Below are 57,671 nucleotides of genomic sequence, written 5' to 3'. Positions count from 1 at the left end.
TGACGCGTTTTTCCTGGCGTCTTTCTCTCGCATGATCATGCGGATCTTCCACAAACGTTCAAACTTGTGTGGAAGTAAGTGTCAGAGGCTGGTAGGGACCCGGTTTACCGCGTCCACAGGCGATTAATCGCCTGTGGGCGCAGCCCGAATCGTTCCTCTGTACTATTTCGCGTGATGGGTTCTTCTCTTTGGGCAACTCGTCCGGACAAAATTTCCCCGCAAAGTCATAAATGTGGTGCCTATGCTGAAGCTCCTCGCGCTAAAGCGACGGGGGTTCCAGGAGTTCGGCCCACGCTTCCCGTCCTTCTCGCTTCAGCAAGAAAGCTGGCTCTAGTGGTGGTCCCCCTGAACTTTCGGGCAGACGCGCTCTCGCACGAGTCAAACCCATGCTTCGGGGCAAGGTCTGCCCCTCTTTCGCGCGTTGTGTGAGACGCTCGTGTGCTGCCCGCAGGCGCGCTTCCGCACCTTCCCAATACTCCTGGTATCGGGCACACGAGGGAATGGGGTCTGCTGGATCAAGGTAGGCAGCCAGAAACGCCGAATACAGGTCGCGTTGCACGGGACCCACGCCACACGCGCACTGATGCCAACGCTGCGAAAGCGGCTTCTTGAGCTTCTTGCCACAGCCATGACACCACTGGCTCAGCGCGGTGGTGCGTGTGGGGACTTCCACCAGGATGCCGCCCGTACTCTCAACGGTGCGCCTCAACAGTTCCACAAACATCCCTGGTGCTCGCAGCCCCACACTCTTCCCAAATTGCCTCTGCCATGCCTTATAGGAAATCTTTTCGATGAGAATAGTGGTGCCCAGCTTCACTACCTGATGCACTTTGTGCCCATGCAGGCTCTTGCGATGCGCTACGAGTTTGCGCTCTTTGGTCGCCTTCCGTTGCCGGGTGGCCTGGTAGCGCTTACTCTGCTTCCAGTGCAGCTTTTTCTTGCCTTGTTTTTTGATGCGCCCCTTCTCGTCGTAGTGCTCAGGATTGGCCGCCCTTCGTTGCCGCTCCATCTGCCGTTGCAAGCGACGAATGGCTTTAGCATCAGGAGCCAGTTGTGCACAGAACACCTCCAGGCTTGCCTCTCCTTGCTGGGGGAAGAGGGCCAGGGTGGAGGGACCAAGGTCACCGCCAACAATACTCGTGCCAACTGGGTGTTTTTTCTTTCGGTGGGGCTTGCCCTCCAGTGCCAGTTGCACGACATAGCGATAGCCCTCTTCATCAGCGCCCGCCGCTCTAGGGCTGCTGGCAGGACGCTGGATGAGGCGGGCAAACTTGATGCGGTGCCTGAGCCCATGGGTCACCACTTCATCCTTCCAATCGATGAGGGCGGGCAGCTGGTCTCCGTTCCAGAGCAGATACCCCGCGTTTCCCTCCTCGGGTGGTTGCAGGACGAAGCGCAGGCTGGTATCGTTGCGTTTATTCTCAATGCTGGAGAAGCCGCGTCCTCGGCTTTTGAAACGCACCCGCTTTCCTTTCCCCAGGCAGACGCGATTGAGGGCGCGATAGGCACGGGTCGCCAGGGTTTGGGCCAGCACGGCCTCGATGTGCTCGGCAATCCAGCCCACGCGCAGCCCTTTGACGGCTTCATGCAACGCCGTCTCGGAGAAGCCATACGTTTTGCGCAAGGCGGAGAAGGCTGCCGCTCGTTCCGCTTTGTGGGTGCGAGGAAGGGCGCGGGCCTCTTGCCAGGCGGGGTCAGACCGCATGCGGCGCAGGCGCTGTTGTCCTTGGGAGAGGATGGCGTTGTAGAGCTGACGAGCGGCTTCCAGATGAGCGCGCAGGCGGGCGGCTTGCCCTGCATCGACGGCCAGGGGCAGTTCCAGCAGAAAGGTGGGGGTCGCAGGTCGCTTCTCCTGCTGTTTCTTCTTCTTGCGTTGTCCCTGACACTTCTTCGGCATTGTGGCCCCTTCTTCGAACACACACGTGATCTCGATCCACTGACGTCTATTGTACCAGAGGAACGGGAAGAACGCAAGTTCTAGGTATCTGACCCTGCTCTCTTTCCTCTCATCCAGCAGAGGCGGCGATTCATCCCCGGCATGAATGACCGGGGCTTTCTCGCCGCGTTCTCTGTAACGAGAGCCAGCCATGCCCCCGAATGAGGGTCTGCAAACAAATAAATCACACCTCATAAAAAACATAATATCTGGATATGGTGGAGGATCGGTGAAACCGATCCACAATGTAGCCATTTAGTACCGTTTTACTGCTTTGGGGTATGGGATGCAATAAAGGCAATTCGTTCTTTGCTACCTACATGATTAGTACCATCCTCCTACGGTACACATTGATATATAGGTTTCGATATATTATATTGAGCATAATCAATATTTGAAATGTAGCTTTTGCATGTACCCGAGTGGGCTAGGGTGTTAATTTGCGTGCGCTGATTCGTTCTTGTAGATAATTGGCGGATATGTGGATGTTTATGTTACTCTATGCGGGACATTGCAGTGCCTCTCCGAAAACCTGAGCGCGATAGCGCTAGCCGCGAGAGCGGCGTTGGTTTTCGTATTAAGGAGGTATGGTTGGAAGTGGAAATCGTGGGTTCTCCTGCAATCTCTTTGTTGATGACGTTTTTTCTTGTGATCGCTATGAAAATGCACTAAGCAGACAGACAGACAGTCGCAGCACATACATAACCATATACTACTGATCCGAAAACCCTGAGTGCGAAGCGCTAGTCACGTGAGTGACGTTGGGTTTCGGAATAAGATCATAAAGGTGAAGAAATGTGTAGCCTTTACCAACCCTATCTAACAAAAACGCCAAAAGATCTAGCTTATGCCGTGTGCACCATCCGCAACAAAGCGCTGCTGACTGAGAAAGGGGACCTATGAGTAATAACTGGAATCAGCCAGGCATGCCGACTGATGCGTCGCACGATGGCTTGCCCAAGAAAACGGGGGGCCTGTTAAGTAGCTATCGCCAGCAGCAGCCTCCTGTCGAGCAACAGTCGCCCGCGTTGCCTGCGGGTGCTCCCGTGGGCAGACAAATGCCACCTCAGCCCGCTCAACCGACGCAATTCTCGCCTACAAATGGGCGCAACCCTTCCTCCCAGTTTCTTCCCGGGAGGACGCAGCAGGCGCCGCAACCGCAGATGGCCCAGCAGCAGCGCCCAATGATGCCTGCTCAGCCTCAGCAGCAGCGCCCAATGCCTGCTCAGCCTCAGCAACAAGGCTGGGTGTCCAACGCCATGAACCTTATGCGCCAGGTCTCCGGCAAGGTGACAGCTATAGGACGCAATAGCTACGGACAGCCCGCGCCCTATATGGAGCGCTACCATGGATCTCGTCCCCAGGCCATGCCAGTTCCTGTGGAGCAACCACGCCTGGAGGAGGCTACACCCTGGAAGCGCTCGCTGAGCACACGTGTGGCCTACAAGATGCGCCGCCGTCGCGACCGCTGGCAGAATCAGCAGTTTGGCATTGGTAAGATCCTCGGCATCGCGGCCATCATCTTCGCGGTCATCGCCGTGATTGCCTCTGCGACTGGTGGTGCCTTTTCCTATAACTACTATCAGCAGGAGTCCACCCAGGTCGCCAGCATCGCCAACAAATCCAGCGCGCAGACGACGCGTATTTATGACCGCAACGGACAATTGATCAATGAGCGCTATGACCAGGGTGAGGGAAGCTCTGGCCGCTCCACGCCTATCTCATATAAAGATCTTCCCGAGGTCTTAAAGGATGCACAGACTTCTATTGAAGATCGCACCTTCTGGGATAACGCCGGTATCGACCCGCAAGGTATCCTGCGTGCCGCCTTTTCCCATAACGGTGGTGGTAGTACTATTACCCAGCAGGTAATTAAAAACCTGTCTCATAATGCCGACGCTACCTATACACGTAAGCTTGCAGAAGCCACTCTGGCCCTGGGCATGACGCAGCAGTACCCCAAGTGGAAGATCCTGGAGATGTACTTCAATAGCGTTCCCTATGGTACTCAGGACCTTGGTGTTGAATCCGCAGTGCGCGACTTGTTTGGTTTGCAGCCTAACAATTGTGATAAAAACCATGTCTGTACGCCTGCGGTTTCCCAACTAGATATTGACCCTAAGACGGGCAAGCACAATCCGATTGTGGCCCTGGCTCGCGCCTCGCTGCTGGCAGGTATTCCTAATAACCCAACCATTTACGATCCAAGCATTAGTGAGACCACGCGCCAGGCCGCGCTTGATCGTCAGAAGCTTGTGCTACAAAACATGCAGGCTGATGGCAAGCTTCTTGATGGCAAACCCATCGATGCCGATATGATCCAGCAGGCCGAGAAACTGACGGCCTCCTGGCAGTTCAAGCCCTATAGCACTATCAAGAAGGCTCCGCACTTCACTGACTGGGTCACTCTCCAGATGGAGCAGATGCTGGGTAATGGTGATCCTCAATTGGGTGTACAAGCCTTTCTCTCTGGTGGCTTCAATATCAAAACAACTATTGATATGAACATCCAGAAGTATATCGAGAATGCCTCAAAGTACTTTATTACGCAGCCCACGCTTCAGAAATTCGGTTCTTTTGCTGGCGCGCCTGCTGTGTTGAATCGAGACCTCAACGTTAATGATGCGGCTGTGGTAGTCATTAACTCGAAAACCGGAGAGGTCCTGGGTATGAGTGGTAGTGTTGACTACTACAAAACGAACGATAAACGTGTTGCCGGTAGAGTAAATGTTGCCACTAGTGGCCGTGGGCCTGGTTCTACGTTTAAACCTTTCGTATATGGAACAGCTTTTCAGATGGGTTGGAATCCTGGTATTGTCTTACCTGATGTTCGTACCTACTTTCCAAATGGAAAAGATGCTGGTGCCCAGGATGGAGAAGGTCCAAACGCTCAAACCTATACACCTAATGACTATGGTGGCAAGCCTAATGGGGTATCTGGCCCACAATCGACTATTCGTGCGGCATTGGCAAACTCTTACAACATTCCAGCTGTGAAGGCCATGACCTTTGCGGGCACCGATAATGTCTTCAACAACGCCCGTTTGATGGGTATCACCTCTCTGGATAAAGCTATAAAGGCGAATAAATGTGCTAGTGGCATGGATTGTTTTCACCTTACGCCAGTACTTGGTACTGTCGATGTTTCGCCACTGGAAATGACCAGCGCCTACCAGACCTTTGCTAATGGTGGAGTGCATGTGCCTTACCAGAATATCCTGGATGTCTGGGATAGTTATGGTAACCATCTCTTCCATCTTGATCCAACCAAGGTCAAAGGGACGCGGGTCTTCTCTAGCCAGGTAAACTACCTACTGACTTCAGTTCTGGCTGATGAGCCTTCGCGCCAGCCAGAGTTCCCTGGAGACCATGATCTTGCGTTTAATGATTGGGATCCAAGTTGCGGAGCCTCTCTAAAAACGTATATTAGCTGTGATACCTATCAGGTTGGCGCTAAAACTGGTACTACCGACTCCTTCCAGGATAACTGGACGATAGGTTATACCCCTAGAGCCACAGTAGGTGTCTGGGCTGGTAACGCTGATGGTGAAGTCATGAAAACAGGTGTGGTTGGTATTACAGGTGCCGCACCAATCTGGCATGCGGTGATGGAGTTCGTTTCTGGACGACCTTGTGCTGACATTAATACAGCTATGGTGGTGAACATCTCCTGTCCTGTTGCGCGCTTTAATCCTGCCTCGGATGGAATGAATGGTCCTACGACCTTCTCTCAGCCTAGTGGCGTGACCCGTACCTGTAACCTTTCTGCTCAGGATGGACTGGCAGGGAACGGCATATGTGACTGGGTCATTGATGGGCAGGCGCCTACCCTTGCTGGCAAGACGACTGTGACCAGTGATTCTAATGGGGGAAATGGTGGTAACGGTGGGAATGGCGGTGGCGGTCGCAAGAAACGCGGTGGTTAAACGCGGAGCCAACATCACCTACGGCGGCGTCTCCCTCCTCGCCGGATGTGATACCGACTCCGATCCCGACACCATAAGCAAGGTTCAAAAAGCAGGCTGGTTTTATCCAGCCTGCTTTCTTTTTATATTAGAACGTTATGCAGCAACCGTGGCACTATGATAGAGATTATCTGTGGGGCTTAGAACGACAATCTCCGCATAGGCAAAAACCTGTGAGGCTAATGCCATATTTGTCCATGTTTGCACACCTGAATTCAACGTGGTAAAGCTGTGGCAGTCATCCGGATAGCAATAGACTGGCTGAGAGTTGCCACGGTAAATATCAATTCGTATTTTGAGCGAGGAATATGCCGATGTGACCTCGGCCTGTGTCCAATTGGTGCCACAGGCCGCGGAATACCAGTTATAAACTCTCGCTATAACCACCGGGTTCGAGGCTGGGCCTACTGCTATCGCACCAGCATTGGCCATCTTTGCCCCTCCTACAGTTAGATCGGCGCATCCTGATGTAATTGGATCCTGATTCTCACATGTTGCATCTGGTTCTGTACATGGAATAATCACGGCATGTGGTTTTACTGAGGCTATAGCATGTATTGGTGGGCTAACAATTGCAGCGAGAGAGAGGAGCAATACAATGCCCAGAAATACATGCATGCTATGTTTCAACATTAAAGCGTCCTTTCACCCAAGCCCTTTTCGCTAAAATGAGGCGTGGGATGAGTAGCTCTGTAAAGCTTTTCGTATCTACAAAGCCGGGAGATATGTAGGATCGAGCGGCAATTGTTGTCCTGTGTAAAGCTTTTGTCCATTATGATCTACATAGTAGTAGTGACCATCTGTTGTGGCGATACGCCATATAGGGTCGCTTGGATCCGTACCTCCACCAGTCCAGGTGAATTTGTTATCCATACGGAATCTCCCGAAATCTATGGGAAAGTTAATTAATATGGGAGCCTGTTTCCCTGTCATCACAACTATATGGCCTTGCTGTGTCACAAGTGCAATAGCTGCCGCCTGTGAGACAGAAGGAAAGGTATGTTTGGCATTGAACTCATTCACAGGTCCTATGTTCCCAGCTTTAATTCGCAGCCCGATTGGATCGTAATCAAGTTCCATCAGGATGCTGACTTTCTTCGCGCCATTGAGTATTGGTAGCTCCCACATTGGAGGCAGGTTTAAATCGTCACGATACGGATATATCAAGACGGGCGTGCTTACTACCCCATTCTTCAACTTTTTACCTATGGGATCATTTTTCGCATGCAGCAGCGTTTGATATACCTCGGTTTGTTGCGCCGCTATGGCAATATCCGCTGGCGAGGCCGATTTGGCTTTGATCCACGTGTTTGCGGCGTGCTCCGCTGATCGACAGTTATTCTTACAAACTCGGTTATTTGGCCCCTGGCTACTTGTATGGCTCTGTGCAATAGGGGCATAGTTCACGAGCACGACGAACGACAATGTAAGGGCAACACACATTAGCACAACAACTACGGGAAGGCTCCAGAGCAAAGACAACGGAGATTTCCCATTAAGTCTTGTTTTTTTCTTCATTTCTTACTCCTTGCATGCTTTCTGCACGGTTATCGAGGTGTATATCTGGAGGGAGGTACCCTATTAGGGAGCGTGCATGATGTTTCCGTTTTCATCTATAGCATTGTCAGCAGGGCCGTAGTTTGAGCTGTCTGCTTCAATGGTGACGTATTGATCAATCCAGTGATGGAGGGTTGGATTGTCTGTATTCCCTTTATAGGGATCAGTCCCAGCCTGGTACACTCCTGTATAAGGATCTGGATCTGATACTTCATTGGGCTTATAGGGGAATTTCCACCAGGAATACCTGAGTTGAGGATTATTACCAACCCAATCATCGTAGGGGATAACATTAAAGTAGTTGCCTCCTAGATAATTGAGCCACGACTGATTCCAGGGGTTATACACAACAAACGATTGAATTATCGCGTTTGGATTGGTGGATGGATCGCTATCCGCATATACACCTGCAACCACTACAACATGGTAAGCTTTATCCACAAACGCTAATGCAGGTTGGCTAGTTCCTGGTCCACCGTGCGGAGCTGTCACGGCGATAGCAAGACTATGGGCAGCAGCATCGACTCCATTATGATAAATATGCTGATGATAGTAATAGCCGCTGGGCGATAAATTGTATGCCGCAACGGCTTGAGCGCGTGGATCACCACCATAATCATGTGAACTATTAGCGCGGGTGAAAGGCGATGGTAAGCCAGTCTCTGGATTCGTACGCATATCTAATGTGCCTGAAGTAAGTTGCATATCTGCGTCATGATCCATGGCATAGAGAATCTGCCCTTGTACTTCGTCAGCTGGGTTTCCAGATGCAGGACCCTGACTATTTTGTACTGGATATGCTATAGTTTGACCGCTTGTCAGATCGGCATAATTTACTAATGCTTGTACTCCAGCGAGGAAACAATAGTTATGAGCATTTTGTGGCCAGGGGCCGTTCACAGGTGTTGCTGTAGGATTAGTAGCGTCTACTCCTGTTGCCACCTTCATCTTGGCTAGATCGGCTCCATAGTAAGTGAAATTTGTAGTAGCTTGCGGTTGACTATCCACTGTCGCCTGCTTGAACGTAATTGTACTTACCTGCGAGAATCTCAGTCCTGAAGCAAGTAGCAGGCTTGCAAGACTGATAGATACCAGCAACTGTTTTAATACATTCAAATCTTTCTCCTTTTGCCGCTCATTAAGCGCATGGTGATTGGTATCAGTATGCCCACTAATTATGTATGCTTCAGGTTAAAGTATCAAATAGCATCTATTATCATTTTTCTTAACAAATTTATTAAAAAGGTGTAATTATTTAGCTTTCACTACTGGCTCACCTGGCTGTGAGTTAGATAAGGAGGATAGTGGGTAATCATGAGCTGATAGACTGAAAGGAGACGATCAAACAAGCGAGCAGGAGAAAAGAACATGGTCACCATCACCCTTTTGTGTCCCTACTGTGAAAGTGAGAAACTGGTGCGTAACGGGCATGCTCCCAATGGGAAGCAGAGATACTTCTGCCAGGAGTGTAAGCGGCATAGCCGAGAAAATCCCTCATCGCGTGGGTATTCGGAAGAACGCAAGGAAGAGATACTGCGAGCGTATCAAGAGCGGAGTAGTCTAAGAGGTCTTGAACGGACCTTTGGGGTCTCACGCTACACGGTGGCGAAATGGGTAAAAAAAGCAGCGAAACTGCCTCCCTTGAGGGAAACGCTTCTTCAGCCCGATGCAAAGAACCCAGAAGCAACAACATTGGAACTCGATGAATTATGGTCGTTTGTTTTACAAAAGGCACATCAAGTTTGGATTTGGATTGCTCTCTGCCGAGAAACCCGACAAGTGGTTGCACGAGCTATTGGAGACAGAAGTGAGAAGACCTGTCGCGAGTTGTGGAATGCTCTTCCAGAAAGCTATCGCGCTGGACATTGTTACACTGATTTCTGGAGTGCATATCAAGCTGTTATCCCAGAAGAGCAACATACAGCGATAGGTAAAGAGACAGGTGAAACGGCTCATGTCGAGCGCTGGAATAATACCCTTCGGCAACGTCTTAGCAGATTTGTTCGCAAAACGCTCTCTTTCTCCAAATCTCCTCTGATGCATGCGGCTTGCTTGGACCTTTTTCTTCACCGCTACAATCTGGAAAGGGCCATCAGCTTCATGTGATCCACTACCGATAAGGAGTATCTTAGGTGTTGAAGGAACTTTTGAAAGGGGCGTTCTGAAGATGGAGTTAAATTTAAAATAGTAATCGGAGAAGCAGCAATTCGTATATGCTGTTCTCCGATCCTTGCAGGCTGTTCGTGCAAAATAAGTGGCGAACTCTCTATTTACTTTTGTGAGATGATAGTAAATTTACTGCTTTCTTGGATGCTGCATAATTACCTGCACTCCAATGACCATATCAGTTTTCGCTGGAAAGTCGAAGCCTTGCCTGTTCTATCCGATCCCAGGCAGATTGCAAAGAATGAGCGTATTTGTTCCAATAAGTCTCGCATGTAAGCCGCAGGTCTTGTACTAGCTGCTGATCGTCAAGTGTAAGCCAATTAGCCGGACACTCGATCTGCTCATCCAATAGCTCCGGTATAAAGGTCGTCTCTCTGTTCTGCATGATGTGCCTCCTCTTTTTATTCTTGGAGATGTAAACGTGTTAACGCCCCTGAGAAGATATTCCAGCTATAAACTGGCCCTTCTCAAGGACGTTTGTGCGAAGGTGAGTGCTAACTTATAATGTCAATCTTTTACTACAGTTTGGCTGATCAGCGCTTACTGAAGATCTTACCTTTTGCTTAACCAGGATTACTCAGGTGTTTCTCCTTTTGGGAATTAGGGGGATTATTACATTTCTGTGATAGGCTTCAGTCAACGAAGTACAAAACATTATTGAGAAACACACGCAGTGTTATAGTTAGGTGCGCCTCCTGGCTGTGCTGCACAGGCGTAAGCTATTTCTGCCCCATCAATCATATCAGTCCATGCTGGATAGTTTGGGCCAGGATAGAATGTAGTACAGTCGTTTGGAAAACATCTTGTCTCATATGAGTTGTGAATATCGATTCGTGCATTTCCATTTGATACAATTTCGGCCCAATTGGCACGGCACCAGGTAGAATACTTATTATAGATTGTTGCTTTGTATGAAGTATAATTTGCTGGAACTGGTGCTGAGACGGTGTATATGGTATTGTAGGAACTTGCTTTTCCACAAGCAGTCTTATAAGGATCAAGGCCATAGCAGCCACTATTCGTACAGGGAGGGGGAATAAACTGAGGCGTGACTTTGGCTTGAGGTGCAGCAGGTTTGCCCGAAAGAGTATGGGCGCTAGCAGGTACGCTTGCAATGCCTAAATAAAACAATCCAAGGATGGCGAGTAGCAAACCACGAAGGGCCAAACGGCCAAAAGTGTTTTTCATTAAAGGGCCTTCCTTTCTGGAAAAGATACACAGATAACGATCGTAGCACTACAAACAGAGAGACATCGAAAAGCATTGCTCTTTTTATGTCGGTTTAGAGCGAGCAGCTGAACACATACTGTGTTAAATATCGAAGTTTGTGCTCAAGTCTTACTATTGAGGAGTGTAGCATGTATGAGTTAAATTAAAATATAGCAGAGGATATCATTTTTATTATCAAAATATTGACTTTTTAACATGCTGCTCGTATAATCCAGTCATATATTTAAAGTCTTTAATGTAGCTTGTGCGAACAATAGGGAAAATCAAAGATGGGCATATCTCGAAAGCCGGAACCTAATCTTAAGCTACGGGAAGAGAGGCTAAGGCGTCGTTGGACGCAACAAGAACTTGCGGATCGGTTAGAAGTTACTGTCGTTACCGTCAATCGCTGGGAGAAACAGGGAACTTTACCTGGCCCCCGATTCCGTTTTAAACTATGCACGCTCTTTAATAAAAGTTCCGAACAACTAGGTTTCACCTCATACAATGACGTCGAGCAAGATGAAAACAATGACGAGGTCACCCATAACACCACATATTTCTGTGATCCAGCGCTTCCCTTTACTTCGGACAAAAAACAGACCCTGGTTGGCCGCCAGAAACTCATTGACGAGCTTATCGGTCTGATATGTAATGGCGGTACGGCTTATGCCATCACTGGGCTTCCAGGAGTTGGTAAAACTGCCCTGGTGACAACTCTGGCGCAACATCCTCACATTCAACGTAATTTTAAGGACGGTATCCTTTGGGTTGGGCTAGGGCGCCAGCCACGAATTCTTGAACTTATGAGTAGATGGGGAAGAGTGCTAGGGCTCAATGAGCTAGAAACAGGAAAACTTACTACACCGGATGCCTGGGCAAAATATGTGCATGATTATATTGGTATGCGTCGCATGCTCATTATCATAGATGATGCCTGGGAGCTAACGGATGCTAGTATATTTCGCCTTGGGGGACGCAATTGTGTGCATCTACTTACCACTCGCTTTCCAGCTTTAGGGGTTTCATTTGCATATAACAATGTAGTGCGTTTGCAAGAGTTAACAGATGAAGACAGCCATAAACTCCTCGAACAGTTAGTGCCAGAAATAGTACCTCATAATGTGCAAGATATCCAGGAATTGATCAAAGTTGTTGGAGGTCTTCCACTTGCGCTTACCTTGATAGGACATTATCTGTATCTGCAAGCTTATAGTGGTCAGCAACGGCGCTTACATAGCGCGATAGACCGTTTACGCCTGCATGCCACAGAGCGGTTAAATATTGCTAATCCTCACCTTGTATGGCATCATTCCTCAACTCTCCCGGTGGGTACACCGTACTCGTTACAGATTGCCATTGATATAAGTTTGAGTTCATTAACAGAACAGGCAAGGCAAGCTTTATATGCCTTATCAATATTTCCTCCTAAACCTCACAGTTTCTCTGAAGAAGCTGCAACTACTATCTGCGCCATTACTAATGAGACGTTAGATCAACTCGTTGATAGCGGGTTGGTCGAAAGCTCAGTGTCTAGCCGTTATCTGTTACACCAGGTTATCGCTGATTATGCAGCCTTGCATCGCGCAGACACGGATATATCAGCACGTATGGCGGCTTTTTTTATTAAGCTCGTGCAGGATCATCAATATGATAACGATATTTTGCAAAACGACATGCAAAATATTGTTATAGCGCTAGAACTCGCTTTTGATCAGGGGATATATACGCTCTTTCTCCAGGGAGTACTGGCATTCGCGCCATTTTTAGAGACGCAAAGTCCCTATCCACTCGCCCACCGCTTACTTACACGATCACAAACTGTGGCTCAGGCGCTTAACGATAATGATAGCGGTGCAAAAATCTGGCTGTATCTGGGAAAGATTGCAGAACGTATTTGCAATTTTCAAGAAGCTGAATATGCATACCAGCAAGGATTGATTTTGGCTCAACAAGGGGAACTGCAAGGATTAGTTGGACGCTTTTATGTTTATATTGGTGGAGTTTTCATTGAACAGGGAAACTATTCTCATGCGGAGATCTATGTTTTAAAAGGCATGAAAATTGTGAGGGAACAGCATGATAAGTCTTATGAAGATCTTGTTTTCTGGTATCTGGGGGAAATCGCTGATAGTCAGGGCAAAAGCCAGCAAGCTGAAGGGTTTTATCAGCAGGGCTTGAAAATTGCTCAGCAGCTAAAAAACTACACACTTGCAGCCATCCTACTACAGAACTTGGGAGTTAAAGCTGCGAGAAAAGGAAAGTATCAGCAAGCAGATGCCTATTATTATGAAGGCTTAGAAATTGCGCATCGGATCAATGATCGTCAAAGGCAAAGCGCTCTCCTTATGAATCAGGGAATGCTCGCCTTTCATCAAAAGCAATATTACAAAGCAGTAGAACTCTCAAAAGAGAGTTTAGCCATTGCGCGAAGCATTCAAAACCAATTTCGCATTAGTTCGGTACTCCAAAATCTGGGGATGTTAGAAGGTGCATTGAAACGCTATCAGTCAGCAGAAGCATATTTGCAAGAAAGCTTGCAAATCGCTCAGGAGATTGGGCATCGCTGGCTTATCTGTGAAACGCTAGGTGAGTGGGGGCGACTTTATTTCGTGCAACACAAACTTGATGCCGCCAGGGAATCCTATCAAACAATGCTACAAGAGGCTCGTAAGCTTGGAGCACAATTATTACTTGCGCAAGGGCTCTTTGGGCTGGCACAGGTAACAGCAAAGATGGGTGCTAAAGAACGAGCAATTGCATATGCAAGCGAAAGCCAACTTCTTTTCGAGCACCTGGAAGATATACAAAGCACCGCCGTTGCCCAGTGGATCTCGAGAACACAGTCTCCAAACAAATATACCAGTCAGCAATTAAGTAGTCAGGAATAACGGCTGCCTGGCATGAAAGCAAAAGCATAACACCCACCCCTAACACATAGCCGCACACAAATAGCAGCACCCCCATGCAGGTGGGGGGCATCTGCGCCTTTGATATGTATGCCCCACCTGCATGGGCGGGGGTACCCCTTCACTTCATACGTATAGGGGAGCCATTCACTCAATTTATTCGATATATCCTCTTTTGCTTGACAAATCACTTCCAGCCGGGCATACTATATATATATATATCACATACCATAATATGTAATACGTGACCTGCCGTGCTACCTTCAGGTGGCACCCTTTATAGATATCCAGCAGCGCTGTCTCTCGTACCATAATATGAAGACGTGTGTTTCAGCAGCGTCTTCTGAAAACGCCTACAAAGCTCTTGTATTGGCGTTTTCATACGGAGTGGTGCGCTGCCTTAGCAGCGCATGACGTTTCGTCCCCTCACAGCGTCATTGGGGGCGCGCCATCTCTCGTACCATAATATGAAGACGCGTGTTTCAGCAGCGTCGTGCCCCCTGGCGCGCCGTGCGACACACCTCGTACCCACTATATGTATACCTCTCGAAAACGTCCCTCTACTTTCCTATGGAGGCTTACATGACAAAATTCGATCACCAGGCCTACGCCAACCTCTTCGCCCGCCCCTTTATGCCCTTCACCGGCCTGAATGACCTCATTCCAACCTCGCCCATGGTAAACACCTGGCCCATTCAGAACCTGCTTCCCACTGGCCTGACCCTCCTCAGTGGCGAATCACGCTCCGGCAAAACCTCCCTCGCCCTCCAACTCATGCTCAACGTCGTACAGGGTCAGTCTGCTACCTTTCTCATACTCGAACGTGTGTAAACACCCCCGAGCGGTCAGTTCTTCCTGCTTCATCGTCGATAGCCAGCGCACGGGAACCTTTGGATCGGCCCTCCCGTTTCGGTCTCACATCAACTCCCCAGGCATTTTACGTCCGGCGGTAGCCACTCTCCAGGACGGCCAGCTTTACGCGTGAAGCTGGCGAAGCTGTTGTGTTGCGAACCACAGGAGATTCAAGGCGGCATTGAGATCCCGGTCGATCACCAGCCCACAGGCGACGCACTGATAGGTGCGGTGTTTGAGCGGCATGCGCTTTTTGACCTGCCCACAGCACGAACAGCGTTTGGTCGAAGGGAACCAGCGCGAGGCGATGAAGAGACCGCCCCCGGCGTTGGCTACTTTGGCCTTGAGGAACTGCAACAGTTGCCCCATCGCGGCATCGGCCACGGCACGCGAGAGCTTCCGGTTGGCCATCATCCCCAGGATGTTGAGGTCTTCGATGCCGATGGCCCCACAGGTGCGCGCCAGTTCGGTCGTGAACTTGTGCTGGACATCCCGCCGGATGTTGGCGATCTGCTGATGCTTGCGTGCCACCTTGAGTCGTTGCTTCTCATGCTGCTTGCTGAACACGGTTCGCTTGGTTTGAGGGTCTTTCGTCTTCTGTTTCTTTGACAGCTTGCGTTGCAGCTTGCCGAGTTTCTTGAGATGGAGCGCTAATGGCCTTTGGTTCTCAAGCCTGCGTCCATCGCTCACCACAGCAGCTTGCTTCAAGCCTACATCCACCCCCACCACTGGTTCGGGAGCGTTGAGGCGCTCCCGCGTGATGTCTACTTGAACGGAGACGTACCAGTGGCCCGCCTCACAGCTGACGGTCCCCCCCAGAATTTTGACTCGTTCGCACACGACGTGCTTGCGTTGGTTGCGCTTCTTCCTGGGTGTGGTGGCTTTCCCCTTTTCGACGAAGCGCAGTTTTTCGGCGAGGTTCACCGTTCCCAGTTTGCGTAAGAGCTTGCCTCGGTCCTTCTTCGTTTGGCGCTGATCGAGGATGAAGCGGCCAAGTCCGGGAATCGAGATCCAATGGCTTCCCAAGGTGAATTTATCGTTGGAGAGATAAAACGATTCGTGCGACTTCCCCTTTTTCTTGTACTGCGGGTAGTTCGCTCGGCCCGCAAAGAAGTTGTCATAGGCGTTTTTGAGGTCATCGAACGCACCCTCCACCACACACTTCGTCACCTGATAGGTCCACGGATACTCCTGCTCCCGGATCTGGTTGAATTGCTTCTTGAGTGCGAACGCATGTGGCGGTTTGAGCACGCGCTGCTCTTGGGGAACGCTTTCCTGCTCGGCTTTGTACGCCTGATATTGCTTTTCCCACTGCTCCCGTCCCCAGTTGTAGATAAAGCGCCTCGTGCCACAGGCTCGTTTGAGATACTCCACCTGTTCAGGGGTGGGGTTCATCCGGATCTTGTGCGCGGTTTTCATCCTTGAGCGCCTTTTCTCCCGCTTTGCGGGAATTCCGGTCGAGCAGGACTCGACACCCGGCAAGTGGCGATCGTTCAGCGAGCGGCTGGCAGCTTCGGAAGGTTGAGCGCCGTGGTCAGATCGACCTCATGAGAGGAGCGACGCCCAGAAAGCGTTCCTTTGGCTTTGAGCCTGCCTTCTCGATCCCAGCGCTGCACTGTTTTCACGCTGACATCCACCTGCTTGGCAAACGGTACGACTGCGTACATCTCCTTATTCTCACTTACTTTCGCACACGTTGTCAATACCTGGTATGTATCTCCCTTCGCTGGCAATGCTCCCGATGACTCCCAACCCTTCAAATCCACTCGTGGTCGCGCCTTCTACCTGGGCCTCGACCACTCCCTGCTTCGCCTTCACGACCTCCGCTCGCGCCTGCTAGCTGCCCAGCCCGGCACTCCCCCACCCAACAATCTCTTCTTTACCAATACCTGGGCCCCTCTCACGCCCACCGAGGGCCTGCCTGAGCTTCAAAGCTGGCTTTCCAACTATTCCGATATACGCCTGCTGGTAATCGATAACCTGGCCTCGCTGCGCCCCCTCTTCAAAGGCAATGACCGCGAACTGCTCGCCCTCCTGCGCCGCCTCGCCGAACAGCAGAATATCAGCATTCTCGTCCTTCACACCTGCAAGCGCTCCTCCTCCCTGATCGCCTCTGTCGATCATCACCTCCATCTCAAACGTCTTCCCGTCTCCAACTACTACCATCTCGATATCCTCGGCTCCTCGCTCGCTCCCTTCTCACTCACCCTCCATTGCCCAACCTCTCACATCCATTTCCGTCACACCTCCCTCGCGGAAAGCCTTGCCCTCACAACCCTCAGCGCCCATAAAGCGCTCACCCCCGAACGCCTCGCCATCCTCCATCTTATCCATACCTGTGAACACCCCCTCTCACCCGCCCAGATCACAGCCGCGCTTGGCCTCGACTACACTTGCGTGCGCCCGCTCCTCAGCAAAATGGTCAAAGCCAACCTGCTCACCACTATCTCCCACGGCCGCTACACTCTCCACCCCTTCATCAAGCCTCTCGTTCCCGAACTCCTGGCCCAGCATCCCTGCCAACCCAAATTCGAGATCGCTCACATTCTCCTCTCCCCCGACTCTGAAGATACCCTTACCCCCGAATCCTCTACTGCTGCTGAATCCTCTCCCAATGACTCTTCCAATTCCGCTCAAACACCTACCACCCTCGAATCCCAAACCAGGATCGCTCACAATCTCACCCCTCATTCTTATACGCTGCTAACTCCCAAAAGCGGAAACCCCGATCCCAACCAACTCAATAACCCCAGCCCTAACCAGTAAACACCAAAACCTACAGACTACTATATGTTATTAGGCACCAATTTCTTGCGCTTAGAAAGAAACCACTCACGCAAAACGGCTCCAAGAGTCGGTAGGGACCAGCTTCAGCGCGTCCGAATGCCATTTATGGCAGTCCGGCGCAAGCCAAAAAATGCCCCAAATGAACACATCTCATAATCTATCACGACAATGCTCTTTTTTTAAAAAAACTCGGCGCGTAGCACCTCGCGCCATGTAGCACTCCGTCCCATAATATGAAGACGTGTGCTTGAGCAGCGTCGTCCCCTCCCCAGCGTGGCCCCTGAGCATGTTTCTTGACCAAAAGCATTGCGCCTCTTGACAATGCCCCCGGTCGAGTGCTATTCTTTATTTGCAGTCTCAAGTCGAGACTGCTAGCAATCAGAGTTGACAAGCATTGTATCATCGTACATGTCATGGGTGTGTGATATTGCTATCACGGATCGGTACGTCAACAATCGAGGGCAGTCTTGATGACACCATTGAGTCAACGTAAGCAACAGATCCTGCGGGTTCTGGTTGAAGAATATATCCATACCGCGACCCCTGTTGCGTCTGAGACTCTTGTGCGCAAGTATGGTCTGAAATATAGCTCCGCCACCGTTCGCCATGAACTGGCTGGCCTGGAGGAGTCGAACCTCATCTTTCAGCCCCATACCTCTGCCGGACGTATGCCAACAGACCTGGGCTATCGCTATTTTGTTGAGCATCTCATGCGAGAGTCGGCACTGTCACTCGATGAGCAACGTCTTATTCGTCACCAATTTTACCAGGTGCAGGACCAGCTGGATCAGTGGGTTCGCCTCACGGCTTCGGTTATGGCTCGCCTGCTACACAGCGCTGCGATCATGACGCCTCCTCGCTCCAACGAGGGCTGTCTGAAGCACTTTGAGATCCTGGCGGTGACTGAGCTGTCTGCCCATTTGGTGCTGGTGCTCACCGATGGCTCGGTGAAGCAGCAACGCCTGCTGCTGGATCGGCCTATTCGACAGGATGGGCTTAGTGCACTGTCGGAGCGCCTGAACTCGCTGTTCGCGGAGAGAACCGCCACTGAGATCGATGTGATCGCCTCACAGGTTGATTTATCTCCAGTTGAACAGCTTGTCGCACATACCATTAGTCACATCTTGCAACAGCATGGTGATCTCTTTGGCGATGTGTTCTACCGCGAGGGCGTGATCAATATTCTGGAGCAGCCAGAGTATAGCCGTCTCGGTCCTGAAACCGCTCGCAACGAGCGTGTGCGTAATGTGCTTGAGGTGCTTGAACAGAATCGTCTCCTTCCCGCGCTTGCCTCGCACCTGCGAGATCAACCATCCGATGGTGTGCAGGTGATTATTGGGGGCGAGAATGAGTGGGAGGAGATGAAGGATGTGAGCCTGGTAATCGCGCGCTATGGTCAGGAGGGTGGTGTTGGTGGCCTGCTGGGCGTGATCGGTCCGACACGCATGCAGTATGATCGCGCCATAGCCGTTGTTCGCTATATGGCAAACGTCATGAACGAACTCCTCTCCGAACTTTACGGCGGCAACTAATTAACATGATGTGCAAGTTCGTATAAGCGGGGTCAAGGGGCGCTGCCCCTTGCGGGGTTTGGGGTGTCCCCAACTCCTTCTCTCCCTCGCCGCCGCAGGCGGCAGAAAAGACTTGCACAGAGCACTAATTAAAACACCAACCAAAGAATTCCCGCTACAGCGGAAATTCAAATGCTTATAGATTTGATTCTTTTTTTTAGGAGGCAACTGTGCCAAAGGTAATCGGTATCGATCTGGGAACCACCAATTCTTGTGTTGCTGTTATGGAAGGCGGCGAGCCCGTCGTTATTCCTAATGCTGAGGGCGCTCGTACCACTCCTTCGATTGTCGCTATCAATAAAAATGGCGAGCGTCTTGTTGGCGAGGTTGCCAAGCGCCAGGCCATCACCAACCCCGAGAATACGGTGTATTCGATCAAGCGCTTCATGGGTCGCAAATTTGAAGACCCCGAAGTCGACCGCGACAAGCGCATTGTGCCCTTCAAGGTCGTGCGCGCCAGCAATGGCGATGCCTGGGTTGAGGTTCAGGGCAAACAGTACAGCCCCCCAGAAATCTCGGCCATGATTCTACAGAAGTTGAAGACCGACGCCGAGGCCTACCTGGGCGAGCGCGTGACTCAGGCTGTCATCACCGTTCCCGCCTACTTTAACGACGCTCAGCGCCAGGCGACACGCGACTCCGGCCGCATCGCAGGCCTCGAGGTCCTGCGCATCATCAACGAGCCAACCGCCGCATCGCTGTCCTATGGTCTCGATAAGAAGAAAGATGAGCGCATCGCGGTATATGACCTGGGTGGTGGTACCTTCGATATCTCCATCCTGGAATTGGGCGATGGTGTCTTCGAGGTCAAGAGCACCAATGGTGATACACACCTGGGTGGTGATGACTTCGACCAGCGCGTCATCAACTGGCTGGCCGACGAGTTCCGCAAGGAGCAGGGCATCGATCTGCGCCAGGACCGCATGGCCCTCCAGCGCCTGAAAGAGGCCGCTGAGAAAGCCAAGAAAGAGCTCTCCAGCTCGATGCAGACAGAAGTGAACCTGCCCTTCATTACCGCCGACGCCAGCGGACCAAAGCACCTGACCATGACCCTCTCCCGCTCCAAACTGGAGCAGTTGACCGAGGACCTGGTCGAGAAGTCCCGCAAGCCGGTGATGCAGTCGCTCTCCGATGCTGGAATGCGCCCTGGTGATGTCAACGAGGTCGTTCTGGTTGGCGGTCAGACCCGTATGCCTGCCGTACAGACCATGGTTCGCCGCATCTTCGACCGTGAGCCTAACCGTGGCGTAAACCCCGACGAGGTCGTAGCCATCGGCGCCGCCATTCAGGCTGGTGTGCTGACTGGCGACGTGAAGGACGTGCTCCTGCTCGACGTCACGCCGCTCTCTCTGGGTATCGAGACCTATGGTGGCGTCTTCACCCGCCTGATCGAGCGCAACACCACTATCCCGACGCAGAAGAGCCAGATCTTCTCCACCGCTAGCGACAACCAGCCTAGCGTAGAGGTCAACGTCCTGCAGGGTGAGCGTGAGTTCGCCAAGGATAACCGCTCGCTTGGTAGCTTCATCCTGGATGGTATTCCACCCGCTCCTCGCGGTGTGCCACAGATCGAGGTCACCTTCGATATCGATGCCAATGGTATCGTGAACGTGTCCGCGCGCGACAAGGGCACCAATCGTGAGCAGAAGATTACCATTCACCCCTCCAGCGGCCTGAGCAAGGAGCAGATCAACAACATGGTTCAGGATGCTGAGGCCCATGCTGCCGAGGACAAGCGCCGCAAGGAAGAGGTCGAGGAGCGCAACCAGGCCGATAGCGCGGCCTATCGCTCCGAGAAGGCTCTCTCCGAGCTTGGCGACCGCATCTCTGGTGAGCAGAAGAGCGAGCTGGAGACCAAGATCGCTGACGTGCGTGCCGCTCTGGCGACCGACGACGTCGAGCGCATGAAGTCCGCGCGCGAGGCTCTTGAGCAGTCCTTCTACAAGATTAGTGAGTCGATCTACCGCACTGGTGCCGAGGCTGGCGCAGGTGCAGGTGCGACTGCTGACCCGGGCGCGTCACAGGGTGGCAACACTGGTGACGACACCATTGAGGGCGAATACAAGGAAATGTAATAATGGTGCAAGGGTACTACCACGTGTAGTACCCTTGCCCTTTTTCCTTCTAGCCCACCACATCCCACACAAAGCTACAAACTTAGGAATTGCATTGAGTTTCTTTCCCATTAACCGATACATATAATGAGATGTAACAAACGTGTGAGCAGCCAGCACCGCAGACGCTCAGAGGTAGGAGGGATGGGCGTCTGCGGCGGGCAAATGTCCGCCCCACACGCCCATCCCTCCTACCCACAGGCGAGCTTGCGAGCCGAGAAGCAGGAAAAGGGATTCCTTTTTTAAACCCTGTCCGGTACTACAAGCATTGCGTATCTCCTGGCTATGGTGTAAGCTTGTTAATTGATACAATTTCTTCTTAACTTGCCTTTCTTCGATTGATAGACGTTACCCAGTAGCGCGGAAAAGAACGCGCCCTGTTTCTGACGATAAAGGACCGGTAGATGGCCGCAAATAAACGAGATTATTATGAAGTACTAGGGGTGGCCCGCACAGCGACGGATGATGAGGTCAAAAAAGCCTTCCGCCGCCTTGCTAAACAGTATCACCCCGACGCTAATAAAGAGCAGGGAGCGGAAGCCCGTTTTATCGAGATCAACGAGGCCTATGAGGTCTTGAGCGATTCACAGAAGCGTGCCGCCTATGATCGTTACGGCCATGCTGGCGTTGGTGCCAATGCCGCAGGTGCCGGATTCAATGGATTTGAAGGCTTCGGTAGCATTAATGATCTCTTCGAAACCTTCTTCGCGGGGTCTACAGGGGGAACAACCCGCCGTACGGGTACGCAGCGTGGCGCGGACATCCGCTATGAATTAACTATTACCTTTGAAGAGGCTGTATTTGGCTGTCAGAAAGAAATCGAGCTGCCCCGTTGGGAGACCTGTGGCAACTGTCACGGTAACGGCGCCCAGCCTGGCACCTCTACCTCGCGCTGTTCCGCCTGTCAGGGGACGGGCGAGATCCGCCGCGTGCAGCAGTCGATCTTTGGCCAGTTTGTTAATGTCATGATGTGTGAGCGCTGTCGTGGCGAAGGCCGTGTCATTACGACTCCCTGTGAGAAGTGCCGTGGCCAGGGCCGTGTGCGCAATAACCGCCGCGTCGTGGTCAACATTCCCGCTGGCGTCGATGACGGCATCAACGTACGTGTGACGGGCGAGGGCGAGGTTAGCTCCCGTGGAGGGACGCCTGGTAACCTGTATGTCGTCCTGACTGTCAAGCCACACCCCTTCTTCAAGCGCCAGGGCAACGACGTGCTCTATGAACTGCCCATTAGCTTCACACAGGCCGCGCTTGGCGACGAGGTCGAGGTTCCCACCGTCGATAGCAAGACCACCATGCTCAAGATTCCCGCCGGCACGCAGAGCAATCGCTCCTTCCGCCTCAAGGGCATGGGCATTCCCGTGGTCCACAGCAGCGCCCGTGGCGACGAGCATGTCATCGTCAAGGTCGTGACGCCAACCAACCTGACGCCCGAGCAGAAAACCCTGTTGGAAGAGTTTGCCCGCATCGAGCGCGAGCAGAACGAGCAGAACGGCAAGAACATCTTCCGCGACCTCTTCGAGAAAACCAAAGACGTCTTCCAATAGACTAGATAACGCAATGTGCATGCTTGCGCGGACGAGGTCCAGGGGCAGCGCCCCTGGCGGGGTTTGGGGTGTCCCCAAATTCTATCCCCTTCGCCACCGCAGGCGGCAGGAAAAATTTGCACATAGCGTAGGTTAGATAAATATAAAAAGTGAGGCTGAGCATTATGCTCAGCCTCACTTTTTATATTTATCTAACCTACTATTGATTCTTCGGTGGTTGGCTGGGTGGTGGTCTTACTTGGCTGGCTGATAAAGCTTGCCGTCATCGCCAGGTGGTCGCTGGCTGCGCTACCAAGGACGCCATTGCCCATCAGGATGGGCTGACATTGCTCTAAGCGCTGTGCCAGTTCAGGGGTGGCGAAGATGTAGTCAATGCGCCCGGCCGGCGCTATGGCCGGGCAGGTAAAGCCGGGATCGCGCGGGGCCCTCTTGCGGAAACAATCGACATAGCCCGCTTTCAGCAGGAGGCCGATACTCGCGCGTGGTGCGTAGAGCGAGGCCGCCAGGTTAAACAGCCCGCTTAGCACCTGGCTGCGTGGAATAATACGCAGCACGGGGATCAGGAAGCGGAGGGGCGGTGGCACAACATAGTTTAGCGTGGGTACACCGTCCGCGTAGTTCTTGAACTTGTGTTTGCTTCGTTTCTCCTGTTCTAAGGAGACCAGGGCGCGGAGCAGTTCGCTAGCCTGAAAGGTGTCGCCGGGTGCCAGGGAGTTGAAGTCACCCATCAAGATATGGGATCTGCCCTCCTCTTGGATGGGGGCCAGGATGTGCAGGATCTCGCGCACCTCGCGCTTCCTGAGCGCGCCACCTCCCCGGCCCTTGAAGAACGAGGCCCATAGGTGCGTCACAAAGACCGTCAGGCGCTCCCCACTCTCTTCCTCAACGCTGACCTCCAGCAGGGGCTTATTCAAAATCCCTGGGCGTGGGTGGATTTTTGTCTCAAGGATGGGCAGGCGTGTCAGGAGGGCAAGCTGGTAGTCGCCAGAATAGGCTGGTTCTCCGCCCATAACCAGCTGCATCCCCATCTCTCTGGCAATTTCATCAATGACGCGTGGCTGCTCCTGGATTTGCGGATGCGTCGCCTCTACCACGCCAACAATATCTGGCTTAACAGATTGCAGGATACTACAAATTTCTCGCGTGCGCTTGCTGCCCTGCTCACGCACATTATAGCCGCCAGCCAGGATATTAAACGAAACAATACGAGTCATATCTTATCTATCTCTAGCTTTCTTCATCTTCTTACTTCATATCCGAAAACCCTGAGCGCGAAGCGCTAGGCACGCAAGTGACGTAGGGTTTCGGAATAAGATCTTCGTAATATGAGTCTCATGGCATATATCAATTAAAACGAAGTAACCCCTACCAAAGCTACGCTCACTCTTTATCTTCGCCCGAATGGAGCAATTTATAAGTTTATCGATACTAAAAAAAGGAGGAGTGAGGCTCTGTGTAGCCATCGGTTGCACAGAGCCTCACTCCTCCTTTTTTTAGTATTTTCTATTTCCAGGTGACGCGGTCGAGGAGGTACATGGTCAGCTCGGAGATCGGAATACGGATCTGCTCCATGCTGTCGCGCTCGCGCAGTGTGACGGTCTGGTCGTCCAGGGTCTGGAAGTCGATAGTGACGCAGTAGGGCGTACCAATCTCATCCTGGCGGCGATAGCGACGCCCGATATTCTGGATATCGTCGTACTGGGTGACCATGAAGCGTTGCAGGTTCTTATGGATATCCTTGGCAACGCCGACCAGCTCTTCCTTATTTTTCTGCAAAGGAAGAACCGCGCACTTGACCGGGGCCAGCCAGGGGTGCAGGTGCAGCACTGTGCGATCATTGCCCTTGCCCATGGGATCTGGCTGCTCCTCGTAGGCGTCGAGCAGCAGATTGAGGAAGGTGCGATCCACGCCGCCCGAGGTCTCGACGATCCAGGGAATATAACGTTCCTTGGTGTTGAGATCGGTGTAGCTCAGGTCCTGGCCGCTATACTGGCTATGGCGCGAGAGGTCCCAGTCCTGGCGCCAGTGGATGCCTTCCCACTCCTGCCAGCCCAGAATTGTGCGGTACTCGATGTCGTACGCCTTCTTTGCGTAGTGTGCCAGCTCGTCCTTGCCATGCTCATGGAAGCGCAGGCGATCCTTGTGGTTGATGATGGTCTGGTACCACTTGAAGCGATACTCTTTCCAGTAATCAAACCACTTGTCCATCTCGCTGGGATGCACGAAGAATTGCAGGTCCCACTGCTCGAACTCGCGCTGGCGGAAGAGGAAGTTGCCCGGCGTGACCTCGTTGCGAAAGGCCTTACCAATCTGACAGATACCGAAGGGGATCTGTACACGTGAGGACTTCACAACGTTATCATAGTCCAAGTAGATGTTCTGGCAGGCCTCACCGCGCAGGTAGGTCTTCATGCGGTCGCCCTCAACCACACCCAGGTAGGTCTCCATAAGCAGGTTAAAGCGGCGCGGCTCGGTGAATTCGCCGCCACAGGCCGGGCACTTGTTCTGCTCAACATTTTTGGGGTCCAGGTGGTCGATGCGGAAGCGGCGCTTACACTTCTTACAATCGACCAGGATATCGACGAAGTTCTCGACATGTCCACTGGCCTCCCAGACGCGTGGATGGGTGATGTTCGCGCCCTCGATACCCACGACGTTGTCGTGCATCTGCACCATGGACCACCACCAGAAGCGGCGGATATTGTTGCGTAGCTCGACGCCGAGGGGGCCAAAGTCATAGAAGCCCGCGACGCCGCCATAGATCTCGGAGTTGGGATAGACAAACCCGCGCCGTTTGCTCAGGGAGACGATCTTGTCGATGGGAACCAGGGGGGTTCCCTGAATCTCTTCTTGCATCTCTTCGATTTGTGTCATGAGTGGTAAACCTCCACATAAAAAAATCCCCAGGCGTCTTCTCTCCGCCCAGGGACGAATGTTGCCAGCGTAGGCCTGGGGCCACTACAACGCTCTGGCGACATGCGCGGTTCCACCCTGCTTCTTCACCACAAAACAGTGAAGCCACTCTTTATGAAAGCCAGCTCCAAAGCGCCCTTCACCTGCTGTAGATTGCCGACCTCGCACCCTCCGTCGGCTCGCTGGTATCTCGCGCAGGTTACTCTTCTTTATCAACGCTGGCACATATTTCGCTTAATTATCTTCCTATAGTATAAACACACAAGCTCCAAGATTCAATCCCACCCCACCTTTGGGTTATGGAATAAGTAGGGTGTGATGTGGTAACTGCCGGGCTTCAGCCCGGCAGTTACCACATCACACCCTACTTATCTACCTCTTGCGACTAGCGCGCTGCTCTAGTTTCTCCATCCAGATGGGGACGATGATTGAGATGGCTGTGAAGGCTGCGACCGCGCCATAGACTACAGCCAGGGTTTTCCCTACTGGACCTTTCTTCTCAGGCTTCTCCATGCGGTACCTCCTGTACGCTTATCTGCTATCTTCTGCTATCTAAAGAATACTCTCCATACTCTCCCTGCATTGAAACCATCAGCCACCTGGTTAGAAACCTCCTACCTATCCTACCTATATACAATATAGCATACAATACGGCGAGCATGCCCACCAGGAGCCCATAGCTATCTATGAAAGAAATTGTATTTCGTACAAGCTGGGTGTTTGTCCTGCATGTGTGCGGGACAAGCACCCAGCTTGTCTCGGCAATCGTCCTGCTTGTTCAGACCCCCACTGCATGTTACAATGGAGACCAATATTGCGAACGTTTGAAACTGTAAAGAAAAAGGCGCATGGACGAATACGTGGAGGCCGGGCGTGTGAACCAGGCCGCAATCGAAGATTTTGTTGCTCGCTATCCCTTTCCCATCGATGATTTTCAGCTAGAGTCTGTGAGTCATCTGCTGGATGGGCGCTCTGTTATGGTGGCCGCCCCTACCGGAACTGGTAAGACCCTGGTTGCTGAGTTCGCTGTCTGGTTAGCACAAAAGCGTGGGCAACGTATCATTTATACGACCCCTCTTAAGGCCCTCTCGAACCAGAAGTATCGTGATATGCGCGAGCTATATGGCTATGACAATGTCGGCCTGGTGACTGGCGATATTGTGGAGCATAGTCATGCCTCAATTGTGATTATGACGACCGAGGTCTATCGCAATATGCTGCTGGAAGATGGAGGCGAGCGCTTCGTCAACGGCGAGCGTCTTGATGCCAGCGAGCTGCGTGATGTCGGCTTTGTGGTCTTTGACGAACTGCATTACTTGAGTGATTTTGATCGCGGCCCCGTCTGGGAGGAGGCGATCATCTGTTCACCTAAACATGTGCAACTGGTGGGCCTCTCCGCCACGGTTAGCAACGCTGAAGACCTGGCAAGCTGGATCAGTCGTGTGCATCGCCCCATCTCACTGGTCTTTCACGAGCAGCGCGCGGTCCCGCTGGAGCACTATTATTACTATGGCGATAAGATTCACCTGGTGCAGGATGCCGAGGGTAACCGCGTCAATCGTTTCCCCAGAGTTGGTGGCGAGGCCAAGATCGCGCAGATGATGAATCGCCGACGTATCTACGTGTATGATAACGATGAAGAGGGCGAGGTTGACGAGGAGGCCGTCACCGAGGAGTTTTGGGATAAGCAGGAGAATCGGCGTAAGGGTCGCGTGCCCAACCGCGAGCAGCGACGCCGGGCCGAGCGCCGTGGCAAATCAAGCACCGCGCGCGCGCAGCAGCACTCGTCTGCTCCCTCTACAGCTTCGGCGCATGCTGCTCCCAATACTGAAGAGGGCAGCGAGGCGGAAGAGCGCCCGGTACGGCCACGTCAGCGCCAGTTCTTCAAGGCCCCCGAGCCAGGTGAGACATTGACCGCGCTTCGCAACGCCGATATGCTGCCCTGTCTCTACTTCTTGCCTGGTCGTCGTGTGGTGGAAGAGGCCGCCACGAGCGCCTCTCTGCATAGCTTTACGACCCCCGAGGAGGAGGCCTTTATCCGCGAAGAAATCGGAATCTGGCTTGATCGTCTACCACCCGAGGACCGCAACCTGCAACAGGTACTCTCCCTGACGAACATGCTTCCGCGCGGAATCGCCTTCCATCATGCCGGTCTGCTGCCGGGACTGAAGGTGCTGGTGGAGACGCTCTTTGCCCAGGGACACCTGCGCGCTGTCTTCGCGACCGATACCCTGGCCCTGGGCGTGAACATGCCAGCGCGTACCGTTGTGGTGGGTAGCCTCAGCAAGTTCGATGGCCAGGAGATGCGCCTGCTCACGCCCAATGAATACCGTCAGTTGACCGGGCGTGCTGGACGTCGCGGCATGGATGTGCGCGGCTCGGCAGTTATCCCCTACTCACCCTGGGAGCCTTTCGAGGATGCGTTCCAGCGCATCACGGGCGAGATGCTTCCCGTCACTAGCTCTTTTGTCATTCGCTATAACTCGGTGCTCAACCTCTGGCGGCCAGGAGATGTACAGCATCTGCGCCGCATCTGCGCCTCCAGCCTACGCGAGTACCAGCGCTACCTCATCTGGGAGCTGAACGAGTATCATCGCCTGGAGAAGCGCTATCAGAAGGCGCGCAAGTCGGGCAATAAGAAAGGGGCGGCCTCTGAGGGCGCGTTTGAGGCGCTAGAAAAGCGTCGCCAGCGCATCGGCTCCTACCCACTCAGCCGGGCGGGCGCCGCCGAACTGGATGGCACTATCTTCGCCCTGCGGGCACTTGGCCATATCGGCCAGAACGATGAGTTGACGCTGAAGGGGCGCCTCCTGCGCGGCATCTTCCATCCCGCGGGTATCATGCTGGTCGAGATGATAATGCGTGGTGTCTTCGATGGCATGTCGCCCAACGAGGTCGCCGAGATCTGTAGCTGGTTCACTTTCAGCAACGATAAGCGCCTGCATAATCGGAATGTCCTGGCGTCGCGCCTCGCGCGCGTGCGGCGCGATCTCTACCAGGTACTGCAACATGTCCATGGCATCGAGGAGCGGGCCGGGATTAACTTTTCACCGAGTATCCAGCCAGAGTTTCACGGCGTGGCCTTCGCCTGGTCACGTGGCATGTCCTTGAATGCGCTTCTCAACCGGATCGAGCTGGCAGAGGGCGATATCCTGATGCTGCTCAACCAGACCATTGACCTGCTCCAGCAAGTCCAGGCGGCAGTTGGCCAGGTGGCCGACATGAAGGAGGCCTGGGATAAAGTGGTGCCGCTGATGACGGATGGTGTGATGAACGAGCGGAATGTGGCCTCACACACGCAAGCGCAATTGACCGAACTACAACAGCAACGCGAGCGCCTGGCTGCCCTGCGCCCCCTCTTCGCACAGGCGGCCTCTTCCCTGCTACGTGGCATTATCATACAGAGTCGCATGGTACCCTCGATGTCCGTCCAGATCGAGGATAGCGTGCTTCCGCTCGACGCGGAAGAGGATCGCGACTCAACCGGCCTGAGCGACTCCCAAACCTTCGTCGAAGAAGTTTAGAATGAATATGCATGAGACCCCCTTCACCACAAAATGGTGAAGGGGGTCTCATGCATATTCATTCACTAGCCCTCTTTTCCCTATTTCCTACCATTTTGCTTACTCGCCCGTTTAGTATAATAGTGCGCGCTACCGGAGAGCCTTGGGAAGTCATAACAAACGATGTTATAACATACGCTACCGAGATACATCCTTGAGTGAGCTTTAGTGTAAAGTGTTTCCTGTCGGTTGAGCGCCAAAAGAAACATTACTTTGGTCATGCCTACAGGGCCTAGAAGTTGTCAGAACCAGCCAAGTTGAATAATATGTACAAAGGTACAAATATCTCTAGTGGCTGATAAAGATGCGGTGGGTAGAGGATACAGGTGTGATGGATCACGTTGCCCACGCGGATCGCAATAGATCGAAGGACGAAGACTAGCTAGCGATTGTATTTGTGAGCAGGAAAAGGGGTAGGTTTTAGAATGAACGCAGAAGCTTTGATAGGAAGAGCGCTGGGGACTTGTACGCTCCAGAGGCTCATCGGTCAGGGAGGCATGGGCGCTGTCTACCAGGCGCAGCAGTCACGCCCGCGCCGCCAGGTTGCCGTAAAAGTGCTGATGCCGATGTCGCCCTTGAATCCTAATCAGCTAGCGGCGTTCCTGGAGCGTTTTCGCCGCGAGACGGATGCCGCGGCCTCGCTGGATCATCCTAATATTACGCCCGTCCATGAATATGGTGAGCAGGATGGGATCGCCTACCTGGTCATGCCCTACATCAGTGGTGGTACGCTCCGCGACGAATTGGAGCGCTTTGGACCCCTGCCGCTTGATAAAGCTACGCACTATCTCGAACAACTGGCCGCGGCTCTTGATCACGCGCATGATCACGGGGTTATTCACCGCGATATTAAGCCAGCCAATATTCTGCAGACCCCCGAGGGGCGTCTTTTACTGACCGATTTTGGCCTGGTGAAGATTGTGGGCGAGGGCTATGCCCCCCAGGTTCGCCTGACTGGCGAAGGGGTGCCAGTTGGCACGCCCGATTATATGGCGCCCGAGCAGGTCATTGGCAGCGATGTTGATCAACGCGCCGATCTCTACTCCCTGGGTGTGATTCTCTTCCAAATGCTCACGGGAACAACTCCCTTCCAGGGAGAGACGCCTATGCAGATTGCCGCGCAGCAGTTGCAGGTTCCGCCACCCTCGCCCCAGGCTTTGCGTCCAGACTTGCCCCTGGCCGCGGCCCAGGTCTTGTTGAAGGCCCTGGCTAAAAAGCCGGTTGATCGCTATACGACCGCGGTCGATTTCGCTATCTCTTTCCGTAATGCCTTGCAGAGCTCAGGTGTCCAGCTTGGTGTGAGTCCGCTACTTAATGGCGTTACCTCCAATACAGGGCGCATTTTTATTCCCAAAGGCATGCTTGAGCCTGCACGGCATAGCGCACGTATTCAGACAGTCCCCGGACCGACCGCTCCCCCTCCCCAGGCTGAGCCGGCTGCTCCTGCCGCCAGAGGCCAGTTTAGACCTGGCGTCCTGCCCTCGAAGAAGCTTGGCCAGGTCAGCCCCGTTGGTGGTGGCCTGCTGGCACGTGCGCCGGGCATTGCCGATGCATCGGCAGTCGCTCCCGCTGATCCGCTCTCTCCTCTGCCGATAGAGGCCGCGCGTCCGGCAGGTGGCCTGCTCTCGCGTACGGGAAAATTTCCCCTGGTGAATGGTACGCCAAAGGACGAAATGGCGCAGCAGATACCAGAGCAACTCTCTACTATGACACAGGCGCCGCAGCAGGATTTTAATACGCAGTTTGCCGCTTCTCTGTTGCCCTCGACGCCCCTGGCTCCTCAGCCTGAGTCAGCGGGTATGGTAAAGCGCAACACGGGTACGTTGATTGCGCCTTCGGGCCAACAGAACACAGGCGCTCTGCGTACAAACACTGGCTCACTGATGTCGATCAACAAGCAGCAGGGCACGGGTGCGCTGACGCTTACCAATGGCAATAACGAAACGGTCAAGCTCACCGGGCCGGTAAAAGTCGTGAAGGTGCCTGTTGCGGGCCAGCCTGGTCGCTACGTGACCGGCATTCTGCCCGTCATTCCCGCCGATGATAAGATCTCTGAGCGCTCGGGAGTCTCGTTGGGCGTGAAGATTATTTCCATCTCGGTGGCGACTGTGCTGATCCTGCTGGTTGGGGCCGGTATGTTCTGGTTTATGCATAATCGTTCGAGCCAGGTTCCACAGAACAATACCGGTAGCGGCAGCAGTGTGACGAGTACCCAGAAGACCTCGGGGGCACCAACCGATCCCAATATCCTGATTCAAGATCCCCTGGACCATAACGCGCACGGCTGGGCTGAAACGCCGGCTGATATGTATGCCTTTAAGGATGGGGCCTATCATATCACGAACCATACCGATGCCAGCGGTATCAGTCTCCTGGAGACCTCACCCTTTAATGGCCCTATCACGTATGCAGTCTCGATGCGCCAGATCGCTGGAGATGCGAATTCGGAGGTCAATACCTTTGGCCTGATCTTCCGCTTCTCGCAGTCCGTGCAAAACAAGAAGCAGGTCACCCACTTTTACACCTTCGAGGTCTTAAATAAAAAAGGTGGCTACTACCGCTTCTGGAAATATGATGATAGCTCGGGCGATAAGAATAAGTTCTGGCAGCAGATTGGGAAGAACGTCAATCTTGGGAATGAGTTTAAGGTTGGGCAGGACGCGAACGCGACAAACACGCTTACCGCGACGATGGATGGCAACAAATTTACCTTCTGGGTCAATGGCAAGAAGGTGATGGATGCCACTGATAACTCCTATGCTACCGGCATGGTGGGTATGATTGTGAACCTGAAAAACTCGGAAGTCGCCTTTAGAAACCTTTTAGTAACGCGCGGGGTAAACAATCCTACTCACTAGTTTTGGGGCATCACTGGTCCGTTCCTATTCATCTAAACGTAAGAGGCAGGTCGTCGTATGAACGCAGAGGATTTGATTGGTAAGGCGCTTGGGACATGCACCTTGCAGCAACTTATCGGTCAGGGTGGGATGGGAGCCGTCTTTCTGGCTCAGCAGTCTCGCCCACGCCGCCAGGTTGCGGTCAAGGTGCTCTTCCCTTTCACGCCGCTCAATCCCGGTCAAAAGGCTGCGTTCCTGGAGCGCTTCCGGCGTGAGACGGATGCCGCGGCCTCCCTGGTCCATCCAAATATCATGCCTGTGCATGAATATGGCGAGCAGGATGGCCTGGCCTACCTGGTTATGCCCTACTTGAGTGGGGGCACGCTCCGCGATGTACTTGAGCGCGAGGGGCGCCTGCCCCTGGCACAAACCAGTAACTATCTTGAACAGCTCGCGGCCGCTCTAGAGGTGGCTCATGGGAGAGGTGTCATTCACCGTGATTTGAAGCCGGCAAATGTGATGCTCACACAGGAGAGCCGCCTGGTCCTGACCGACTTTGGCCTGGTGAAAATCCTCTCTGATGGGCAATCCGCGCAAGTGCGCTTGACGGGGGCTGGAGCCCCTCTGGGCACGCCCGACTATATGTCGCCTGAGCAAGTCATCGGCACTCCAGTCGATATACGTGCTGATCTTTACTCGCTTGGCTGCGTGCTCTATCACATGGTCACAGGAAGTTTACCCTTTAAAGGGGCACTCCCTATGCAGGTGGCCATGCAGCATTTAAATAATCCGCCGTCCTCACCACGCTTGCTGCGTCCGGATCTTCCGGTGGTAGCTGAGCAGGTGATACTGCGCACCCTGGCGAAACGGCCTGAGGATCGCTATGCCAATGCCAGTGAGATCGCGGGCGCTTTTCGCGAGGCGCTGATCTCGGCTGGTGTCTCCATTGGCGAGACCCTTAAAGTGCCTGCCGCTCAGGGTGATGCTTCTTTTACCAAGCGAGGTCTGTTTGATCCTATGTGGCAACAAAATCATTTTTCACAAGACGAGAACTCGCCTCAGAAGCCTTCTGAACAGAAGCAACCATTTCCACCTATGCCTGCTCCCATAGGCCAGGCAGCCCCTGGCGCTAACGCCCAGGCATCTCAACCCGCGCAACCGCCCGCGCGCAATGATTTTATCGCCAGGACGAGTATGACGATGCCCTCTTTTACAGGCATCCTTCCTCCAGAGATGCAGGCCGCTCCGGTTCGTCCGACGCCCGTGGCCCCGGCCCTCTCTTCAGGAAATACCAATTTCGGCGATGCCTCCTTTGGGCTGCCTAATACATTTCTGGCGCAGAACCAGAATCAAGCGCCTAACCAGTACACGCCACCCTGGGGGCAGGAACAATCGCCCGCGATCCCGCAGGAGGATTTTCCGCAGGCGCCGTCCTCATTTGGAGGAAGCGCGCCATCCACTCCTCGTGCAGGCGGGCTATTAAGCCAGTTCTCATCTGAGAAGCCACAGGCGACGCCTCAGCCCAGAGGCTCCTCATTCAACCTGGCGCAGCCTTCCTCGCCAGAGGCGGAGCAGAACGCACAGCCTGCTTCTTCATCACTCTTTTCCTATGGGTCTAAGCCTACGGGTCTGTTAAATTATGCCGCGACGGCGCAACCAGCTGCTGAGCAGCCTGTTGAGCCAGCGCAGACTGGCATGAATAATGAGCAGCAGGGGATGATGCAGCAGCCTCAGCAGGATGGATGGGGACAGCAGCAGGGCTTCGCGCCCAACTGGCCACAGCCTGGTCAGGGCAAGACTGGCACGCTTGCTGATTTTGGTGCCCAATATCCTGAGCAGGGAAAAACGGGTCTCCTGGCGCCAATTGGCGAGGTGAGCGCGCCGGGCGCTTCAAACACAACCAGCATGATGCGCCTGGTCCAGCCGGCCCGGGTCTTTAAGATTCCGGTCGCGGGCAAGCCTGGTCAGTATGTGACGGGTATGCTGCCCCAGCTGCCCGCCGGGATGCAGGATGATCTGAAGGCAGAGGAGGAGAATCTAAAGCAGAAGAAGTTAAGCAATCGCCTGAAATCGGCTATCTTGATTGTCTCAGCCGCATTGATCATCTTTGGTGGTAGTCTCTTCTGGCTAGTCAATTCGCATACTACCCCTCAACAGCCTAACCCTCATGATACAATGCTTCAGAAAGCCCAGGCGACCAGCACCGCCCAGGCAGGTGTGACGGCAACGGCTCAGGCGTCTAATATATACTTCGAGGACCCTCTCGATAGTAATACTCATAGCTGGCCGATTGGTCCTGGCTATACCTTTAAAGATGGGGCATATCATATCAAAAATACGTCGAATAATGTCAGTACTGCCATTTTGCAGGATTTTTCGCTGCCCGATTCCTTTGTCAGTACGATCACAATGAATGTGATCAAAGACAATGATTCCGACGCTCATAATGAGTACGGCGTGATCTTGCGTTATCAGAAGGATAGCAAGGGTAAGCGCAGCTTCTACCTCTTTGATGTGCGCAACTTCAAAGGTGGGCGTAAGTACCAGTTCTGGAAATATAGTGATAGCCGTGGAACAGATGCTGGCGCAGCCTGGAAGGAGCCGATTTGGGAAGGCGACATCAAGAGTGAGTACAAGGGCGGTCACAACCAGCAAAATGTCATCAAGATTGGTGTGCAGAACGATAAATTTACGTTCTATGTCAATGGCAAGCAGGTCGGTAACAAGAGCGATAACTCGCTAAAGGGTGGGCAGGTAGGCATGCTGGTGTATCTCAAAGATACTGAAGTAGCCTTCTCCAACCTGGCGTTGACCCGCAATTGATAATGTATCGCTGGGTACATCCGTTGCGTTGTAGGGGCCATGTTGGCATGGTCTGGTCACCCGAGGAGAACCGCATTCTCCAGCGCTTGGAGTCCAAGCAAGCTTGGACCCTACAAATGTAGGGGCGGCGTTGGTTGTGTCATGACACGCTGTATTGTATCTGGATGCCAGTCCGTCTGGTCATAGGCAAACGTTGCGGCAATTTATAGGAAATTGCCGAGGATTGAAACGAGGTAACGCTTGAACACGTTGTTCGTACAGACATCTCTGCATTCGGTGATGGGGATGGTCCTTGCCGCGGTAAGTCCACGTCAAATGACCGTTATCTCCATTGCTCTGTGGATCAGCGCATTCCTGTGCATTCTGAACATCATCCTGGCGGTCGTGTATCGAAGTCGTTCGAAGCGAGAGGTGTTCTCCTATTGGGCTATCTGCGTCCTCGAACTGGCGATTTTTGTCTTTGCCCTACTCTTACGAGTCGGGGTTATCTCTCAGGTTCCATTCCATTTGCCACAAGGCCTGCCCGTTGACCGCCTGGATATTGGCGCGGCGCTGGCCTTTGGTATCGGCCTTTTCCCGGCGGCCTTCTGGCATCGCGTCAACCTCTCTGATCTTCCCAAGCGGATTGGGGAAGATGGCAAGGCTATGAAGAGCGGTAAGGGGACGGTGAGCGAGGCTCCTGGGGAGTGGATGAATTAAATATTGTAGAAAATTAATGGTGATCCAGTAATGTTACGACGATTCCTTAGTGCGTTCGTTGAGTTTTCGCGCTCTTGTAGCTCCTGGCAGATACGCATAGTGACGCTGGCATTTCTGGTCCTGAGTATTGGTTGTAGTTCCCAGGCACTTGTCAGTGCCGTTGCTGCCAGTTCCCATGTCATGCAACCAGTAAGTAGCGCAGCTAATAATATTGATACTCTTGTATATCCTCATCAGCGCGCCTGTACTATTTCGCCACAACCAGTGGCGCAGAGAAGCACATCGCAGAATGAGCCGCTTGCAGGTACGTCGAGTATGATGCCCAATACCTGCTCGCATACACAAAAGTAATGCTCTGTATTTATCTATCCGATTGTGTGCATGCCTCTATTTTTTAAGGTGCCCCCTTTCCAACGGGGCACCTTTTGCGTGTTATGGTAGGAACTTTCGCTGTGACGATGCGTACAGGTATATGTATGGGTTTTTAGCGAGGGGCTGAGATTATGCCCCTTGGATCTTCGCTCCCTTTCTACGTTTATCTTGCTGACACCATGTGCAAGTTATTTCTGGTTAAGGATGTGGTAGTGGCTGCCAACTGATACCACATCCCTAACCAGGGCGAGTGCCATAGGTGCGAGATTGGGCGCTCTCGCTTATACTTCTATCATTGGTAGACACTGTAGTAATAAAAAAGGATGTTTTGAATGAATACCTTTCCTGAGCAGAATCCTCCACAGACTCAAGATACACCTTTTCCTCAACCAGCCGTAGCTCAGGCTTATCCACAAGCATATTCATCTACTCAAATGGGGCAGAGTGGTGAGCAATACGCGGTTCTGACGCAGGACCTGTTGCAAACCTTCGGCCAGAAGGTCGCCGTAAATCATCTGAACCTTGCTGTACGTCCGGGTGAGTTCTTTGGCTTTCTGGGTCCCAACGGCGCTGGCAAATCGACAACGATCAAAATGATGGTGGGACTCTTGCGCCCGACCTCTGGCTCGGTCTGGGTGGGAGGCGTGGATGTCTGGAAAGATCCACTTAGTGCGCGTGCCCTGATGGGCGTGCTTCCTGAGCACCTGAATCTCTATGAACGGCTGACGGGGCGTGAGTTTATCATCTTTGCAGGCCATATGTATGGCGTGCCCGATGCCGATGTGACGCGCCGCACCGAGGACTTGCTACGTGTCCTTGACCTGGCAAACGATGCGGATAAGATGATTGTTGATTATTCAGTAGGTATGCGCAAGAAAGTCGCGCTGGCCGCGGCCATCTTGCATCGCCCCCAGGTGTTGTTCCTGGATGAGCCGTTTGAGGGGATCGATCCTGTGAGTTCGCGTGTGATTCGCGACATTCTGCATGAACTGACCCAGCATGGAACGACGATCTTCTTCTCCTCGCATATTATGGAGGTAGTGGAGCGTCTGTGTACGCGCGTTGGCATTATCAATCAGGGCGTGCTTGTCGCCGAGGGGACGCTGCAAGAGCTGCGTGAGCGGGCCAGTGGCGACGACAAAGATGCCTCGCTGGAGGACGTCTTCCTCAACGTCATCGGTGTACGCAACGAGAACCATAATCTCGGTTGGCTTGACTGAATCCTTATTCCGAAACCCAACGTCACTCTCGTGACTAGCGCTTCGCGCTCAGGGTTTCGGATCAGAAGTAATAGGAGTGTGGTGTGCTTATCCATCGCGATAAAATCCGCTGGCTGCTCTGGCTGCGCTGGAAGACATTTCTGCGTGGCTTTACCCGCCCCGGTAAGGGCAAGGTCGGACGCATCATTAGTCGTATTGTGCTGATCCTGGTGCTGCTTTGGGCGGGTTTCTGGGCGGCCTTTCTCTTCTTCGCGGCGGGCCGCTTTCTGCCAGCCCCTGCCAATTTTGAGGCGACCTTGTTGCTCCTGACGGCGCTGAATGTGCTCTGGGTGGTGCTGCCGCTGCTTGAATTTAATACCAATGAAGGTCTGGACCTGACCAAGCTAGCGCTTTTCCCACTTACGCGAGGCGAGAAGATGCTTAGTCTCGTGCTCTCGACCCTGCTGGACACAATGACGCTGGGCCTGTTACTGGTCTTTGCGGGCCTGATTGCAGGTTGGGCCTTCTCGTTGCCCCTGGTGCTCTTTAGTATTGTGACGGTGCTGGTCTTTTATGTGCAGGTGATTGGCGTCGGCCAGCTCATCCTCTCGCTCTTGATGAGCTTCTTGCAGAGCCGTCGCTTCCGTGACCTGGGTGTCTTCCTGATCGTGCTTATCTCCTTTTCTGGCTATCTCTGCCAGTTTGTCTCGCGCGGAATCTTTACCGAGAACTTCATTAATAATCTGAGCAATCATCCGTATTCGCCCTATCTCCAGTGGCTCCCGCCCGGCATGGCGGCGCGAGCCATTGAGCAGGCCTCGGTGGGGAACTGGGGCCAGGCGCTGCTCTGGCTGCTGGCCTTGCTGGCGGTCGGCGTGGTGGCGCTCTTCCTCTGGCAAATGATTGTAGAGCGGGCGGTGGTACGTCCCGAGGTCGATAACTCGGCCAGGCGTGTGCGTCGTCGTTCCACAAGTGAGGCTGTGGTACCTTCCACAGCGGCAGCTCCTGTGAAGGCATCTGGAGCCAGGCCAGCTCTTCTGGAGCGCCTCTTCCCAACGCCAGCGCTTTCGCTGCTGGGCAAGGACCTGAAATATATGCGGCGTGATCCACAGATTACCGGAGCCTTGCTGCAATCGGTGCTTGCGCCTGTCTTTGTGGTCGCTGTAACGCTGTTTAATGCTACATCTGGTGGCGGGACGAGCTCAAACAGCTTCTCTAGCTGGTCCCCGCTCTTGCTGGTGCCATTGATGGTCTGTCTCTCGCTCTACCGCTTCTCGTATAATATCCTGGGCTTTGAGCGCCAGAGCCTGGGCACGCTCTTCCTCTTTCCGATCAAGCCCTGGCATATCCTATGGGGCAAGAACCTGGTCACCTTCACGATCGGGATTGTGGAACTGGTGATCCTGGTGCCGGTGGCGATGTTCCTCTCGCATAGCTTGAATCTGCTCGTTCCCGTCCTGGCGGGCGGCTTCTCTGCTATCTTTGTGGTTGTGGGCCTGGGAAACCTGACCTCGGTCTTCTTCCCTCAGCAGTGGCGGCAGATTCAGCGTGGCTTCCAGACCTCGATGGGTTCAAACTCTGAGGCTGGCTGTATGCGGGCCGTGATGTCGCTGGTGACGCTCGCGGTCCTGGTCGTGGTGATGGTGCCAGTCCTGCTGGCATTGGGCGCGCCACTCTTCTTTGGCATGACCTGGCTCTGGTCGCTGACGGTTCCGCTTTCGCTGGTCTACGGCGTCCTTGTCTATATCGGTATCACATCGCTTGTGACTCCTCGCCTGCTGAATCGCAGTCCCGAGATCCTCTCAGTCGTGACACGCGCCTAGCTTGACTTTATACCTTTGAGTAGGATGTGTAGAGCGCCCTGGCAGCCGCAGGCTGCCAGGGCGCTCTACACATCCAGTTGTTGTATCAGTATTGGCTATCTTTAGCCCTTCTTGTGTGGCTCAGCCTTCTTGCGTGAGCGCAGGAAGATGAACAGGAGTCCAAGCAGCAGGCACACAATTAGCACATAGGCGACGATATTGACAATTGTGAGCAGGCTATCAGGCGATACGTTCGTGGCCTGGGCCAGGGCGGGTGGATAGAGGCCGGTAATAATAAATTGCGGGTTTCCACCTACGGCGAGGGTATTGATGGGCTGGCGTCCAGGAACATCGTACATGACGACTTTGCCACTCGTGAGCGCGATAAAGGCGAACTGTCCATCGCTGGTAATAGCCACTGATTGGGGATGCTCCTCCAGCGAGATGACCCGGTTAGGCTCTTTGGGCAGGGAGAAGCCTCCATGTACCGGGTTGAGCACCAGCAGTTGGTTGGTGCCCCGGTCGGGAACATACATCTCGCCCGTAGTTTCATCAAAGTCCATGGGACCATAAGAGCCGCCAGAGAGAATTTTTGTGACCTTGTGTGAGACAAGGTCAATAGTCATAATGTTCCCAGCACGGGTAGTGACATAGACCGTCGTACCAGGCGGGTTAGAGAGATATTGAGGGCCGCCGTCAACGGGAATGCTGGCAAGCTGCTTATGCTGTTTCAGGTCATAGACGATGACATCGTGCTCGCTAGAGATCCAGAGTTGATTGCCAACCGTATCTGACTGGGGATCTGAGACATAGGCCATGGCCAGTCCATAGACGGGACCATCTGTTGCCAGCGTGCGTATGACCTGGCAGTTTTTGGGATCAATCTCACGCACGCCGCTGGTCCCATTGCCGCCACTGTAGATAAGCTTGGTGTTCAGGTCGTAGGCTAAAAGTGTGGGCTGCCCGGGAACGCTTGCCGTACAGAGTGTATGTCCATCATGTGTATCGAGGACCGCGACCTGGTTGCTCTGAGGTAGTGTCACAAAGAGGTCCGCGCCATCGACGCTGAGCAGGACGGTGTGCGGGTTGCCTTTCAGTGCTACGTTTTTTGTGACCTTCTGCGTGGCGATGTCGATGATGCTCAAGCCCTGGCTGGCGCCTGCCACGTAGGCCAGGTTGGGCGCGCCGCCATCGGCATAGGCCAGGCGAGGACTGCTCCCCATGAGCAGGAGGCCCATCAGGGTAAGTGTCAAGAGTAAGGTGGGATAGAGCAAGCGACGTCTACTGTGCACCATGATGTCACTTCTCCCTTTCTAGTTTTTCGGTGTCAGCGAGGTCCAGTGCTGGCTGGCCTGGTCAAAGCGATAGATGGCAACCGGGTAGGAGAGCGAGATATAGACCTCTCCTGCGTCACCCGGGTGGGCCACCACATTGAAGTAGTTCCCTTGCAGGGGAGGTAGTTTGCTCCAGCTTTTGCCGCCATCGCTGCTGCGATAGAGAGACGTGCCAGTCTTCCCGTAAAGTGTGAGCGGTTGTTGTGAGGAGACGCTCAGCGAGTTAATGGCCGCGGCTGAATAGACCTGTTGGAAGGTCTTGCCATGATCCTGAGAGGCATACACGCCATCATCGCCGCTGGCATAGATAGGGCCGTTGTTCCCGCCTGTCGCCAGCTCATAGATGCCGCCTGTGTTCTGTAGCTTTGTCCAGTGTTGTCCATCATCCTCGCTACGCGCCAGGCCATCGCTGCTCCCGGCCAGGAGCACATGTTTCTCGCCTGGGAGGGCGAGCAGGCTGCTCAGGCTGCCAAAGGGCAGCTCGCCAGCCGCCTGAAAGTTCTTTCCACCGTCCAGGCTCACGAGTAGCCCATGACTGCCCAGCGTGTTGATATAGACATAGACCTCGTTGGCGGAGGTAGCGCCAGCCTGGGCCAGGAAAAGCGTGCTGGGCGTAAGCTTCCGGGCGGCAATGCTGAGCTGCCAGGTCTGCCCCTGGTCGCTACTGGTGTAGAGGCCAGGTGTACCCTTCGATGACTTGTCAGTGGGCTGAGCCAGGGCGTAGATGCGTTGAGAGTCTACGGGGCTGCTCACCATGGAGTAGCTCATCAAGCCCTCCATCGCCTGCCCTGGGCCTCCTGCCACCATCTTCCAGCTCGCGCCATCATCTGTGGTACGGAAGAGGCCATAGTGGGTCGCGAGCAAGAGCGTATGGTTGGCAAAGGCCAGCAAGGAGTGAGGATGATTCGCGGCTGTGCCAAAGACATTGACCTTCTGGGCGGTCTGGGCATTGCTTGTTGTGGTATCGTTCCCGGTGCCGCTACAACTCGCGAGCACCAGGGCCATAAGTATACATAAGCTCAATGGTAGCCAGCGTCGAAAACGCCTGTTGCCCCAGCTCATATTCTGCTCCTCAAAATATTTTTCTACACAAATGTTACTACGATGTCTGAATGCGGAAACTTGCGGTATGTTGTGTCGTATCCGTGGTGCGGATGTGTACATCAATTTGCCACAGTCCACTCATCGGGAGAATGGCGGTACCGCTGAAGTTTCCTCTGTCGTCAGGCTGTAAAGTGAGTAGCGTGGCGCCCATGCGCATCTCAACCATATCCGCAGCCAGCCCAACCTGAATGTTTTTCGCGTTCTGCCCTTGCTTATCCAGGACATGGACGGTGAAGGTGTTAGGGCCAATGCGATTGGGTGAGATGGTAAGTTGAACGTTGAACTGTTGATCCTCGGTTCGCATGCTTCCCTGGAAGGGCTTATTTGTTTTGGTCGCGGTGCCTGTACTACTAGCAGGCTGAGCAGGCGCAGTGGTAGCCGCGTAGACGCTCATGAGGCTGCTTGCGAGCAGGAGTGTGATACCCAGCAGCGCCTCCCAGCGCAGAAGCGTGTGGAGCGTGCGCGTAGCGTGTTCGACCTGACGCTCGATTTTCTTGCTGACATCAGCGGCCAAGCGTGCTTTTGTCTCCTCGCCAGCCTCAACCTGGATCCGCTCAATTTTCTTGTAGTCGCGGTTAAGACGTGGGCGAATGAGCAGATCTTGTACCGCTCCCACGCAGAGTAGTATTGCCAGCAGGAGGCATTTTACAATCAGGGTACGGCCATAAGGGGTGCTCAACACCTGCTCCCAGGATTGCAGGTGCAGGCTGGAGCTGAAGGGTCCTGTGACCAGGAGGAGAAGCAACCCGGTCAGGGCCAGGGGAGAGAAAGCGCCTAGTGTGTTCAGCAGAGCTTTTCCCTGAGTGAGCGGGGGCTGATCGCGTAGGGCGGGCAGGTAGACCCAGGCGACGTAGAACATGCCGCCGACCCACATAGCGGTACCCAGCCAGTGAAGCCAGTCGCTACCAAGGCCCAGGAGTGATGAGCCGCTGATAGTGGATGCGCCATGTCCGCTCAGGGCGAAGAGGAGCAGGAGGATGCAGCCCAGTGCCAGCCTTCCCCATGTCAGGAGCGACGACCGCGAATATTGCGCATCAGTGGCGTCAGGTGTAGCCTGTGCAGGCAGCAGGAGCGCGACGATGAGCAGAAACTGCTGCAAAAGCCAGTAGGTCCCAAATCCTCCCGTGGTAAGGAGTTGTATGGCGCTGGGTATAACCTGCGTGCCCTCTCCCTGAGCAAGCGCCAGACTATTGCTGAACAGCAGGCCAATATTGGCGCACAGGAGCAGGATCAAGAGTGGCTGCGCCAGTTTATGCTCAAACAGCCGCTCTTCGCGCTCACGTATGGTTTGATGCTCGGTGCTCGCCTGTTTGTATGTAATAAATGCGCGCCAGAATAAGGTCCCGACCCAGAAGGTTGCACCCAGCGCCAGAAGGGTTTGCATCAGCCCATAGAGCACGCTCACAAGGTCGATTTGTCCGGAGGCAAGAGACGTGACGCCAAAGGCATTAGCCACTCCCGCCAGGCTTGCGCCTTGAGGTAAGGCTCCATCTGGTCCAGTTATACCGAAGGTAAAGGCGCCTGTCAGCGTCTGCCCATCGTAGCTCGCCAGCGTGCGCCAGGAGACAGTATAGACTCCTGGTGGCAGGGGACTTTGCAATGGGACGACAAGCTCATGACCGCTGGCATAGGTGCGTAAATCGACTCGCCTGTGTTCGGCGTTCTGGACCATGACCGTACTGGCCACTGGATTGAGATCTTCGCTAAACCAGAGATGGACCTCGGATGGCGCGGTGAGCAGGAGCTTATCTGCCGGGGGATCTGAGCGCAGGAGGATGGAAGACGCCTGGCCTGGCAGGGGAGTCATCACTAGCAGGAGCAGGGCGAGAGGCGCAGCTATAGTTAGAAATGTATGTATAGGTATAGCCCGAAAAAATCTTTGTGCTTGCATACGGATAACGACCTTTTGTACGTGATGTCCCGGTGGAGGGATGCCAGACCACAGTGTAGCATACCTGGCAGCGTTGTTGAAACAGGCTTCTCCTATCTCGCAGTAGATATGATATTATGATATAAACGATGGCTAACATCAACGTGCTATAGAATACTGATATATAATAATGGTATCATGGGAGACATAGAAAATATCGATAATTTGCTCGCATTAGAAGCGCTGCTTCAGGTGACGTTTCACGACCGTTCTCTGCTGCTACGAGCGATTACGCACCACTCGTGTTGTACCGAAACGGCGCTACGCGACTCATATGACACCCTGGAATTCCTGGGCGATGCGATTATTAGCGCTCATGTTGTGGAGTACATTTATCGCAGCTTCCCAAACGCGAGTGAAGGGGATATGACGGCCCTCAAGTCCGAGGTGGTAAGCCGCCGTGTCTTTGCGCTTATTGGGCAGCAGCTTGGGTTGTTCCCTTTTATTCGCGTGGATATCGCGAACCTGCGCACCTTTAATGAGCGGTCGCGTGACTCATTGTGTGCGGATGTGTTGGAGGCGCTGGTGGGGGCGATTCATATCGATCAGGGATCAGAGGTCGCGCGCGACTTTGTGGCACGGGCAATTCTGCCTATGGTTGAGCAGATCAGTGTGCAGGCGGACACCAATCCTAAAGGGCGTTTGCAAAAGATTATCTTGCAGCGCACGGGAAGTCTCCCACGCTATCGTGTCCTGGAGCAGAGTGGGCGTAATAATGATCGTATCTTCCTGGTAGGTGTCTATGATCAGGAGACGCTTCTAGGCCTGGGCAAGGCCTCCAGCATCAAAGAGGCTGGACGCCTCGCGGCTCGCGAGGCGCTAGAGGCTCTACAGAAACAGCGCGGGAACGCTCCAATCATTGATATAGGGGATGAGCCGCAGCCTCAGCTTTGATCAACGCGAAGCAATGTAACCAATGAATAGATGCTTCTGTAAGGATAGCTGGAAGGGGAGAGATGGCAGCTCACGATCTCGTCAACTGGTATGAGTCCAGTCTCGCTCCGACTGAGCGGAAGACGCGAGGACATTTCTCGACGCCACCGCGCCTGGTGGAGCAGATTCTCGATGCCTGTGGTTTCTCGCCTGAGCGCAATCTCACCCAGCTCCGTGTCCTCGATCCTGCCTGTGGTGGTGGCAACTTCCTGACGGCTGTCTTACATCGCCTGGTCCTCTCGGCGGAGGCCAACGGTTTGAGCCAGCGTCAGACGTTGAGTCGCGTCCAGCAAAACATCTGGGGTTTTGATCCCGATCCCGTCGCTTGTTTTATGGCTGAGATGCACCTCCGTGAAGCACTTACCACATATACCCTGCAATCTCTCCAACATCGCAGTTCTCTGCCACTCCATATCCACCAGGCCGACGCGCTTACATTTCCCTGGGGGCAGGCGCTGGCGGAAAAGCGCCATGCCGATATTGATCTCTTTCTGGCGAATCCTCCTTACCTGGCGGCCAAAAATACCGATCTCAGCGCCTATCGCCAGGCGCGTGGTCATCAGGGACAGAGCGATAGCTACCTGCTATTTCTCGACCTGGCATTGCGCCTGGTGCGCCCTGGTGGTTGGATTGGCCTGGTGCTGCCAGATCCAGTGCTCGCGCGCACCAATGCCGCAAGCGAGCGCCAAGCACTGTTGCGAGAGACGACGATTCACCAGCTCTGGCATCTCTCCGGCGTTTTCTCGGCCTTTGTGGGCGCGGTCGTCATCGTGGCGCAGAAGCGCCTGCCTAAGCGTTCGCACCAGGTGACCTGGACACGTGGACAATGGCACCTGCCTAGTGGAACGGTAGTGCCCATTTCCATCGGCAATGAATCGTTGATTTTGCATACGCCAATTCTAGGGAGCGAGAAGTCCGAACAGGCACACGAGCATACTAGTATGATCAGGCAGGAGGTCCTGGCACGTCAACCTGAAGCGGAGTTACGCTACTTATGGGGGCGCATGCAGGGGACCTTAATTGAACGCCTCTATCTGCATAGCCAGGTCCAGGCGGGTAGGAAGGCCCTGTTGGCCCCGCTTTCGCACTGGGTCACCGTCAGGCGCGGTGAGGAGCTGAGTAAGGATCACGCGCTCCTCTCCCCCTGGCGCCCGGATGAGGGCGAGTGGTATCCCGTCTTACGGGGAGGCGTCGATATTCTCCCCTATCGCTTTCCTCAAGCTATACGCTGGATGCAACGCGAGCATATTCACAAGCCCCTGGCGCGTTATCACGCCCCTAAGATATTGGTGATCAAGAGTACGGGCCAGCTTCAGGCCACGCTTGACCTTGAGGGGCATATTGTTTTACAGACGCTCTATATACTCAACCTTGCGCGTGAGGATCTACGTACATCCCAGGAGCAGGAAGACGAGCTGCTTTTTCTGCTGGCCTTGCTCAACTCGCGTCTCCTGCGCGCCTATACCTATGTGCTGCATACAGCGTATAAATGGGTGCAGCCGCAGATCGAGCAGCATGTCCTGGCGCACCTGCCTGTCCCCACCCTGGCTGGCCCCGAGCGCCGTTTCATCATTCAGCGCGCCAGGGAGCTACAGTCCGCTTGCAGCGCGATACCTCCCGTAGTAGAATTGAAGGAGAAGGAGATGTACGAGGAGCTAGAGCAAGCGATCTGCGCGCTCTACGAATCAGCTCTCCAGGGACGGCGAGCAAGCAGTTCGCCCTTAGATCGAAGAAGCGCCGACAAAGGAGTCACCTATGGCTGATACACGTAAAATTCGCGTCCTGGTTGCCAAACCTGGCCTGGATGGGCATGACAGGGGCGCGAAAGTGATTGCGCGTGCCCTGCGCGACGCGGGCATGGAAGTAATCTACACTGGCATTCGTCAAACCCCGGAGATGATCGTTGAAGCCTCGGTCCAGGAGGACGTGGACGCGATTTTGATGAGCATTCTCTCCGGCGCACATATGGCCATCTTTCCCAAAGTCATGGAGCTGCTCAAGCAGAACGAAGTTGATGATGTGCTGGTGGCGGCAGGCGGCATCTTACCCGACGAAGACATTCCTGCTATCAAGACTATGGGCATTCAAGGCTGTTTTGGACCGGGGACCTCGACCGATGAGATCATCAAGTTCGTCCGGGAGAACGTGCGGTCTGAGCGCTTGCTGACCGAGGTATAAGCCTTGCAAAACATCATTGAACGCTTACTACAAGGAGATCGGCGTGCCCTGGCCCGGATGGTCACGTTGATCGAAAACGAGGCCCCGGCAGCTTCTCGGTATCTAGCTGAACTCCATCGCCACTCTGGCAACGCGCATATCATTGGCGTGACCGGCTCGCCCGGCGCCGGAAAGAGCACGCTGGTGGCACGCCTGGTGCGTGAGTATCGCAGGCGAGAGTGCAAGGTTGGTGTGATCGCGGTGGACCCGACCAGTCCCTTCAGTGGTGGGGCTATCTTAGGTGATCGCATTCGCATGATGGAGCTGGCAGGCGACCCCAATATCTTCATTCGCAGCATGGCCAGCCGGGGGAACCTGGGCGGTCTCTCCGCCTCGACGCGCGACGCCGTGCGCGCCATGGATGCCGCTGGCTATGACCCGATCATTATTGAGACCGTGGGCACAGGCCAGGCTGAGGTCGAGGTTATGCGCACGGCCCAGACGGTCTTCGTGGTGGTCGCGCCCGGCATGGGCGATGACATCCAGGCCATCAAGGCAGGGATCTTAGAGATCGCGGATATCTTCGTGGTAAGTAAGATGGATAAGCCAGGTGCCGACCAGACGGTCGCCGAACTGGCGATGCTGCTCAGCCTTGACTCCAATCGCAAGCAGGCGGAGTGGCGTATCCCCATCATCAAGACCTCGGCCGTAAAAGAGCAAGGTATCGCCGAACTGGTGGACGCCGCGCAGAAGCATCGCACGTACCTCCAGGACAGCGGAATGATGCAGAGCCGTGCCCAGCGCCAGGTACGCAGCGAACTCCAGGCCCTCATCCTCCAGGCCGTCGCCAAATCGCTCCGCGAGGCCGTCAGTGAGGAAGAATGGCATGAACTCATTGACGATATCACGAAGCGTGAGCGCGATCCCTACTCCGTCGCACGTGAGCTAGAGGCCCGCGTGGGCCTTAACGGCGCGTAATTCTCCCTGATTGGGTGCATGGGACATAATTGAAGCAGGCAACATCCCCGCTGAAAAGAGGTTTGGTGCCTGCTTTTTATGCTTATGTTCAGGTGAAAGGCCAGTTCCGTTTGTGTGAGGGCGCGCAAGAATAGGCACAAGTAAGTGGATCAAAGCAATTTTGTATCTGAGCAGAAAGCGTTGGCGCGGAAACGAGAAAAGCGTGAGTAAAAAAGCGACATCCGAGACGGTATTAGAAATGCGGGGACGTGACCTGGTGATCACGCCTTCCTCAGAATATAGTCAACTGGCTCCTGATGAGCAGTTAACGGCGCTGTTTGGGAAGCGTCTCTCGCCTTTTGTGGCGGAGACCCTGACCCATGATAAGCGTCATGCCTTCTGGCGCACCAAGCCCTACTATTTTAGCGCTGTGAAGGCGGCGCTCCAGGAGCAGCAAACTTTCCTCCGGATCGCGTTCGAGGAACGCCCCACCCTCCCTTTCGCGACGCGTCTGGGGGTGTCGCCGCGCCCATATCAGCAGGAGGCTCTACAGGCCTGGCTGGACGTAGGAAGCGCGGGCGTTGTAGTCCTGCCGACTGGGGCTGGCAAGACCTTTACCGCCGCGATGGCTCTGCATGAATTGGGACTCTGGACCCTTGTCGTGGTGCCCACGATTGATCTATTGCAGCAATGGCGCGTTGCCCTGGCCGCTGCCCTCTCCCTGGAGAGCAGTGAGATCGGCCTCTTTGGTGGCGGCGAGAAAACCCTGAAGCCGATCACTGTGATTACCTATGACTCGGCGGCGCTCTATCCACGCGAGTTGGCCCAGTTTGGCTTGCTAGTCTTCGACGAGTGCCATCATCTTCCCGCACCGACCTATCGCCTGATCGCGGAATCGGCCTTTACCCCCTTGCGCCTGGGTCTGAGCGCGACCCCCGAGCGTAGCGACATGGCGCATACAGAGCTTGATGAGCTGATTGGACCCGAGGTCTATCGCCGCTCCCCCTCCGAGTTAACTGAGGGTCGCTACCTGGCTCAATATCGTGAAGTGGTCGTACCTATTGCCCTGGCGGAGGAGGATGCTGAGCGCTACAATGAGCAGCGCCAGATCTACCGCGCATTTTTGCAGCGACGACGCATTGTTATTCGCTCGCCCGAGGATTTTCAGCAGAAGGTGATCTATATGAGCGCGCGCGATCCAGAGGCGCGCGAAGCTATGCTGGCCTGGCGTGAGGCGCGCAATATCGCCATGAACGCGCCCGCCAAGTACGCTGAAATCGAGCGTATCTTGCGTGAGCATGCCCAGGACCAGGCCATCCTCTTCTCGGAGTACAACTATGTCGTGGATGAGATCAGTCGCCGCCTGTGTATCCCCAGCATCACCTATAAAACGCCTGCCGAGGAGCGGCGCACCATCCTCGAACGTTTTCGCTCAGGTCAGTATACAAAACTGGTCACCGGGCGCGTATTAAACGAGGGCGTCGATGTGCCCGACTGCCGTGTGGCAGTTATCGTGAGCGGCAATAGCACTAAACGCGAGTATATCCAGCGCCTTGGGCGCGTGCTTCGTCCCAAGGAGGGCGAGGCCCTGCTCTATGAACTGGTTACCTCCGATACCACTGAGGAGTCGGTGGCGAAGCGGCGTCGTTAGAGAAGGGAGGCGCGGGAGGGTGAACCCTCCCGCGCCTCCCTTCTCTAGTGACACATTACTTAAATCGTTTGGAGGTCAATGGCCGCCATGTATTGGCATTCGATATAGGCCTGGTTTGCGCCTGCGGAGCCTGGTAGCGGCTGTGGACTCTGATTCGGAGGAATTGTGCGCCCGGTGTAAGAGTCGGCTGCTGCCTGTTTGAGTTGGAGAGCTATACTGAGGTTCGCTGGATCAGCCAGGTCAGCAGCCTTCAATAGAAGAACGTCGTTAGCACGTACTTTTTGGAGCCAGTCTCGCAGATCTTGAATGGCATATTCGGTATTTTGGACGCGCTGTAAAAGATCCTTGTTCCCGCCAGCGACCTGCTTGACCTGCTGCACCTGTTCATCCAGAATATCGAGATAGCCTTTCTGGCTGGGTGAAGAGAGCAGTCCTCGAGTTATACTCAGCTGAGAGGGAAGCTTTTGTGGTAGATCTCCTGACTGGCGGGCATTGCTGCTACCATCGAGCATCTCGATCACGCGTATGGCCTGGCGCATAGCCAGGGGCTTATCATTCACATGGTTTTGGAGGGTATCGGCAATACTACCCGTTTTATCGTTCATCGATTTAATGGTTTCAAAGAGTGTCACGATAACGCTCTGGTTATTCTCCAGGCCAGGAGTCGAGGAGAGAATATTTTTGACTGCGGTCGCGACTTTGGGATCGAGCACACCATGGTAGATGTGTTGCTGGCCAGGAGCCTGGGGCTGTGTATTCGCTTGCTCTAACGTGATAAGCACCCCTGTCGCGATGTTTAGCAGGTCTGTATGTTGCGTATCGCCAGGATAGGTGTAGATGATAGCATTATTCTGGAGCGGTAGTGTGCCCAGGGGCAGTGGCTTTGTCTCCGTTTCCAGCCAGGCAAAATAGGATTTGCCTTGAGCGGGAGCGCTTATGTGGTCTATCTGTAGGTGGAGTACATCGTTATGCCCAAGCGCATCATCCTGGAAGAAGACGCGTGCGGTGTTGTTGATGGTTGCCGTGGGCTGAGCGTTATGAGGCTGTAGCCAGAAAATTCCCAGGAATGCACCTCCGAGCATGAGTAGCAGCACAACTGCGATCAGGAAAACATACGCGGGCTTATCAGTAACGCGTTGACGGCGCGGAGGTAATGCCAGAGGTGGCGTTTGTGGCGCCATTGCAGATCGTGGTGTCGCTACTGATGAGTATACGTGGGTTGCCTGTTGCGGCTCGCGTGCTGGCATTTCTGGAGGCCTTACAGGCCCTACAGCTGGCGTAGGCTGGGGTGTAGCATTGTAGGTAGCCTCGCGGACTTGATGGCCAGAACGGAGACCTGAAGAGCGCTGTGACGGTGCTATAGGTGACTGCGAGATTCCTGGTAGCGACTGTGAAGTCGCGGGAGGAGTTGATAGGGGACGCGAATTCGACGGTCGAGCCTGGTCAACACCTGGTAGGGATTGTGAGGCTGTGGGAGGAGTTGGCAAGGGACGTGAATTTGACGACAAAGGTTGTGAGGCAGGAGGGAGCGCGGGCAAGGGCCGGGAAATAGGCGCATTGAGTGGTGGCTGCACTGTTTGTGGTGAAAACGGCTGTGGAACCCCTAAGATATTGATCATTGGTCCCCTTTGCGCGACCGAGTGGCCTGGCTCTGGAAGGGCAGGAATGGCGCGCAATTTCAGACTTGGACGCATGGAGCAGGCCTCTGCAATGGCTGTTGCCAGGAGTGAGGCACTGGCAAAGCGGGCAATAGGATCTTTCGCGAGTGCGTGCAGGATGACCTCGGAGAGGGCCGCGGGAACATTCGGATTGATCAAATTAGGCGGCGTTGGAAGCGCATTCACATGCTGCATCATAATTGAGATGGGGCTTTCTCCACGAAAGGGGGGAACGCCGGTGCAGATCTCATAGAGCAGGGCTCCGAGGGCATAAATATCGCTACGTGTATTGGGGTAACCACCACCTGCCTGTTCTGGTGAAATATAAAAGGGCATGTCGGCGTTGGGCGTGATACCCAGCATAGGGCAGAAGCCGGTATCGACGAGTAAGGGCTCACCAGCATCAAAATTGGTGCGATTTTTTGCCTGGAGCAGGATATTCTTGGGCTTAATATCTCCGTGAATGATCCCCTTGCTGTGAGTGTAATCTAAGGCTTCTCCCAGGCAAGAGTAGAGATAGACAATGTTATGTATTGAGGGAAATTGACCGCGATGCGAGGTGACTTTCAGATAATCGTTACAGGTTAGTCCCTCAATGTAATCCATCACAATGTAGGCGACGGTTTCATTTCCATTGGGGGCGCGATAGACATTGACTTCGCGTAAAGGCACGAGATGATCCTGGTGAAGCGCACTCAGGGCCGTCCCTGCGGTCGTGAAGTCATTGAAGAAGTGAGGATTGGCCTGCTGCAAATCGGTATGCAGGAGCTTGATAGCAACATCGCGCTGGAGTTGCAGATCCCGTCCTTTCCATACCTCGCCAATGCTGCCTCGACCTATTTTAGTGTGTAGCTCATATTTGTCCAGGCGTCGTGGGGTTGTGCTCATTGCCGCCTCCAGTGGCTGAAACGGTGCCTTTGTTGTAGATGCTCTAAATAATCGGCATAACAACTTTACAGCCCAATGCCAACCATAGCATAGGGTATATAAATGTTCAATTGCAATAGGATATGCCTCCTATTGCTCCGTTTTGCGCCGGAACAAAAAGAATAGAGGAGAATGTGAAAGTCTGAAAAAGGCGCCAGATCTTTGCTATAATGACACCTCGCCGTGTGATGTTGGACGTATATGGTCAGTCGAAATGAGCAAAAAACGAAGGCGGAGGAGACGGTTCGTTCAGCTCCAGAGGCCATTTCCCCTTTTTGAGAAGCCCACTTTTTTGCTCATTTTGACTGACCACGGGCGTCAAGTATCATGTGACGGAGTGTCTGCTATAATGGGGGCAAGGTATGCCTCTTATGGTTTCCTGGGAAGGTGGTATCCGTGCGTTTTAGCTTACAAGATGTCAAAAAGACTGTTCATCGGCGTGCTGGCAGGTCAGGGAAGGCGGCTGATCTCGGGCTCTCTCTGCATTTTTTACGCCCTGGCGTCCTGTACCAGGAAATAGAGCAACTCGTGGCCTATTATGAAAGTATGCTTGGCCGTCCACAGCGTGCTTTTCTTGAAGACGAGGCCCGTTCCTATATTGGCGATTATCGCCTGGCCAATTGCTTGCTGGCGACTTTGAGTAACTGGTATCAATGGCGTACGCGAGAGTGGGGCGAGATCCTGCAAGAGATGCAGGCGAGTGAGGCCTTGGAGGATGTAACGTCACCGACCCGGCTACGCCTGGCTCTTTTCGACTTTGTCAACGAACACTACCAGGGATTTCTGGCTAATGATCAACGCCAGGAGGCTTTACAGGCGTTTGCTCTTACCTATTGCTTGACGCCTGACCAACTAGCCTATCTGTTGGTGTTAGATAGTGAGGACGAGGCGGTACTGGTACGCACTGGCGAACAACCTCCTACAGCGCCTGAGGTTGGCGCCATCTATAATCAGTGGGCGTTTGAGGCCGCGCTTTTTAACGCCTCCGATGTCCATTTTTCACTCGACTGCCAGGCTTTATCCGACGAACTATCTGCTGATGAGCTTTTTCCCATGCCCAGCACTGAACCGGGATTGGGCGCGGTGATCAAGCGTTTATGCTTTCTCGCGCGGCGCTTTGGTGTGTACTATGATCTTTCCTATGAGGCCGACCTTGTGGGTGAACTGTCAGGGCGTCCAACCACGCTCGAACTCTTGTTGTATGGTCCACAAGAGGTGACCGGTGCGCCACAGCAATATGGGATGCGCCTGGCGCGTCTCTGCCGGGTGTTGCTGGGGTATCAAAAGCAACCAGGGCGTTCGCAGTCTTTTTCCGCTGCGTTAGTAGAGGCGGAGGCAACCGTGCATTTCTTGCAGCGCCGCTACCAGTTTCAGATGGACGCCAAATTGCTCCAATTGTTGCCACAGCCTGCCAGGAGCGAAGTGGCAGAGGAGAACACGGCCTATGTTCCTACAACCGCGCTCTTTGATAGTAGTATTGAGCAGGGCTTTGCCGAGGCCTTTACCGCTTTAGCCGCCAGCCAGGGTGCCGATGGCTGGCACCTGGAGCGTGAGCCAGAGCCGTTACTGCTGGCACAGAGTATTTTTATACCCGATTTTGCGCTCTCACGAGGTCGCGAGCGTATTTATATGGAGATCCTTGGTTTCTGGACCCCGGCCTATCGGGAACGCAAGATACAGAAATTGCTGCAAATGACGCAGCGCAAGGATCTTATCCTGGCCATCCCTCTCGACGCGAAGGAGGCCTTTGCCCCGATTGCCTCGTCTTTCCCTATTGTCTACTACCGAGGCCAACTCTCGGCCAGCGAGATCTTACACCTGTTGCGTCAACATTATGATGATTTTGCCTCGCGCCTGGCTCAGCTAGATAGTGCGTCAATACGTGCGCATGTGCAGGTGCGCGGTTTCCTCCCGGAGCAAGAGTGCTATGCCCTGCTGAAGTGCTACCGTCGTTCAGAACTGGCGCAGGCGACGCAACTGGTGGTTGATGAGCGAACGCGCTATGCCGCAGGCCTGGGTCTCTATAGTGTCGAAGCGGAAGAGCAACTGCGACGTGAGATGCTGACAGCACTGCACGCTGAAAACGCGTTCACGCTTGGTGCCTTTGCCGCGTGTATCAGGCAGCTTGTTCCCGCCTTGCAGGCATGTGATGAAAGCGCGATAGAAGCCCTCATTACCCTCTGGCCGGAGATATATATTCGCCGGGACTCAATCTTCGAGGCGCAGGTCGAGCTGGCTGCTGAGAGCCTGTCAGAAGAGTCTCCCATGGTCGATACCAATCATGCATCTGGAGAGGACATAGCGATGCCTGCTATGCCTCTTACCGAGCCAGAGGGCGTGCCTGTTAGTGGGAAGAAGACGAGCAGCGGCCGCAAGCCTGATATCACTCGTGCTAAGGCTGGTCGGAAACGTGTCGCGGCTCCAGCTGTGCAGAGTGATTTGTGGGGCGAGGCTTAGCAGCCACGCCCCAGATTCTTTCTTCTCAACACTTCCTCTGCGACTTATAGGTACTTCATCATTTACTATGCAGATTAAACACCTGCCATACTTCACCTTGCGAATATGTTTGGATGTATTTATACTTTTAAAGATGAGAAAGCCCTCCCCTGAATACGATACATACGAGCGCATATCAAGCTTGAGTTTATCTTGACATCGGAAGAAAGGCTGGGCTTTTAGCAGGACAGGTCGTCATGTACTGTAGACGTATCGTGCTGTATTTTGCATGCAGGGATAGGCGCGCTATCTCCCCCGTGCCTATGTTTGGAAAGGCAGTGAGAGGTGATGAAGGATGCAGCTAACAGGAACATTCCACTTGTGCGTATCTATCTGCTTGGGCAATGCCGCCTGGAAAGATGGCATAGTCAGGGATGGGAAGCGGTTAGTGAGGTGACGTGGCAACAGAGACGTGTGCGCTCACTCTTTGCTTGTATGGTAAATCAAACCTCGCGTATGATGGGGCGCGAGCAGTTGATGGAGGCGCTCTGGCCGGAACTGGATGTGGATACTTCTGCTAATCGCCTGAACATCGCAGTGCATGGATTGCGCCAGGTGTTGGAACCTGAACTGGAGCGACCTGCAAACTCACAATTGTTGCGCCTGGAACATGATATTTTTATGCTTGCTCAGCAAGGCCAGGTGTGGGTAGACGCGGATGCGTTTGAGGAATGGCTGCGCCTGGCATATGCGGCGCAGGATGCTCAGTCCAGAGAGCATCTTCTCTTACAGGCGGCACAGCTCTACAATGGCGAATTTTTAGCGGAGGAGCGAACTCTCTCGTGGGCACAGGCACGGCGTAGCACCTTGCAGCGCAAATGGATTGGTCTTTTACTCATGCTTTCCGATGTCTACGAGGCACGGAGTGCATGGCTTGAAGAAATCGAGGTCTTGGAACGCTTGATTGCTGTCGACCCTGCCCATGAGGCTGCTGTGCGCCGTCTTATGCACGCTCTGGTATGCCTGGAACGGCCCGCAGAGGCCGCGCGTGCCTATCAATGCCTGGTCACCAAGTTGGCGAAACTCTACGGAATCGAACCACTTGCCGAGACGCGGCAACTCTATGCCTCTGTCTGCAAGAAGATGCAGGCCCTCTCCATGTGCTCTTCGCCCTTATCTGCGCTTGCTCAACCTATCTCATCGTTGCGCTCTGGTATGGCTCCTCATGCCTTTTCTGAGCATGTTTTTCTTGCTCGGACCCCATCTTTGGCCAGGACGACGTGGAACCTGAAAGATCGTGCGTCCAGGCCAGAACTGGTAGGGCGTGAGCAGGAGTATGAGGCGTTGTGTCGTACGCTCCATTCTCTTCAGCAAGCTCCGTCTCTTACTCCCCATATGTTCCTGTTAACGGGCGAGGCGGGCATGGGCAAGACACATCTCGCCGAAGAGGTGAGCCAGTATGCGCAAGAACTAGGTTGGGTGGTTTTGTGGAATAAAGTATTGGAGGAGCAATGTACCACTCCCTATCATGCCTGGCTAGATGTGCTTCGTCTCTTGCGCGAGAGCGAACTTCTCCCCCAGCATAGCGAGACGCGCACAGTAAACAAAAATTCGCAGACACAAGTGTTGTCCAGGTGGCAACGGGAGTATGTAACCCTGGCCGCCGTTGAGCCGCTCTTACGTGAGCAGGAGTGTTTCTCTCTGCGTGAGGACCTGCTGAAATGGCTCGATGCTAATTGTGGCCAGAAACCTTTACTCATTGTGTTTGATGATGCTCACTGGTTTGATCGTGAAAGTATTGAGTTGTTGTGTTATCTTGTACGACGTTTGTGTAAGCGTCCTATCGCGGTTATGGTGACCTGCCTAACTGCTGAGTTAATGCGGAATCGAGTATTGCAAACACTCATTGCGGACTTGCGTCGCGATCAATTAGTACAACCTGTGCCATTACAAGCCCTCGAGGATGGACAGATTGAAGATCTGCTGGCTCATGTACCATCCTCACTGGTTGCCGACATTAAGAAGCAGGTGGGTGGCAATCCTTTTCTGGCCTGGGAGCTTGCCGCTGCTCTAGGCAGGAAAGCAAGGAGTCTGTCACAGAGAAGCGCAGGAGACAGCCAGGTGATCTTGCCTCGCTCTATCGCAGCGATCCTTGAGCAGCGTTTCTGTCGCTTGAGCCTATGCAGCCAGCGGCTCTTGCGCAAGTGCGCTCGCCTGGGAAGTGCTTTTACCTGGCAACAGGTGCTTCAGCTTGGCGCTGAGTATGATGAGGACGCGATCTTGGATGTACTGGAAGAATCACTCCAGGCAGGCTTACTGGCCGAAGATGGTATGGGAGGTGCTATTCACTATGAGTTTCGTCCACCTCTGTTAGCGTGTTACCTGGCCCAATGTCACGACTAGACCAGGTATGACTACTCAGAATTTCTCGCCCCAATATAGCTTGCTTGTATAGGAAATAGGGTGGTGGCAATGCCGCAGGCATTGCCACCACCCTATTTCCTATGGACCCCTATCTGAAGCGTTGCCGACGCGAAGTCATTAAAAAAAACATAAAAATAGCGAAAGTGGCAAAAAAAGGCAGGAAAGTCAGTTGACAAGTACCTTTGTTCTAGTGTACTATGTGGACCATAAGGCTTTGGAACAAAAGTTCGTTTCGCTAGCATTAGGAGAGGACGGTACCAATGTGGAGCAGAGTTACACAGCGCGTGGTGGACGCATGTCAGCGAAAGGTTCCCAGCATGCTCGTGAGCAGCAGGTAGCAAGCCGCGATTTTTTTGATGATGAGTATGATGATGAATTGCCCGGTCGCATGCCTAAGAGCGTGCGCCGTTATCATAGCGATGTCAAGTCGGAGACTGGTCGTGTCCCCGCAGATGTACAGGCCTCAAGCCAGAGCGTGCGCCTTGCGTCAACTGGCAAGGTTCCTCCGCGCCGGACGGCAGTGACCCAGGGACGTACGCCTGCGGTATCGACTGGGCGTCGGCACGTGGTTGATACAGAGGATGTGTTGGGACCAGGGAAAGGTCCTCTTCTCCGAGGAACGTCTCTATCAGGGCGTCATCCCCATTTACTTGTGTATATTGGTCTTCTTCTGGTTGTTATGGTTCTGGGGTGGTTTGCCTTAACGTTTTTATCCAACTGGTGGCAGGTGACGCAGGATGATTGGCATTATGGACGTCCTCGTACGTCTCAGATAGATTATGTCGTTGGACATAATAATGACTCAAGCGCACAACCCAGTCATTTTATGGCGTTAAACATGAACCGTAAGATAGAGATTATTGAGTGCCCTGCGAGCGATTGTTCGAAGGCAAAGATTTATATTGGCCCTGATTTAATTGGTCCTAACCAGGATCTTACCCCTGCCACATTGTCTTTTTCGGACGAGAATGGCGATGGCAAGCCCGATATGATTGTCCATATTCAGGATACGCAGATTATTTTTATTAACGAGAATGGCGCTTTCCGGCCTCAAAGGCCCAATGAAAATCTACAAGCCAAATAGTACTCTGTTAAGTTTCATCCGAAAGGTATTTTTGCCGCCTGCGGCGGCAAGGGAAGGGGGTGCAGAGGGGCGTCAGCCCCTCTGCACCCCTCACTTTTCCTTTTCAATTGAGCGTAAACAGAATAATAGTTTGGGCAAAAGTAAAGGCAGGCTGCCATAGCCTGCCTTGTACAGTTTTTCTCGATTGTTCTTGATAGAGAACCCTGGAAGCTTAGCGTACAGCACTCGTATGCTCAAAAAGCACCGCTTGCGTGT

General features: G+C 53.8%; 38 protein-coding genes and 1 pseudogene (1 of these 39 only partly in view). 23 read left to right on the top strand and 16 right to left on the bottom strand.

What is annotated here, in order from left to right:
- Positions 1 to 259: 259 nt before the first annotated feature.
- On the bottom strand, positions 260 to 1,897 hold the full coding sequence (locus KRAC_RS24700) for a hypothetical protein (RefSeq protein ID WP_040444097.1): 1,638 nt from the start codon (positions 1,895 to 1,897) through the stop codon (positions 260 to 262).
- Positions 1,898 to 2,835: 938 nt separating this feature from the next.
- Between KRAC_RS24700 and KRAC_RS24695 the strand changes: the two genes are divergently transcribed.
- Positions 2,836 to 5,862 (top strand): transglycosylase domain-containing protein, encoded by a 3,027-nt coding sequence (locus KRAC_RS24695; protein WP_007911847.1) that lies wholly within the window; start codon positions 2,836 to 2,838, stop codon positions 5,860 to 5,862.
- 135 nt (positions 5,863 to 5,997) lie between these two features.
- Here the strand turns inward: KRAC_RS24695 and KRAC_RS24690 are convergent, their stop codons facing one another.
- The 3 genes from KRAC_RS24690 to KRAC_RS24680 form a co-directional block, all read right to left on the bottom strand.
- Complete coding sequence (locus tag KRAC_RS24690; protein ID WP_040444096.1) at positions 5,998 to 6,333, bottom strand: hypothetical protein; 336 nt, start codon at positions 6,331 to 6,333, stop codon at positions 5,998 to 6,000.
- A gap of 276 nt (positions 6,334 to 6,609) precedes the next feature.
- Complete coding sequence (locus KRAC_RS24685; protein ID WP_007911843.1) at positions 6,610 to 7,419, bottom strand: hypothetical protein; 810 nt, start codon at positions 7,417 to 7,419, stop codon at positions 6,610 to 6,612.
- Between the two features lie 63 nt (positions 7,420 to 7,482).
- Positions 7,483 to 8,574, bottom strand: coding sequence for a hypothetical protein (locus KRAC_RS24680; RefSeq protein WP_007911841.1), 1,092 nt, complete (start codon positions 8,572 to 8,574; stop codon positions 7,483 to 7,485).
- A 252-nt stretch (positions 8,575 to 8,826) separates the two neighbouring features.
- Here KRAC_RS24680 and KRAC_RS66450 point away from each other — a divergent pair, with 252 nt between their 5' ends.
- Positions 8,827 to 9,564 carry an IS1 family transposase gene (locus tag KRAC_RS66450; RefSeq protein ID WP_007911839.1) on the top strand — a complete coding sequence of 246 codons (738 nt, stop codon included), beginning with the start codon at positions 8,827 to 8,829 and terminating at the stop codon, positions 9,562 to 9,564.
- A gap of 238 nt (positions 9,565 to 9,802) precedes the next feature.
- On the opposite strand, the gene KRAC_RS24670 is transcribed toward KRAC_RS66450, so the two are convergent.
- Positions 9,803 to 10,009: a hypothetical protein gene (locus KRAC_RS24670; protein ID WP_007911837.1), complete on the bottom strand. Its 207-nt coding sequence runs from the start codon at positions 10,007 to 10,009 to the stop codon at positions 9,803 to 9,805.
- A 269-nt stretch (positions 10,010 to 10,278) separates the two neighbouring features.
- Positions 10,279 to 10,812, bottom strand: a complete 534-nt coding sequence (locus KRAC_RS71615; RefSeq protein WP_007911835.1) for a DUF2690 domain-containing protein — start codon at positions 10,810 to 10,812, stop codon at positions 10,279 to 10,281.
- A gap of 311 nt (positions 10,813 to 11,123) precedes the next feature.
- Between KRAC_RS71615 and KRAC_RS24660 the strand changes: the two genes are divergently transcribed.
- Together KRAC_RS24660 and KRAC_RS24655 are read left to right on the top strand one after the other, a co-directional pair.
- Positions 11,124 to 13,724 (top strand): tetratricopeptide repeat protein, encoded by a 2,601-nt coding sequence (locus KRAC_RS24660; RefSeq protein WP_007911833.1) that lies wholly within the window; start codon positions 11,124 to 11,126, stop codon positions 13,722 to 13,724.
- Positions 13,725 to 14,324: 600 nt separating this feature from the next.
- Positions 14,325 to 14,573 carry an AAA family ATPase gene (locus KRAC_RS24655; RefSeq protein WP_007911832.1) on the top strand — a complete coding sequence of 83 codons (249 nt, stop codon included), beginning with the start codon at positions 14,325 to 14,327 and terminating at the stop codon, positions 14,571 to 14,573.
- A gap of 144 nt (positions 14,574 to 14,717) precedes the next feature.
- Here KRAC_RS24655 and KRAC_RS24650 read toward each other — a convergent pair whose 3' ends face one another.
- The gene (locus KRAC_RS24650; RefSeq protein WP_007911831.1) at positions 14,718 to 16,013 is read right to left on the bottom strand and encodes an RNA-guided endonuclease InsQ/TnpB family protein; all 1,296 of its coding nucleotides are present in this window, start codon (positions 16,011 to 16,013) and stop codon (positions 14,718 to 14,720) included.
- 77 nt (positions 16,014 to 16,090) lie between these two features.
- Positions 16,091 to 16,261: pseudogene (locus KRAC_RS24645) on the bottom strand (MerR family DNA-binding transcriptional regulator); the annotation flags it as partial.
- Here KRAC_RS24645 and KRAC_RS24640 point away from each other — a divergent pair.
- The 4 genes from KRAC_RS24640 to dnaJ all read left to right on the top strand — a co-directional run bounded on the left by KRAC_RS24640 (position 16,236) and on the right by dnaJ (position 22,613).
- Positions 16,236 to 17,360, top strand: a complete 1,125-nt coding sequence (locus KRAC_RS24640) for an AAA family ATPase (RefSeq protein ID WP_007911830.1) — start codon at positions 16,236 to 16,238, stop codon at positions 17,358 to 17,360. The pseudogene KRAC_RS24645 and the gene KRAC_RS24640 overlap by 26 nt on opposite strands.
- A gap of 491 nt (positions 17,361 to 17,851) precedes the next feature.
- On the top strand, positions 17,852 to 18,913 hold the full coding sequence (gene hrcA / locus KRAC_RS24635; RefSeq protein WP_007911829.1) for a heat-inducible transcriptional repressor HrcA: 1,062 nt from the start codon (positions 17,852 to 17,854) through the stop codon (positions 18,911 to 18,913).
- Positions 18,914 to 19,122: 209 nt separating this feature from the next.
- Positions 19,123 to 21,027 (top strand): molecular chaperone DnaK, encoded by a 1,905-nt coding sequence (dnaK, locus tag KRAC_RS24630; protein WP_007911828.1) that lies wholly within the window; start codon positions 19,123 to 19,125, stop codon positions 21,025 to 21,027.
- A gap of 443 nt (positions 21,028 to 21,470) precedes the next feature.
- The gene (gene dnaJ, locus KRAC_RS24625) at positions 21,471 to 22,613 is read left to right on the top strand and encodes a molecular chaperone DnaJ (RefSeq protein ID WP_007911827.1); all 1,143 of its coding nucleotides are present in this window, start codon (positions 21,471 to 21,473) and stop codon (positions 22,611 to 22,613) included.
- 191 nt (positions 22,614 to 22,804) lie between these two features.
- On the opposite strand, the gene KRAC_RS24620 is transcribed toward dnaJ, so the two are convergent.
- From KRAC_RS24620 to KRAC_RS71610, 3 genes are all read right to left on the bottom strand, one after another.
- Positions 22,805 to 23,827 carry an endonuclease/exonuclease/phosphatase family protein gene (locus KRAC_RS24620; protein ID WP_007911825.1) on the bottom strand — a complete coding sequence of 341 codons (1,023 nt, stop codon included), beginning with the start codon at positions 23,825 to 23,827 and terminating at the stop codon, positions 22,805 to 22,807.
- A 289-nt stretch (positions 23,828 to 24,116) separates the two neighbouring features.
- On the bottom strand, positions 24,117 to 25,487 hold the full coding sequence (locus KRAC_RS24615; protein ID WP_211221316.1) for a glycine--tRNA ligase: 1,371 nt from the start codon (positions 25,485 to 25,487) through the stop codon (positions 24,117 to 24,119).
- A gap of 411 nt (positions 25,488 to 25,898) precedes the next feature.
- Positions 25,899 to 26,039 (bottom strand): hypothetical protein, encoded by a 141-nt coding sequence (locus tag KRAC_RS71610; protein ID WP_007911822.1) that lies wholly within the window; start codon positions 26,037 to 26,039, stop codon positions 25,899 to 25,901.
- Between the two features lie 173 nt (positions 26,040 to 26,212).
- Between KRAC_RS71610 and KRAC_RS71605 the strand changes: the two genes are divergently transcribed.
- The 7 genes from KRAC_RS71605 to KRAC_RS24585 all read left to right on the top strand — a co-directional run bounded on the left by KRAC_RS71605 (position 26,213) and on the right by KRAC_RS24585 (position 38,842).
- On the top strand, positions 26,213 to 26,362 hold the full coding sequence (locus KRAC_RS71605; RefSeq protein WP_007911821.1) for a hypothetical protein: 150 nt from the start codon (positions 26,213 to 26,215) through the stop codon (positions 26,360 to 26,362).
- A gap of 12 nt (positions 26,363 to 26,374) precedes the next feature.
- Positions 26,375 to 29,050: a DEAD/DEAH box helicase gene (locus KRAC_RS62400; RefSeq protein ID WP_052568554.1), complete on the top strand. Its 2,676-nt coding sequence runs from the start codon at positions 26,375 to 26,377 to the stop codon at positions 29,048 to 29,050.
- Positions 29,051 to 29,514: 464 nt separating this feature from the next.
- Positions 29,515 to 31,947, top strand: a complete 2,433-nt coding sequence (locus KRAC_RS62395) for a serine/threonine protein kinase (RefSeq protein WP_007911818.1) — start codon at positions 29,515 to 29,517, stop codon at positions 31,945 to 31,947.
- Positions 31,948 to 32,004: 57 nt separating this feature from the next.
- Positions 32,005 to 34,749, top strand: a complete 2,745-nt coding sequence (locus KRAC_RS62390; protein WP_007911816.1) for a serine/threonine protein kinase — start codon at positions 32,005 to 32,007, stop codon at positions 34,747 to 34,749.
- Between the two features lie 240 nt (positions 34,750 to 34,989).
- Positions 34,990 to 35,448 carry a hypothetical protein gene (locus KRAC_RS24595; protein WP_007911814.1) on the top strand — a complete coding sequence of 153 codons (459 nt, stop codon included), beginning with the start codon at positions 34,990 to 34,992 and terminating at the stop codon, positions 35,446 to 35,448.
- 704 nt (positions 35,449 to 36,152) lie between these two features.
- Positions 36,153 to 37,040 (top strand): ABC transporter ATP-binding protein, encoded by an 888-nt coding sequence (locus tag KRAC_RS24590; RefSeq protein WP_007911813.1) that lies wholly within the window; start codon positions 36,153 to 36,155, stop codon positions 37,038 to 37,040.
- 83 nt (positions 37,041 to 37,123) lie between these two features.
- The gene (locus tag KRAC_RS24585) at positions 37,124 to 38,842 is read left to right on the top strand and encodes a putative ABC transporter permease subunit (RefSeq protein WP_007911812.1); all 1,719 of its coding nucleotides are present in this window, start codon (positions 37,124 to 37,126) and stop codon (positions 38,840 to 38,842) included.
- Positions 38,843 to 38,943: 101 nt separating this feature from the next.
- Here the strand turns inward: KRAC_RS24585 and KRAC_RS24580 are convergent, their stop codons facing one another.
- The 3 genes from KRAC_RS24580 to KRAC_RS24570 are packed head-to-tail and all read right to left on the bottom strand — an operon-like array spanning position 38,944 to position 43,150.
- A complete protein-coding gene (locus KRAC_RS24580; RefSeq protein WP_007911811.1) occupies positions 38,944 to 40,116 on the bottom strand; it encodes a YncE family protein in 1,173 nt (390 codons plus the stop codon).
- A gap of 18 nt (positions 40,117 to 40,134) precedes the next feature.
- Positions 40,135 to 41,217: a hypothetical protein gene (locus tag KRAC_RS24575; protein WP_007911810.1), complete on the bottom strand. Its 1,083-nt coding sequence runs from the start codon at positions 41,215 to 41,217 to the stop codon at positions 40,135 to 40,137.
- A gap of 37 nt (positions 41,218 to 41,254) precedes the next feature.
- On the bottom strand, positions 41,255 to 43,150 hold the full coding sequence (locus tag KRAC_RS24570) for a copper resistance protein CopC (RefSeq protein WP_007911809.1): 1,896 nt from the start codon (positions 43,148 to 43,150) through the stop codon (positions 41,255 to 41,257).
- 177 nt (positions 43,151 to 43,327) lie between these two features.
- On the opposite strand from KRAC_RS24570, the gene rnc reads away from it, so the two are divergent.
- From rnc to KRAC_RS24545, 5 genes are all read left to right on the top strand, one after another.
- The gene (gene rnc / locus KRAC_RS24565) at positions 43,328 to 44,083 is read left to right on the top strand and encodes a ribonuclease III (protein WP_007911808.1); all 756 of its coding nucleotides are present in this window, start codon (positions 43,328 to 43,330) and stop codon (positions 44,081 to 44,083) included.
- Positions 44,084 to 44,145: 62 nt separating this feature from the next.
- Positions 44,146 to 45,885 carry an N-6 DNA methylase gene (locus KRAC_RS24560; protein WP_007911807.1) on the top strand — a complete coding sequence of 580 codons (1,740 nt, stop codon included), beginning with the start codon at positions 44,146 to 44,148 and terminating at the stop codon, positions 45,883 to 45,885.
- On the top strand, positions 45,878 to 46,300 hold the full coding sequence (locus KRAC_RS24555) for a cobalamin B12-binding domain-containing protein (protein ID WP_007911806.1): 423 nt from the start codon (positions 45,878 to 45,880) through the stop codon (positions 46,298 to 46,300). Before KRAC_RS24560 ends, KRAC_RS24555 begins: the two co-directional genes overlap by 8 nt.
- A gap of 3 nt (positions 46,301 to 46,303) precedes the next feature.
- Entirely contained in the window at positions 46,304 to 47,257 is a 954-nt protein-coding gene (gene meaB / locus KRAC_RS24550) for a methylmalonyl Co-A mutase-associated GTPase MeaB (RefSeq protein ID WP_007911805.1), read from the top strand.
- A gap of 202 nt (positions 47,258 to 47,459) precedes the next feature.
- Positions 47,460 to 48,887 carry a DEAD/DEAH box helicase gene (locus KRAC_RS24545; protein WP_157507024.1) on the top strand — a complete coding sequence of 476 codons (1,428 nt, stop codon included), beginning with the start codon at positions 47,460 to 47,462 and terminating at the stop codon, positions 48,885 to 48,887.
- 59 nt (positions 48,888 to 48,946) lie between these two features.
- On the opposite strand, the gene KRAC_RS24540 is transcribed toward KRAC_RS24545, so the two are convergent.
- Positions 48,947 to 51,433: a protein kinase domain-containing protein gene (locus KRAC_RS24540; RefSeq protein WP_007911803.1), complete on the bottom strand. Its 2,487-nt coding sequence runs from the start codon at positions 51,431 to 51,433 to the stop codon at positions 48,947 to 48,949.
- A 435-nt stretch (positions 51,434 to 51,868) separates the two neighbouring features.
- On the opposite strand from KRAC_RS24540, the gene KRAC_RS24535 reads away from it, so the two are divergent.
- The 3 genes from KRAC_RS24535 to KRAC_RS62385 all read left to right on the top strand — a co-directional run bounded on the left by KRAC_RS24535 (position 51,869) and on the right by KRAC_RS62385 (position 57,416).
- Positions 51,869 to 53,929: a DUF790 family protein gene (locus tag KRAC_RS24535; RefSeq protein WP_007911802.1), complete on the top strand. Its 2,061-nt coding sequence runs from the start codon at positions 51,869 to 51,871 to the stop codon at positions 53,927 to 53,929.
- Between the two features lie 327 nt (positions 53,930 to 54,256).
- On the top strand, positions 54,257 to 56,311 hold the full coding sequence (locus tag KRAC_RS24530; protein WP_007911801.1) for an ATP-binding protein: 2,055 nt from the start codon (positions 54,257 to 54,259) through the stop codon (positions 56,309 to 56,311).
- A 283-nt stretch (positions 56,312 to 56,594) separates the two neighbouring features.
- Positions 56,595 to 57,416, top strand: a complete 822-nt coding sequence (locus KRAC_RS62385; RefSeq protein WP_157507021.1) for a hypothetical protein — start codon at positions 56,595 to 56,597, stop codon at positions 57,414 to 57,416.
- A 211-nt stretch (positions 57,417 to 57,627) separates the two neighbouring features.
- Here KRAC_RS62385 and KRAC_RS24520 read toward each other — a convergent pair whose 3' ends face one another.
- Positions 57,628 to 57,671, bottom strand: partial view of a hypothetical protein gene (locus tag KRAC_RS24520; protein ID WP_007911786.1) — the end only. Its footprint extends 268 nt past the window's final position; 44 of the gene's 312 nt are visible here — the last part of the coding sequence; its start codon lies beyond the right edge, outside the window; its stop codon occupies positions 57,628 to 57,630.

The organism is Ktedonobacter racemifer DSM 44963 (assembly GCF_000178855.1).
GTDB classification, from domain to species: Bacteria; Chloroflexota; Ktedonobacteria; order Ktedonobacterales; family Ktedonobacteraceae; genus Ktedonobacter; species Ktedonobacter racemifer.
This window is presented reverse-complemented; position numbering and strand designations above follow the sequence as displayed.

What these genes read in the sequence shown, in the direction of transcription:
- KRAC_RS24700 (WP_040444097.1), bottom strand. Translation starts at nt 1,897, where the DNA reads ATGCCGAAGAAGTGTCAGGGACAACGCAAGAAGAAGAAACAGCAGGAG.
- KRAC_RS24695 (WP_007911847.1), top strand. Translation starts at nt 2,836, where the DNA reads ATGAGTAATAACTGGAATCAGCCAGGCATGCCGACTGATGCGTCGCAC.
- KRAC_RS24690 (WP_040444096.1), bottom strand. Translation starts at nt 6,333, where the DNA reads ATGGCCAATGCTGGTGCGATAGCAGTAGGCCCAGCCTCGAACCCGGTG.
- KRAC_RS24685 (WP_007911843.1), bottom strand. Translation starts at nt 7,419, where the DNA reads ATGAAGAAAAAAACAAGACTTAATGGGAAATCTCCGTTGTCTTTGCTC.
- KRAC_RS66450 (WP_007911839.1), top strand. Translation starts at nt 8,827, where the DNA reads ATGGTCACCATCACCCTTTTGTGTCCCTACTGTGAAAGTGAGAAACTG.
- KRAC_RS24670 (WP_007911837.1), bottom strand. Translation starts at nt 10,009, where the DNA reads ATGCAGAACAGAGAGACGACCTTTATACCGGAGCTATTGGATGAGCAG.
- KRAC_RS71615 (WP_007911835.1), bottom strand. Translation starts at nt 10,812, where the DNA reads ATGAAAAACACTTTTGGCCGTTTGGCCCTTCGTGGTTTGCTACTCGCC.
- KRAC_RS24660 (WP_007911833.1), top strand. Translation starts at nt 11,124, where the DNA reads ATGGGCATATCTCGAAAGCCGGAACCTAATCTTAAGCTACGGGAAGAG.
- KRAC_RS24655 (WP_007911832.1), top strand. Translation starts at nt 14,325, where the DNA reads ATGACAAAATTCGATCACCAGGCCTACGCCAACCTCTTCGCCCGCCCC.
- KRAC_RS24650 (WP_007911831.1), bottom strand. Translation starts at nt 16,013, where the DNA reads ATGAAAACCGCGCACAAGATCCGGATGAACCCCACCCCTGAACAGGTG.
- hrcA (WP_007911829.1), top strand. Translation starts at nt 17,852, where the DNA reads ATGACACCATTGAGTCAACGTAAGCAACAGATCCTGCGGGTTCTGGTT.
- dnaJ (WP_007911827.1), top strand. Translation starts at nt 21,471, where the DNA reads ATGGCCGCAAATAAACGAGATTATTATGAAGTACTAGGGGTGGCCCGC.
- KRAC_RS24620 (WP_007911825.1), bottom strand. Translation starts at nt 23,827, where the DNA reads ATGACTCGTATTGTTTCGTTTAATATCCTGGCTGGCGGCTATAATGTG.
- KRAC_RS24615 (WP_211221316.1), bottom strand. Translation starts at nt 25,487, where the DNA reads ATGACACAAATCGAAGAGATGCAAGAAGAGATTCAGGGAACCCCCCTG.
- KRAC_RS71610 (WP_007911822.1), bottom strand. Translation starts at nt 26,039, where the DNA reads ATGGAGAAGCCTGAGAAGAAAGGTCCAGTAGGGAAAACCCTGGCTGTA.
- KRAC_RS71605 (WP_007911821.1), top strand. Translation starts at nt 26,213, where the DNA reads ATGAAAGAAATTGTATTTCGTACAAGCTGGGTGTTTGTCCTGCATGTG.
- KRAC_RS62400 (WP_052568554.1), top strand. Translation starts at nt 26,375, where the DNA reads ATGGACGAATACGTGGAGGCCGGGCGTGTGAACCAGGCCGCAATCGAA.
- KRAC_RS62395 (WP_007911818.1), top strand. Translation starts at nt 29,515, where the DNA reads ATGAACGCAGAAGCTTTGATAGGAAGAGCGCTGGGGACTTGTACGCTC.
- KRAC_RS62390 (WP_007911816.1), top strand. Translation starts at nt 32,005, where the DNA reads ATGAACGCAGAGGATTTGATTGGTAAGGCGCTTGGGACATGCACCTTG.
- KRAC_RS24590 (WP_007911813.1), top strand. Translation starts at nt 36,153, where the DNA reads ATGAATACCTTTCCTGAGCAGAATCCTCCACAGACTCAAGATACACCT.
- KRAC_RS24580 (WP_007911811.1), bottom strand. Translation starts at nt 40,116, where the DNA reads ATGGTGCACAGTAGACGTCGCTTGCTCTATCCCACCTTACTCTTGACA.
- KRAC_RS24575 (WP_007911810.1), bottom strand. Translation starts at nt 41,217, where the DNA reads ATGAGCTGGGGCAACAGGCGTTTTCGACGCTGGCTACCATTGAGCTTA.
- KRAC_RS24570 (WP_007911809.1), bottom strand. Translation starts at nt 43,150, where the DNA reads ATGCAAGCACAAAGATTTTTTCGGGCTATACCTATACATACATTTCTA.
- rnc (WP_007911808.1), top strand. Translation starts at nt 43,328, where the DNA reads ATGGGAGACATAGAAAATATCGATAATTTGCTCGCATTAGAAGCGCTG.
- KRAC_RS24560 (WP_007911807.1), top strand. Translation starts at nt 44,146, where the DNA reads ATGGCAGCTCACGATCTCGTCAACTGGTATGAGTCCAGTCTCGCTCCG.
- KRAC_RS24555 (WP_007911806.1), top strand. Translation starts at nt 45,878, where the DNA reads ATGGCTGATACACGTAAAATTCGCGTCCTGGTTGCCAAACCTGGCCTG.
- KRAC_RS24540 (WP_007911803.1), bottom strand. Translation starts at nt 51,433, where the DNA reads ATGAGCACAACCCCACGACGCCTGGACAAATATGAGCTACACACTAAA.
- KRAC_RS24530 (WP_007911801.1), top strand. Translation starts at nt 54,257, where the DNA reads ATGAAGGATGCAGCTAACAGGAACATTCCACTTGTGCGTATCTATCTG.